At 65.1% G+C, this 41,901-nt stretch carries 42 protein-coding genes; 10 read left to right on the plus strand and 32 right to left on the minus strand.

Features of this window, described 5'->3' with window-relative positions; translation table 11 throughout:
- The coding region (locus A5740_RS09750) for a cytochrome P450 (protein WP_254849129.1) at positions 1-1,203 on the minus strand (1,203 nt) is incomplete at its 3' end.
- 133 nt (positions 1,204-1,336) lie between these two features.
- On the opposite strand from A5740_RS09750, the gene A5740_RS09755 reads away from it, so the two are divergent.
- On the plus strand, positions 1,337-1,720 hold the full coding sequence (locus A5740_RS09755) for a limonene-1,2-epoxide hydrolase family protein (protein WP_076193536.1): 384 nt from the start codon (positions 1,337-1,339) through the stop codon (positions 1,718-1,720).
- Here the strand turns inward: A5740_RS09755 and A5740_RS09760 are convergent.
- Genes A5740_RS09760 through A5740_RS09775 form a run of 4 tightly spaced genes read right to left on the minus strand, consistent with a single transcriptional unit; the run spans position 1,717 to position 5,671 of the window.
- Positions 1,717-2,682, minus strand: a complete 966-nt coding sequence (locus A5740_RS09760; protein WP_076193538.1) for an NADPH:quinone oxidoreductase family protein — start codon at positions 2,680-2,682, stop codon at positions 1,717-1,719. The genes A5740_RS09755 and A5740_RS09760 overlap by 4 nt on opposite strands.
- A complete protein-coding gene (locus A5740_RS09765; protein WP_076193590.1) occupies positions 2,679-3,668 on the minus strand; it encodes a phosphotransferase family protein in 990 nt (329 codons plus the stop codon). Before A5740_RS09765 ends, A5740_RS09760 begins: the two co-directional genes overlap by 4 nt.
- A 32-nt stretch (positions 3,669-3,700) precedes the next feature.
- Positions 3,701-5,002 (minus strand): acyl-CoA dehydrogenase family protein, encoded by a 1,302-nt coding sequence (locus A5740_RS09770; protein ID WP_076193539.1) that lies wholly within the window; start codon positions 5,000-5,002, stop codon positions 3,701-3,703.
- A gap of 15 nt (positions 5,003-5,017) precedes the next feature.
- A complete protein-coding gene (locus A5740_RS09775; RefSeq protein WP_076193541.1) occupies positions 5,018-5,671 on the minus strand; it encodes a TetR/AcrR family transcriptional regulator in 654 nt (217 codons plus the stop codon).
- 256 nt (positions 5,672-5,927) lie between these two features.
- Between A5740_RS09775 and A5740_RS09780 the strand changes: the two genes are divergently transcribed.
- From A5740_RS09780 to A5740_RS09795, 4 genes are read left to right on the plus strand one after another with little or no spacing between them, the layout of a single operon-like run.
- On the plus strand, positions 5,928-7,208 hold the full coding sequence (locus A5740_RS09780; RefSeq protein ID WP_076193542.1) for a cytochrome P450: 1,281 nt from the start codon (positions 5,928-5,930) through the stop codon (positions 7,206-7,208).
- Complete coding sequence (locus A5740_RS09785; RefSeq protein ID WP_076193544.1) at positions 7,208-7,399, plus strand: ferredoxin; 192 nt, start codon at positions 7,208-7,210, stop codon at positions 7,397-7,399. The genes A5740_RS09780 and A5740_RS09785 overlap by 1 nt, the downstream gene beginning before the upstream one ends.
- Positions 7,400-7,417: 18 nt before the next feature.
- Complete coding sequence (locus A5740_RS09790) at positions 7,418-7,714, plus strand: DUF1330 domain-containing protein (RefSeq protein WP_076193592.1); 297 nt, start codon at positions 7,418-7,420, stop codon at positions 7,712-7,714.
- Between the two features lie 14 nt (positions 7,715-7,728).
- Positions 7,729-8,646: an LLM class F420-dependent oxidoreductase gene (locus tag A5740_RS09795; RefSeq protein WP_076193546.1), complete on the plus strand. Its 918-nt coding sequence runs from the start codon at positions 7,729-7,731 to the stop codon at positions 8,644-8,646.
- A 125-nt stretch (positions 8,647-8,771) separates the two neighbouring features.
- Here the strand turns inward: A5740_RS09795 and A5740_RS09800 are convergent, their stop codons facing one another.
- The 8 genes from A5740_RS09800 to A5740_RS09835 all read right to left on the minus strand — a co-directional run bounded on the left by A5740_RS09800 (position 8,772) and on the right by A5740_RS09835 (position 16,139).
- Positions 8,772-8,972 carry a ferredoxin gene (locus tag A5740_RS09800; RefSeq protein WP_076193594.1) on the minus strand — a complete coding sequence of 67 codons (201 nt, stop codon included), beginning with the start codon at positions 8,970-8,972 and terminating at the stop codon, positions 8,772-8,774.
- A gap of 63 nt (positions 8,973-9,035) precedes the next feature.
- Complete coding sequence (locus A5740_RS09805; protein ID WP_076193548.1) at positions 9,036-10,238, minus strand: cytochrome P450; 1,203 nt, start codon at positions 10,236-10,238, stop codon at positions 9,036-9,038.
- A gap of 150 nt (positions 10,239-10,388) precedes the next feature.
- Positions 10,389-11,177, minus strand: coding sequence for an NAD(P)-dependent oxidoreductase (locus A5740_RS09810; RefSeq protein ID WP_076193550.1), 789 nt, complete (start codon positions 11,175-11,177; stop codon positions 10,389-10,391).
- Positions 11,177-11,995 (minus strand): NAD(P)-dependent oxidoreductase, encoded by an 819-nt coding sequence (locus tag A5740_RS09815; protein WP_076193551.1) that lies wholly within the window; start codon positions 11,993-11,995, stop codon positions 11,177-11,179. The genes A5740_RS09810 and A5740_RS09815 overlap by 1 nt, the downstream gene beginning before the upstream one ends.
- Positions 11,995-12,867 carry an alpha/beta fold hydrolase gene (locus A5740_RS09820; RefSeq protein WP_076193553.1) on the minus strand — a complete coding sequence of 291 codons (873 nt, stop codon included), beginning with the start codon at positions 12,865-12,867 and terminating at the stop codon, positions 11,995-11,997. The genes A5740_RS09815 and A5740_RS09820 overlap by 1 nt, the downstream gene beginning before the upstream one ends.
- 14 nt (positions 12,868-12,881) lie before the next feature.
- On the minus strand, positions 12,882-14,537 hold the full coding sequence (locus A5740_RS09825) for an OB-fold domain-containing protein (protein WP_076193555.1): 1,656 nt from the start codon (positions 14,535-14,537) through the stop codon (positions 12,882-12,884).
- A gap of 82 nt (positions 14,538-14,619) precedes the next feature.
- A complete protein-coding gene (locus tag A5740_RS09830; RefSeq protein WP_076193556.1) occupies positions 14,620-14,841 on the minus strand; it encodes a ferredoxin in 222 nt (73 codons plus the stop codon).
- Positions 14,838-16,139 carry an NADH-ubiquinone oxidoreductase-F iron-sulfur binding region domain-containing protein gene (locus tag A5740_RS09835; protein ID WP_175616209.1) on the minus strand — a complete coding sequence of 434 codons (1,302 nt, stop codon included), beginning with the start codon at positions 16,137-16,139 and terminating at the stop codon, positions 14,838-14,840. The genes A5740_RS09830 and A5740_RS09835 overlap by 4 nt, the downstream gene beginning before the upstream one ends.
- A gap of 33 nt (positions 16,140-16,172) precedes the next feature.
- On the opposite strand from A5740_RS09835, the gene A5740_RS09840 reads away from it, so the two are divergent.
- Positions 16,173-16,646: a hypothetical protein gene (locus A5740_RS09840; RefSeq protein WP_076193559.1), complete on the plus strand. Its 474-nt coding sequence runs from the start codon at positions 16,173-16,175 to the stop codon at positions 16,644-16,646.
- A gap of 17 nt (positions 16,647-16,663) precedes the next feature.
- Here the strand turns inward: A5740_RS09840 and A5740_RS09845 are convergent, their stop codons facing one another.
- From A5740_RS09845 to A5740_RS09860, 4 genes are read right to left on the minus strand one after another with little or no spacing between them, the layout of a single operon-like run.
- Positions 16,664-17,578, minus strand: a complete 915-nt coding sequence (locus A5740_RS09845) for an alpha/beta fold hydrolase (RefSeq protein WP_076193561.1) — start codon at positions 17,576-17,578, stop codon at positions 16,664-16,666.
- Positions 17,575-17,964: a Rieske (2Fe-2S) protein gene (locus tag A5740_RS09850; RefSeq protein ID WP_076193562.1), complete on the minus strand. Its 390-nt coding sequence runs from the start codon at positions 17,962-17,964 to the stop codon at positions 17,575-17,577. The genes A5740_RS09845 and A5740_RS09850 overlap by 4 nt, the downstream gene beginning before the upstream one ends.
- Positions 17,964-19,106, minus strand: coding sequence for an amidohydrolase family protein (locus tag A5740_RS09855; protein ID WP_076193564.1), 1,143 nt, complete (start codon positions 19,104-19,106; stop codon positions 17,964-17,966). Before A5740_RS09855 ends, A5740_RS09850 begins: the two co-directional genes overlap by 1 nt.
- Positions 19,107-19,128: 22 nt before the next feature.
- Complete coding sequence (locus A5740_RS09860) at positions 19,129-20,241, minus strand: amidohydrolase family protein (RefSeq protein ID WP_076193566.1); 1,113 nt, start codon at positions 20,239-20,241, stop codon at positions 19,129-19,131.
- A 276-nt stretch (positions 20,242-20,517) separates the two neighbouring features.
- Here A5740_RS09860 and A5740_RS09865 point away from each other — a divergent pair, with 276 nt between their 5' ends.
- Entirely contained in the window at positions 20,518-21,522 is a 1,005-nt protein-coding gene (locus A5740_RS09865) for an acyl-CoA dehydrogenase family protein (RefSeq protein ID WP_076193567.1), read from the plus strand.
- A complete protein-coding gene (locus A5740_RS09870) occupies positions 21,523-22,698 on the plus strand; it encodes an acyl-CoA dehydrogenase family protein (protein WP_076193569.1) in 1,176 nt (391 codons plus the stop codon). It abuts the gene before it with no gap.
- Positions 22,699-22,790: 92 nt separating this feature from the next.
- Here the strand turns inward: A5740_RS09870 and A5740_RS09875 are convergent, their stop codons facing one another.
- Genes A5740_RS09875 through A5740_RS09920 form a run of 10 tightly spaced genes read right to left on the minus strand, consistent with a single transcriptional unit; the run spans position 22,791 to position 33,046 of the window.
- Complete coding sequence (locus tag A5740_RS09875) at positions 22,791-23,465, minus strand: DUF3298 domain-containing protein (RefSeq protein WP_175616210.1); 675 nt, start codon at positions 23,463-23,465, stop codon at positions 22,791-22,793.
- A 22-nt stretch (positions 23,466-23,487) separates the two neighbouring features.
- Complete coding sequence (locus A5740_RS09880) at positions 23,488-24,213, minus strand: hypothetical protein (RefSeq protein ID WP_076193571.1); 726 nt, start codon at positions 24,211-24,213, stop codon at positions 23,488-23,490.
- A gap of 14 nt (positions 24,214-24,227) precedes the next feature.
- The gene (locus A5740_RS09885) at positions 24,228-25,508 is read right to left on the minus strand and encodes an MlaD family protein (RefSeq protein ID WP_083654014.1); all 1,281 of its coding nucleotides are present in this window, start codon (positions 25,506-25,508) and stop codon (positions 24,228-24,230) included.
- Positions 25,508-26,629 carry an MCE family protein gene (locus A5740_RS09890; protein ID WP_076193572.1) on the minus strand — a complete coding sequence of 374 codons (1,122 nt, stop codon included), beginning with the start codon at positions 26,627-26,629 and terminating at the stop codon, positions 25,508-25,510. Before A5740_RS09890 ends, A5740_RS09885 begins: the two co-directional genes overlap by 1 nt.
- Positions 26,626-27,762: an MlaD family protein gene (locus tag A5740_RS09895; RefSeq protein ID WP_076193574.1), complete on the minus strand. Its 1,137-nt coding sequence runs from the start codon at positions 27,760-27,762 to the stop codon at positions 26,626-26,628. The genes A5740_RS09890 and A5740_RS09895 overlap by 4 nt, the downstream gene beginning before the upstream one ends.
- Positions 27,759-28,841: an MCE family protein gene (locus tag A5740_RS09900; protein ID WP_175616211.1), complete on the minus strand. Its 1,083-nt coding sequence runs from the start codon at positions 28,839-28,841 to the stop codon at positions 27,759-27,761. Before A5740_RS09900 ends, A5740_RS09895 begins: the two co-directional genes overlap by 4 nt.
- Before the next feature lie 7 nt (positions 28,842-28,848).
- Entirely contained in the window at positions 28,849-29,889 is a 1,041-nt protein-coding gene (locus A5740_RS09905; RefSeq protein WP_076193577.1) for an MCE family protein, read from the minus strand.
- Positions 29,886-31,361, minus strand: a complete 1,476-nt coding sequence (locus A5740_RS09910; protein ID WP_076193579.1) for an MlaD family protein — start codon at positions 31,359-31,361, stop codon at positions 29,886-29,888. Before A5740_RS09910 ends, A5740_RS09905 begins: the two co-directional genes overlap by 4 nt.
- Before the next feature lie 3 nt (positions 31,362-31,364).
- Entirely contained in the window at positions 31,365-32,222 is an 858-nt protein-coding gene (locus A5740_RS09915; protein ID WP_076193580.1) for an ABC transporter permease, read from the minus strand.
- Between the two features lie 5 nt (positions 32,223-32,227).
- The gene (locus tag A5740_RS09920; RefSeq protein WP_254849130.1) at positions 32,228-33,046 is read right to left on the minus strand and encodes an ABC transporter permease; all 819 of its coding nucleotides are present in this window, start codon (positions 33,044-33,046) and stop codon (positions 32,228-32,230) included.
- 532 nt (positions 33,047-33,578) lie between these two features.
- Between A5740_RS09920 and A5740_RS09925 the strand changes: the two genes are divergently transcribed.
- Together A5740_RS09925 and A5740_RS09930 are read left to right on the plus strand one after the other, a co-directional pair.
- Entirely contained in the window at positions 33,579-34,571 is a 993-nt protein-coding gene (locus tag A5740_RS09925) for an LLM class flavin-dependent oxidoreductase (RefSeq protein ID WP_076193600.1), read from the plus strand.
- Positions 34,568-35,641 carry a dihydrodipicolinate reductase gene (locus tag A5740_RS09930; protein WP_076193582.1) on the plus strand — a complete coding sequence of 358 codons (1,074 nt, stop codon included), beginning with the start codon at positions 34,568-34,570 and terminating at the stop codon, positions 35,639-35,641. The genes A5740_RS09925 and A5740_RS09930 overlap by 4 nt, the downstream gene beginning before the upstream one ends.
- Before the next feature lie 21 nt (positions 35,642-35,662).
- On the opposite strand, the gene A5740_RS09935 is transcribed toward A5740_RS09930, so the two are convergent.
- From A5740_RS09935 to A5740_RS09955, 5 genes are all read right to left on the minus strand, one after another.
- Positions 35,663-36,982: a TetR/AcrR family transcriptional regulator gene (locus tag A5740_RS09935; RefSeq protein WP_076193584.1), complete on the minus strand. Its 1,320-nt coding sequence runs from the start codon at positions 36,980-36,982 to the stop codon at positions 35,663-35,665.
- A 194-nt stretch (positions 36,983-37,176) separates the two neighbouring features.
- Positions 37,177-38,457 carry an amidohydrolase family protein gene (locus A5740_RS09940; RefSeq protein WP_076193586.1) on the minus strand — a complete coding sequence of 427 codons (1,281 nt, stop codon included), beginning with the start codon at positions 38,455-38,457 and terminating at the stop codon, positions 37,177-37,179.
- A 125-nt stretch (positions 38,458-38,582) separates the two neighbouring features.
- A complete protein-coding gene (locus A5740_RS09945) occupies positions 38,583-39,914 on the minus strand; it encodes a TetR/AcrR family transcriptional regulator (RefSeq protein ID WP_083654016.1) in 1,332 nt (443 codons plus the stop codon).
- A 79-nt stretch (positions 39,915-39,993) separates the two neighbouring features.
- A complete protein-coding gene (locus tag A5740_RS09950; RefSeq protein WP_076193588.1) occupies positions 39,994-40,965 on the minus strand; it encodes an SDR family NAD(P)-dependent oxidoreductase in 972 nt (323 codons plus the stop codon).
- The coding region (locus tag A5740_RS09955) for an acyl-CoA dehydrogenase family protein (RefSeq protein ID WP_371454742.1) at positions 40,962-41,901 on the minus strand (940 nt) is incomplete at its 5' end. The genes A5740_RS09955 and A5740_RS09950, both read right to left, overlap by 4 nt.

A 41,901-nucleotide genomic window follows, 5' to 3' on the forward strand; every position in this document is an offset into this window, starting at 1 on the left:
CGACATCTCGGCGATGTAAGGCCGCATCTCCGGCGCGCCCAGCGCACAGTTGAGACCGACGGCGGACGGCTTGGCGTTGGCCCAGTCGACCTGCCACTCGGGGAAGCGCTTGAGGATTTCCTCCAACGCGATACGACCTTCCAGCCGGGCCAGGGCGTTGCCCAAGCAGAAATGGGTCCCGGCGCCGAACGTCATGTGCGAGCGCTGTTCCCGGTGGATGTCGAACACGTCACCGTTCGGCGGGAACCGGCGGTGGTCACGGTTGGCCGCGCCGACCAGCATCAACATCGCCGACCCTTCCGGCACGGTGTGACCGTAGTATTCGATGTCACGGGCCACATAGCGCGCGATCTGCAAGGCGGGCGGCTCCCAGCGCAGGATCTCCTCGATCGCCTGGGGAATCAGATCCGGGTTCTGCACCAAAGCGCTGCGCTGGTCGGGATAGTCGGCCAGGGTCTTGCCGGCCCAGCCGATCAGTCGGGTGGTGGTCTCCGAGCCCGCGGTGGCGATGACCGTCAGGTACAGCAGCAGTTCGTCGCGGCGCAGCGTGCGCACCGTGCCGGTCTCGTCGGTGAACTCGGCGTTGAGCAGGTCGGTCATGATGTCGTCGGAGGGATGTTCGGTGCGCCAGTCGATGAACTCGGCGAACACCTCGCCGGTGGCCAGCGCATCGACGGTCTGCCCCTGCAGGGTTTCCTCGCCGTGATCGGTGATGGCCCGTTGGCGGTCCTCGGGGATGCCCAGCAGCATGCCGATCACGCGCATCGGCATCTGCTCACCGAGATCCTGTACGAAGTCGAAGCGGTCCGCGCCGACCAGTGGATCAAGGCACCGTGCGGTGAACTCGCGGATCTGTGGCTCCAAGGCAAGCACCTTGCGTGGCGTGAACACTCGCGACAGCAGATTGCGGTGGATGTTGTGGATCGGCGGATCCTCGAAAATCAAGGTGCCGGGCGGGATTTCCATGCCCGACTTGATGATCTCGAGTAGGGCGCCACGCCCCGAGATGAATGTTTCGTGGTCGATGACGGCCTTGTTCACGTCGTCGTAGCGGCTCAGCGCGTAGAAGTCGTGTTGTTCGTTGTAGTACAGCGGAGCTTCTTCGCGTAGCCGGGCGAACACGGAATACGGATCCATGTTGAGCTCGATGTTGTACGGGTCGTAGTAGAGATCGGGTGCGGCTGGCGCGGTGGGCGCAGTCATGTGGCCTCCATCGGGTGACAGGAGTGCTGATGCGGGCTGGTCTTCCTGAGCACTTGCTTAGCAGGTATCCGACCATCATTACAGTTGGTCGGTGAAGTGTAAATAACTGTCGCTATAGACCGATGGGAAGACGATGACCGCTGAGAAGATCGTGCGAGCCGAGATCGCCGCCTGGGGGAGCAATGACGTCGAGGCGGTGATGAGTCACTTCGCCGAGGACGCCACGTTCGACATCGGTCCGGACTGGCCGAAGCTTCAGGGCCGCGAGGCGATCCACGAGATGATGAAGGTGTTCTTCGCCGGCGGCAACTGTGTCGACCTGGAGATCCTCTACCTCGCCGTCGACGGCGACGTCGTGTTGATGGAGCGCCGTGACCACTGGATCGTGAACGGTAAACAGATGAGTTGGCCGGTCATGGGTGCCTATGAGGTCAAGGACGAGAAGATCACCGCCTGGCGTGAGTACTTCTATCCACCCAAGGATTTTGATGCGGACGACAGTGCCGATGAGGCTTAGCCCAGGTCGATGACTACCTTGCCGACCGCGCGGCCGTCCGCGACGAGACGCAACGCGGCGGCAACCTCCGACAGCGGATAGACCGCGCCGATGTGCGGAGTGGCGCCGCCGGTGGTGAGTAGTTCCCGAAGCTCGGCTTCATTGCGGACGAACTCCGCCGCCGGCACATCCTGAAATTGGAACCCCAGGATGTGAATTCCCTTCACCAGCACGAGATTCAGGGGGATGCTGGGAATGGCACCGGAGGCGTAGCCGACGGTGACGAACCGGCCGCCACGGCGCAGCGACCGCAGAGCGGGTTCGGATTGATCGCCACCGACCGGGTCGATGACGGCGTGCGCGCCCTCGGGCAGCGCGTCGCGCAACGCGGAACGTAGATCCCCCGCCCTGTGGTTGACACCGGCGACCGCGCCGTATCGGGCTGCGATGGCCAGCTTCTCGTTCGATGAGGCCACCGCGGTGACCCGCGCGCCCAACGCCGCGCCGAGCTGGACCGCGGCCAAACCGACACCACCGCCGGCACCGAGCACGATCACGTCGTCCCCAGGCTCGACCCGGGCCACGGAACGCAACGTGTGATAGGCGGTGCGGTGCGCCACGCCGAAAGCTGCTGCGGTGCGGTCGTCGACACCGCCGGGTATCCGGCTGAGCCCGGCGGGATCCACGCACACCTCTTCGGCGAACGCGCCGAACATCCCGGTGCCGGTAACCCGGTCACCGACGGCGAAACCGTCGGTGTCGCAGGACACTTCGGTGACCACGCCGGCGAATTCGCTGCCCACCACGAACGGGGTCGGCAGGTGTACCTGGTATCGGTCGGCCACCAGCAGTACATCCGGGTAATTGACCGCGGCTGCGCCCACACGTACCCGCACCTGGCCGGCGCCGAGCATGGGGGAGTCCAGTTCGTCGATCCGGACTACCTCGGGTGGTCCGTAGGACCGGCAGACCGCGGCCCTCACCGGTAGTCGCTGGACTCGGCGAGGTCGGCGGCCGAGGCCATCAATTCGGTCACCACCGGGCCGAAGGCCAGTAACTTCTCGTCGGTGCCGGCCCGTTGAAAGCCCTGTTCCAACACGATGGCCAGTTTCCACTTGGCCAGCACCAGGTAGTAGTCGAGATCGTCGACCTGGCGCCCGGACACCTTCGCATAGTGCGCGACGACATCGTCACGTGAAGGCATCCCGCGCATGTCGACGTAACCCATCTCGGACGCGCTCGGGTTGTCCATGTCGGACGGCCAGCTCTGCACCATCCAACCGAGGTCGAGCTTCGGATCGCCCACCGTGCCCATCTCCCAGTCCACGATCGCCGCCAAGCCGGCGGGCGCCCCGTGGCGGTACATCACATTGGCGAACTGATAGTCACCGTGCATCAGACCGGGGATGAAGTCCAACGGTTTATGGGTCTGCAGCCATGCGGTGGCCACGTCGAGCCCGGGCAGCTCGCGCTTCTTGATCCGGTCGAGGAATCCGATCCAACGGGTGACCTGACGCTCGTGGAAGCCGTCCGGCCGGCCGAGGTCGCCCAGACCCCTGGCTTGCCAATCGACCTTGGACAACAGTGCAATGCCCTCGGCCAGTTGATAACTCAGCCCCGGCCGGGTATCCAGGTCGCTGTTGAACGGTTCCGGCCAGCGGCCGTGGGTGTCCATCGGGGACCAGCCGTCGACAAAACCCATCAGATAGAACGGGCGGCCGAGCACCTCGGGATCGGCACAGGCGCCGACCGCGGCGGTGTGCGGCACGTCGGTGCCGTCGAGCGCCTCGATGATGCGCCACTCCCGCAGAATCCCCTTGTCTCGGTCCGGGGGCGCACCGGCCGGGGGCATGCGCAGCACGCAGGTGTGTTCACCGCGGCCGATCCGGTAGATGACGTTCTGGGTTCCGCCGGACAGGAATTCCGCTGTCAGTGGCTCGCCTTTGCCGGGCAGCCCGGCGTTGTCCATCCAATCGGCAAGCCGCGCGCCATCGATCTCGCTCACAGATTCCCGACCTCCGCTTCGAGGTACTCCGCGAACTTCGCCTTGGCCGCCTCGCGCTTTCGCGGTATCCATCCGGTGGGCCAGGTGTCCGTGGTCGGCTGGTAGTCGCGTAGCACCTGCCGGGCCACCGTGGTCTTGTGCACCTCCGTCGGGCCGTCGGCCAGCCCCATCACCGCCGCACCGGTGACCATGCCCAAAAACGGCATCTCGTTGGTGACACCGAGTGCACCGTGGACTTGCATTGCCCGCCAGGCGATGTCGTGCAGCACCGTGGGCATCGCGACCTTGACCGCGGCGATGTCCTTGCGGACCTTCTTGTAGTCGTTGTACTTGTCGATCTCCCAGGCGGTGTAGAGCACCATCAACCGGAACTGCAGTAGCTGGGCATACGAGTCGGCGATGTAGCCCTGGACGAACTGCTTGTCGGACAAACGGCTGCCCTGGGTCTCGCGGCTGAGCGCGCGTTCGCACATCATGTCCAGAGCCTTCTGGGCCAGGCCGATCGTACGCATTGCATGGTGGATCCGGCCGCCGCCCAACCTGGTCTGGGCAATCACGAAGGCCTGCCCTTCGCCGCCGAGGAGTGCCTCGGCGGGCACCCGCACGTTGTCGTAGTGGATCAGGGCGTGGCTGCCGTGGTTGTCGGCCTCGCCGTAGAGGCCGACGTTGCGCACGATCTTGACCCCGGGGGTGTCGGTGGGCACCAGGAACATCGACATACCCTGATAAGCACTGACCTCAGGATTGGTCACCACCATGACGATCAGGAACGATGCTGTCGCGGCGTTGGAGGAGAAGAACTTCCAGCCGTTTATCACCCAGTCGTCCCCGTCGCGCACTGCGCTGGTGGTGAACAGCGTCGGGTCGGCACCGGCATGCGGCTCGGTCATCGAATAGCACGAGAACAGCTCACCCTCGAGCAGCGGATGCAGGTACTGCTTCTTCTGCTCCTCGGTGCCGTAGTGCGCGATGATCTCGGCGTTACCGGTGTCGGGGGCCTGGCAGCCGAACACGATCGGCGCCCACTGCGAGCGGCCCAGGATCTCGTTGAGCAGCGCCAGCTTGAGTTGCCCGTAGCCCTGGCCGCCGAGCTCGGGGCCCAGATGCGTGGCCCACAAACCTTTTTGGCGGACCTTGGCCTTCAGCGGGTCGATCGCCTCGCGGCGCTTGCCCTCCAGCTGGGTGAACTGCAGGTGCGGCCAAGCCAGGTCGAGCGGCTCGACCTCGTTGGTCACGAAATCGTCGGCCCAGTCCAGTAGTTCCTGGTATTGCGGGTCGGTCTCGAAATCCCACGCCATCGGGGGTCCTCCGCTCTAATCGATGGTGTTGAAGCCGGTGATCATCGCGCCGATATCGCGCGCGACGACGTCGGTGAATGAACGCTCGCCGAAAGTGCCGCCCGCCCAATGGCGGACGCCCTCGCTGACCAGGATCTGGGCCAGCCGGGACAGGTGGTTCACGTCGACGTGTGCGCCGAGCCGGCCATCGGCCTGGGCGCGGGCGAACAGTTCGCCGAACATATCGGCGTCCTGGGTGTCCTCGGCGGCATCGCCGGCCAGGATTCGATGCTCGTGGCGGTAGCCCTTCAGGATCGTCTCGACGATCAACTCGGGTGGGTTGCGCGCCATCGAGCGTTCCAGACTTCGCAGGGCCTCGACGATCACCGCCATCATGTCGTAGTCGCCCACGAGGAGCGATCGCATGCGCTTCTGCGCCGAGCGCGTGGAGGTCAAGCCGACCTCGAACAACACGTCTTCTTTGGCCGGAAAATAGAAGTAGAACAACGCCCGCGACACCCCGGCTGCCCGGCAGATGTCGGCAACCGTCGTCTTGGCGTAGCCGTTGGTGCGCCACAGCGCCATCGCGGCCTGGACCAGGTCGCGCTTGGTCCGATGTGAGCGGGCCCGCTGAAACGACGCACGTCGCTGACTGCTGTCAGCACCGTCCGTCACAGCCGTCCTGGACATATTCGCCACTCTAACCAGGGATTCGGCGTTTGGAAATAGTTGACGTCTGTCTAACTATCGGAAGAGGTGCCGCCTGTCGGTCAGTGATCGAGGTAAACGCCTGACCGTGCCCAGAGATAAGGGGGAGAATCCTATTCTTGCGGTTTACCGCTGGTCGGCAGTCCCCGGCGTTGACGGCGCAACGACCGCTGTGGAAATCTGCTATTCATAGATGAGAGCCGCATTCTCCTAGTGGCGGCTGGAACGGGAGCAGCAGATGGCGATCGACCCAACCGGTATCGATTTCTTCCGCGATGAACGATTGGTCGACAACCCGTACCCGTTCTTCGAGGCACTGCGCGACAAGTGCCCGGTCACCCGTGAAGACCACTACAACGTGACCATGGTGACCGGCTGGGAAGAAGCCGTCCAGGTCTACAACGACGAGGAAACCTTCTCGTCGTGCCTGTCGGTCACCGGCCCGTTCCCCGGCTTCCCGGTGCCGCTGGAAGGGCGCAGCACCGAGGAAGTCACCGCACTCATCGACAAGCACCGCAACGAACTGCCGTTCAGCGATCAGCTGCCCACGCTCGATCCACCCACCCACACCGATCACCGTTCGCTGTTGATGCGGCTGATCACGCCCAAGCGCCTCAAGGAGAACGAGGACGCCATGTGGCAGCTGGCCGATGAGGTGCTGGACAGCTACCTGGAACCGGGCCACGGCGAGTTCATCAAGGGCTTCGCCGGCCCGTTCACCCTGCTGGTGATCGCCGACCTGCTGGGCATCCCCGAGGAAGACCGCGAAGGATTCGTCAACGGCATCAAGCAGAATTCCGGTGGTGGTATCGGCAGCACCAGCAAGGAATCGCTGTCACACAGCCCGCTGGAGTTCCTCTACGGCCAGTTCGCCGATTACACCGCCGATCGCCGGGCCAACCCGCGCGACGACGTCCTCACCGGCTTGGCGCAGGCCACCTTCCCCGACGGCAGTATCCCCGACGTCGGTGACGTCGCACGGGTGGCCACCAACGTGTTCTCGGCCGGGCAGGAGACCACGGTCCGGTTGCTCAGCACCGCGCTGAAGGTGCTCGGTGAACAGCCCGAGATCCAGCAGCGGCTGCGTGACGATCGCAGCCTCATCCCGAACTTCATCGAAGAGGCGCTGCGCATCGAGAGCCCGGTCAAGGGGGATTTCCGTCTTTCCCGCTGCCCGGTGACCATCGGGGAGACCGAACTGAACGCGGGCACCACGGTGATGGTCCTCAACGGCGCTGCCAACCGCGATCCGCGGCGCTTCGAAGAACCCGACACCTTCGACCCGGCGCGCAAGAACGCCCGTCAGCACCTGGCTTTCGGTCGTGGCATCCACAGCTGCCCGGGCGCCCCGCTGGCCCGAGCCGAAACCCGGGTCGGCATCGAACGGTTGCTGGACCGGACCACCGACATCCGCATTTCCGAGGCCAAGCACGGCTCGGACGGTGATCGGCGCTACAACTACATCCCCACGTTCATCCTGCGCGGCCTGACCGAGCTGCACCTGGAGTTCGACACCTGATGCGGGTCAAGGTCGACGAGGACCGTTGCGCCGGCCACGGCATGTGCCTGACGCTGTGCCCCGAGGTCTTCGAAATGTCAGACGACGGCTGGGCGGTCGCCGATCCGGAAGAGGTTCCGGTCGGGTTGGAAGACGCGGCACGTGAGGCGATACAGAACTGCCCAGAACGGGCAATCAGCGAAATCGACTAGTAGAGAAGGATTGTGAAGATGGCATCTGCCAAGGGCTACGTAATCATCACCGAGGACATCAAGGACCCGGCCGGCATGGGCGAGTACGCGAAGGCGGCGGGGCAGGCGATGGCCGGGGCCACCATCCTCGCCGTCGACCAGAAGGCCGAAGTCGTCGAGGGCACCTGGCACGGCACCCAGACAGTGGTGCTGGAGTTCGAATCCGTTGACGCAGCGCGGGAATGGTACTACTCCGACGCCTACCAGAAGGCGGTCAAACTGCGTCAGGCCGCAGCCGACTGCAACGGGGTCATCCTGTCCGGCTTCCCGTCCTGATCCGGGCGGTCGCAGTGCGTTACAGCATCACCTATCCGATGCACACCCACCCGTACCATCCGGATCTGGTGAGTGGCAGCGGAGTGGCGGCATTGGCGACCGCAGCCGAAGCGGCGGGTTTCGACGGCTTCGGGTTCACCGATCATCCGGCGCCATCTCAGCGTTGGCTTGACGCCGGTGGCCACGACGCCGTCGACCCGTTCGTGGCCATGGCCTTCGCCGCGGCCCACACCACGACGTTGCGCCTGGTGCCCAACATCGTGGTACTGCCGTACCGGAACCCGTTCGTGGTGGCCAAAGCCGGCGCCACCCTCGACCTGCTGTCCGGCGGCCGGTTCACCCTGGCCGTCGGAGTGGGTTATCTCAAGCGGGAATTCGCCGCACTCGGAGTGTCCTTTGACGAGCGGGCCGCACTGTTCGACGAGGCGCTCGAAGTCATCCGGGGCGTCTGGACCACCGATGACTACACCTACGAGGGCAAGAACTTCACCGCCCGCGGTATCACCGCTCACCCCAGGCCGGCGGCGACCCCGCACCCGCCGATCTGGATCGGCGGCAACACCTCGGCGGCGCGGGTCCGGGTGGCCAGACACGGTGACGGTTGGTGCCCGTTCGCCGCACCGCCGGGACTGGCCAAGACGGCCGGAACCGCAGCGATGGACTCGTTGGACGCCTTGGCCACCGGCATCGAGGATCTGCGCAAGCGGCTTTCGGCGGCCGGTCGCGATCCCGACGGAATCGACATCGTGTTCAACAACTTCGAGGGCGGTAACCCCGGCGACGACGACTTCGATGCCGACGCCTATCTGGCGGGCGTGGAGAAGCTGGCCGCGCTCGGGGTGTCATGGCTGCACGTCACGCTGCCCGGGGACAGCCTGGCGCATGCGTTGGAGGCCACCGAGAAGTTCGGTAAGACGGTGATCGCCGCCTAGCGCGGGCGGGCCAGGCCGCCGATTTCGACGCCTGGGTTGTGCCGAGTCGCTCGAAACGACCCAGGCGTCGAAAACGGCGCAGTGGTAGGGGAACTAAGCCGGCGTACGAAACTTAGATCGCAGGACTAATCGTCGTCGATCGAGATGGCCTGTCGCGGGCATTGCCGGACCGCTTCGCGGACCTGCGCCTCGTTCTCCGGCGTCACCTCTTCCTGCAGGACGTGGAGGTAGTCCTGATCATCGAGGTCGAACACCTCGGGGATGATCCCCATACAGACTGCGTTGCTCTCACAGATCTCGAAGTCGACGTGAATCTTTTTTGCCATCAGTGCCTTCTGTTCTTCGCGCAAGCGCTCATCGGCGCCTTCTGTTCTTCGCGCAAGCGCTCATCACCGCAGCACCCTCACCGGCACATTGGAATACCCCGCCACGTTCTGCATCTGAACGCGTCGCAGGCCATCCCATTTCACCTCGTAACGAGGCATGAAATCGAGCAGCTTCTCCAGGGCGACGACGCTTTCCATCCGGGCCAGGGCCGCACCGAGACAGCTGTGGATGCCGTACCCGAGCCCCAGGTTCTGGGCCTCGGTGCGATCGCGGTCGATGTCGAAGGTGTCGGCGTCGGTGAACGCGTCGGGATCCCGGTTCGCCGCCGCACTGATCAGGAACACGGGCTTGCCCGCGGGGATGGTGCCGCTGGGCACATGGGCTTCTTTCAGCGTGTACCGGACGTTGTACTGCACTGGACCTTCGTAACGCAGCAGTTCCTCGACCGCGGCCGGCACCTTCTCGCGGTCGTCGAGCAGCTTCTGCCACTGCTCGGGATTCTTCGCGAACAACACCGCGGCGGTACCGATGAGCTTGGTGACGGTCTCGGCGCCGGCTCCGCCGAGCAGGGTGGCGAAGCCAGTGATCTCGATGTCGTCGAGCCGGCGCATCTCACCGTTCTCGCCGGGGATCTCGGCCGCGATCAGACGGCTGATCATGTCGTCCTGCGGGTTCTCCCGCCGCTTCTGCACCAGGCCGTAGTAGTAGATACCCGTGTCGATGTTGGCCTGCATACCGGCTTCGGAGTAGCCCATCTGCCCGGGCTCACGCGACAGGCTGGTGTCGATCCAGTGCCGAACCTGTTGGCGGTACTCAGGTTCCACTCCGGCCATGCGGGTGATCACCTCGACCGGGAACGGCCCGGAGAAGTCCTGCACCACGTCGAATTCGTCGCCGTCGATCTGGCCGAGGTAGCGGTCGATCTGCTCGATGACGGTATCCTTCTGGGACTGGATCATCCGCGGGGTGAACGCTTTGTTCAGCAGGCTGCGCATGTGCCGATGGTCCGGCGGATCCATGAAGATGATCGACTTCTGCGGCGGCTCGTTGCTCTGTACCATCGCCAGATCGCACCCGCGCGACGACGAGAACGCCTCGTGGTCCTTGAGCGCCGCGGCGACGTCCTCATGCCGGGTCAACGCGTAGAAGTCGAGATCGGAGTTGTAGTACAGCGGCGCGTCGGTGCGCATCCGTCGGTACATGTCGAACGGGTTCTGGAAGAACTCGTCGGAGAACGGATCGAAGATCACCTGGGCCTTGGTCATTGGCTGGCTCCTCCTTCGCGGCGGGCTGTGCCGGAAGCGCAGTGAAACGTTACGGGAAACTGTGGAACTGTAACGCTAACAGTAAACCGATCGGCGGTGTTTGAAAAGCACAAAATAGGTGCTGATCAGGTTCTGTTCTGGACAACGAGGTCACTTGAGCGCGGCGTCGAGCAGGCTCTCCAACCGGCCCAGGTCGCTGCCCAGTTCAGCCGTGGTTCGACGCACCACGGCCACGTCTTTGCCGATGAACTCGCCGACCCTGGCGATGAAGGCGTCGGCCGAGCCGGTCGCCGCTATTCCGCCCAGCGCCCGGCTTGCCGCGCTGCCGTGGGTGAGCGCGTTCAACAGCGTCTTCTCGTCGACGCCGAGCCGATCGCCCAGGCGCACCGCTTCGGCCACCACGCCGATCTGTGCCGCGAACACCGCGTTGTTCACCAGCTTCACCCGTTGCCCGGCGCCGACCGGACCCACGTGGAGCACCGGATCGGCATACGCGGTCAGGACCTCGCGGGCGCGGGCGACGGCGTCGTCGGCGCCGCCGGCGAACACCGTGACGGCGCCGGCCGCGATGTCGTGCGGCCCGCCGCTGACCGGCGCGTCGATGACCGCCACGCCGCGGGCCGCCCCGCGTTCGGCCAGCGCCTCGGCGGTGTGTGGACTGCCGGTGGTGTGCAGCACCAGGACCGAACCTTCCAGCATGTCGTCGATCAGACCCGGGCAGAGGTCGCGGACCTGATTGTCGGTGAATACGCAGACGATCGCCACGTCGACGTCGGCGACGGCCGCGACCGGCGAATCGACCGGCTCGGCACCTAGTTCGGCCACCGCGGCGCGCTTGTCGTCATCCCGGCCGAGCGCCCGCACCTGGTGGCCGACCGCCGCGAGCCGACGCACCATGGGTGCGCCCATCCGTCCGGCCCCGATGAAACCGACGCGCATCAGCGGGGATGGTTCATGATGGCCAGCGCATTGTCGGCGGCTTGGAAAACGGCGCCCTGTGGGGCCGACGCGTCGTCGGCCAGGCTGGCGGCATGCCGGCAATCCTTCTGCAGCAGCGCGCCGGCGATCGGGGCCAGGTTGTCCAGCGTCCCGCCGAACATCGCGATGCTGTTGAGCGCCTTGCTGGTGGCCGACCCGCGGCTGACGACCTCGCACAGCGCGGTGCGTGGAACACCAAGGGCCTCACCGAGTTCCAGCGCGCTCATGGCCGCGCCGAGGTTCGCGCTGAACAGCAGGTTGTTCAGGATCTTGGCGACCTGGCCCGCGCCGACGGCGCCCAGGTGCACGATCGGATCGGCATAGGTGGCGAACACCGGACGTACCTTCTCGACAGTCTGCTCGTCACCGCCCACCATCACCAGCAAGGTGCCGGCCGAGGCCGCGGGCTCGCCACCGCTGACCGGGGCGTCGATGACGGTGACGCCTTGAGCGGCAGCCTTTTCGGCCAGCTCGCGGCAGGTGTCGGGATGCACGGTGGAGTGGATGGCGATGACGCCACCCGGGGCCAGCCCGGCCAGCACTCCGGACTCGCCGTCGAGCACCTGACGCACGTCGTCGTCACCGACCACGCACAGGCAGACCAGGTCGCTGGCGGCAGCCAATTCAGCCGGGGTGCCCGCCGTCTTCGCCGCGGTGTCGGCGAACGGTTCCAGCGAGGCCGGGCGCCGGGCCCACAGGGTGGTCTCGAAGCCGCCTTCGACGATCCGCCGGGCCATCGGCGCCCCCTGGCTGCCCAGCCCGATAAAACCGACTCGCATCAACCTGCCTCCACTTCCACTTCGGTGCCGGCTCGATCTGCCAGGCACTCATCGGCAAACGACAACACCTTGCGGTGATAGTCCGCGGCAGTCAACCCCACGCTGAGGTTGTGGCCGCTTTCGGGGAGTTCCCCGGTCTGCACCCGCGGTGAGCCGGAGAACATCGCCGCGATGCCGGCCAGCGCCTCGGGGTCGGATTGCCAGACGTTCTCGTATTCCCCGGCGAGGAATTGCACGGGCACCCGGACCTTGCCGGCGAGTGCCGGAAAGTCCTGGCTCGCCCAGGTTTTGACGATCTCTCCTTCGTAAGCCGTTCCGCCGGCGGACAAGCCGGCCCCGATCACGTCGACCGGGTACAACCGCGCCGGCTCCCACAGCAGATCCCGTAGACCACGCGGCCGGGGCCGTTCGGTCGAAGCGCCGGCGAGGACCGCCCGTGCGCTCTCGTGATAGCGACGGCCGGTGCCGGCAAGTGAGACGCCGAGCACCTCGGACCGTTGCACGGCCAGGTGCAGAGCCAGTTCGCAGCCCAGCGAATGGCCCAGGAGAAACAGATCCGACGGGCCGGCGATGCGCTCGACCGCGCCGACGGTCAGCGCAACCCGCTGCTCCGGGGAGACCATCGCATCCGGGTAGGCCGCCGACGCGCCATAGCCGGGGCGGTCGAGCGCGATCACGGTGTACCCCTGGGCCACGGCGAGACGCAGCAGCGAGAGCTCCGGGTGGCCGGGGCAGTCGAAGTACGCCGACATGGTCGCTCCGCCGTGCAGTGCGACGATGACGGCGCGCGGTTCGGGGGACTCGGCGACCAACGCCGACATCGGGACGCCGTCGACCATCACCACCCGGGGGTGCGGAGTCGGCGTACTCATCGGGCGCGCACGGTTCAGTCGTCCCGACGCATCAGTAGCACGCCGCTGGGCGTCAGGCCACCGCTGCTGGCCACCGCCACGCGGGCATCGGCCACCTGGCGCTCACCGGCCTCCCCGCGCAACTGGGTGACGGCTTCATGGATCAGCCCCATGCCGTGCGTGCGGCCGTGCGAGAGCTGACCGCCGTGGGTGTTGAGCGGAATGATGCCGTCGCGGGCGATGTTGTGGCCGCCGTCGAGGAAGTCCTTGGCCTCGCCGATGCCGCAGAAGCCCAGCCCCTCCAGCCAGGACAGGCAGTTGAAGGAGAACCCGTCGTACAGCTCGGCGACGTCGACGTCACTGGGACGCAACGAGGTTCGTGACCACATGTGGGCGCTCTGACCCAGCACCTGCGGTTCGTGGGTGAGGGTGGTCTGGTCCCAGTCGAGCCGTTCGATAATCTGGGTGCCGACGGCTTCGAACAGGATCGGCGGCTTTGCCAGATCCCGTGCGGCGTCCACCGCGGAGACGATGACGGCCACCGCGCCGTCGCACGGCACATCACAGTCGTAGAGGCCGAACGGCGTGGTGATCATGCGGGCCGACAGATAGTCGTCCATGGTCAGCGGATCCCGGTAGATCGCCGTCGGATTCAGTGCCGCGTTGGCGCGCTGGTTCAGCGCGATCCAGCCGAGGGTCTCCCGGGTGGTCCCATATCGGTCGAAATGACGGCCGGCGTTCTGCGCCAACGTGTGTGCGGCGGAAGTGGCGCCGAACGGGTGCTGCCAGTTGTCGCTGCGGCCACCCATCGGAGGGGACATCTTGCCCTCCTTGACCAGCTGGCCGAACGTCGCCTCCCACAACGTGCGGAAGCACAACACGTGACGGGCCATCCCGGTGGCCACGGCCATCATCGCCGCGATCACCGAGCCGCCCGGGCCGAAGGTGTCCATGCCGCCGTTGATCCACGTCGGCCGCAAGCCCAGCGCCCCCTCCAGCGCGCTCACCCCGCCTTCGCCCATCCCGGCGATCGCCAGGCCCGGGTAGGTGGACAGGCCGTCGATGTCGTCGAACGTCAAACCGGCGTCGGCGACGGCCTTCTCGGCCGCGTCGATGGTCAGCGACAGGGGCGGCACCATCTGGCGACGGCCGATCTTGGACATCCCGATCCCGGTGATGGCCGAGTGGTCTTCGAACTTCTCCTTGGTCAGCATCGGCCGGACGTACTTGGCGATGTCCTGGGGCGCGACCGGTTCGGCGACCGGGGGAGTGGTGGTGGTGTCCGCCGACGGCTTGAACACCGGCAGCCAGACGTCGTCGAGGTGCTGGAAATCGACCTCCACCGGCATGCCGAGCTTGAGGTCCTCGGCGTCGCATTCGACGATGTTCGTCGTCAAGCGGACCCGAGGATCCTCGGCGATGGCCACCTCGGCCACCACATACGGCGGTGGCAGGTCGGGGAAGCCGAACCGGTGGTTGACGGTGAACCCGGCCAGCGATGCGCGCCCGGATACGTCGCGCACGCCCATGTTGTGACTGCGGCAGTAGCGGCAGATCGGCTGCGGCGGATGGATGAGGGCGCTGCAGTCCTGGCACTCCTGGATACGCAGTACGCCATCGGCGCCCGCGGTCCAGAAGTATTCGTTGAGCGTGGTGACCGTCGGGAGCGGACGTCCCGGTATCTGTGACAACTCGACTCCGGTGGTAAGCAGGTTATTCTGTGTGGAGAATCACGTTACCAGTCTGCGGGAGCGGTGATCCAGCCCCGGGGCTTCAGCCCGCCTCGCGCTCGCCTCGTGTCTCTTTCAGCTCGATGATCGCGTGTACCGGGCAGTCCAGCAGCGCGCGGCGCACGGCCTCCTCGTCCGCTGCCGGGATGTTGCCGTCGCCTTTCAGCACGGCATATCCCCAGTCGTCGAGAGGGAAGTACTCCGGCGCGTGCTTGGCACACAATCCGAAGCCATCGCACACCGTGCGATCGAGCTTGACTCTCATACCGTCACCACCGCCTCCAGGGACTCCACTTCGTACGGGCGTGCTGCGGTGAAGGCACCGTAGCGGCATGTCTGACAGCCATTTTCGAGGTGACGAGCCACCACGTCGGGGAACTGCGCCAGAAGACTGGCCGCCACGTTGGCCGCGCCGTCGAGCGTCGCGCAGGCACCGCGGCCGCGCAACACCACCGACCATCGTTTGAGTCGGTCCAGATCTTCCTGGGTGGCCACACCGTCGCGCAGCCCAGTGGCCACCGCCGCCATCGCGGCCGTGCCGTTGAAGCACGATCCGCACTGGCCGGCGTTCTCGCGGTCGAAGTAGGCCAGCACCGACGCCGCGACCGCCACCGGGCAGTCATCGGTGAGGATCCCGATCGCGCCGCAACCCAGCCCGGTGCCCAAGGCCCGCACCGACTCGTGGTCCAGCGTGGTCTCGACGATGTCACGGTTGATCAAGCCGGCGAAGTACCCGCCCATCAAGGCTCCGCGGACACTGTCCGGTGTCACGCCGTGCAGCGTCAACAGATCGGCGAAGGCGACACCGTGCGGAAGCTCGTACAACGCAGGTGGCCGTCCGGCCCCGGTGATGGTGGCCAGGAACGTACCGGGAGAGCCCTCGGTGCCGAGTTCCCGGAACGTCTGTGCGTCGTGCTGATGCAGATACGCCAGGTGCGCCAGCGTCTCGACGTTACTGATCAGCGTCGGCTTGCCGGCCACTCCTTCCTCGAACGGGCGTGGAGGTTTGTCGGTGGGCTTGGCGGGGCCGCCGTTGACGGCATGGACGGCGGCGGTCTCTTCTCCCGCGACATAAGCCGGTGTGACGGTGAGTATTTCGATCGTCGGCCCGTCGAATCCGGCCGGTAGTTCGGCGAGGGCACGCTCGACGCAGGCGGCTGCCTGTGGATCCGACACGTACACCACGGCTCTATCGGCGCCGACGATCCCGGCCGCCAGGCGCAGGCCATCGAGTACGGCGTGTGGACGATTGCGCAATAGCCAACGGTCCTTGATCGAGGCCGGCTCCCCTTCTTCGCCGTTGGCGATCACCACGGAGCCGATCTCGGGTCTTTCGCGCCGGTGACCGTTGTCGCGCACCGCTCGCAGTTTCACCGCCAACGGGAAGGCCGCGCCGCCGCGGCCGAGGAGACCGCTGGCCTGGACCTCGGACAACAGATGTGCCGGATCAACAAGGGGCGCATAGCCTCCGGCCTGTTGGTACTCGGCCAGGGCTTCGGGCCCGTCACGCAGCAGGCGCGCGGTGATCCCCGGCCAGGCCGCGACGGTCAGTTCGGCGGTCATGGTCACATCCCGTCCCCGGTTAGGCTTACCGGCATGAGAACTGCGGTGGTGCGCGTCGGTGTCGACCCGGCTGGGGAGCTCGGGGCGCAGCAGCTATCCGAGGGCATGGCAATGCTCCGGGAGTTGCTGGTCGAACGTGGGGCCGAGGTGCTGGACCACCAGCTCGCCGGACTGCCCGCGCATCGCCGCGAGGTCGAGGTGTTGATCACCGGCGATGATGCGCCAGAGCTGCAGGCCGTCGCTGTCGGGCTGTGCGCCAAAGCCTTTGGCACCTCGCCCACGCCGGGAGTGGTCACGTTCGTCAGCCGGGGAACCGATGAGGACGCATTGGGTGTGCTGGCCGGCTTCGGCCTGACCGGCGAGGTGAGCCGGGCCACCGATGCCGACGGATGGGACATCGTCACGGTCGCCCTGAAAAGGGCAGACCTGGACCGCATTCCGGAAAGCCGTATCCACACTGCGCTGGAGGCCTCGTTGAACTGCGAGGTCCACATCACTACGGTCTGAGCCCGCGTGTGCAGGGCTCATGACGACCTCAGGAACTCGACGATCGCCGGGGCCGCCTGTACCCAGGTGTCGAACAGGCAGAACGTCTTACCGCCGCTCTGGGCGAACTTTTCACCGGCACGTTCCCAGGCATCCTCTGGCCACGGCGGGTCGATGAGATTGGACCCCTTGATCAGGCAGCTCACCTCAAGCGAGGTGCGCTTGGGATGATCCCAGTCGTTCTCTCCACCCCGGATGATCAAAGTGGGAACGGTGATGTTGTCGAACATCTCGTCCGGTACGCCGGGAATCGTCTGGCCGGGCTTCGACACGAACGCGTTGAGCCAGCGCAGCATCACCTTGAGGAACTCGTCGGGGTCGAGATCCAGCAGGCGCTGACGGTTGGCCGGGTTCTGCTCGATCCGTTCGCGCCATTCCGGCACGTTGAGCAAGCCCTCGATGCCCAGACCGCGCACGGCCAGGATGCTCGGCGTCACGTAATGCCCGCCCAGGACGAAGGAGCCATAGACCCCGCCGACGATGTTCCACACCACGAGCTTTCGCACGATCTCCGGATACAGCATCGTGGTCAGCATCGAATCCCGCGCTCCACCGGAGCCGCCGAGGATGAAACACGGCCCGATATCGAGCCCGGTGATCAGCTTGTAGAGCGTCTCGGCCCGCATGTGCGATTCGCTTAGCCCGTAGAACTGCACATCGGAGCGGCCGCAGTTCGGCCGGTCCCACAGCAGCACCCGATAGCCGGCCTCGACGAGCGCCTCCGCCAACGGTCGCAGACCTGGAATGTCCTTGCTGAACCGGCCGCCCGGGGTGAGGGCGATGAAATCTCCCTTGTCGCCCAGGATTTCGTAGACGACATTGCCGCCGTTGATCTCCAAGGTCTTCTCGCCCGGCTTGAGTTCCGGGGTGCCGACAACCAGCTCACTAGTCACGCCATCACCAACACTTCGTTGTCCACGACCCGCACCGGGTAGGTACGGATGCTCCATTCCGGCTTCACCGCGGTGGTGCCGGTTGCCAGCTCGAAACCCCATTGGTGCCAGGGGCAGTAGATGTATTCCTTGTCGCGCACCATCACCGCGTCGCCCGGGACGTTCTCGTCGACCACGGTGCGGCCCCGAGCCCGGCCCGAGCACAGCGGACCGCCTTCGTGCGGGCAGTAATTGGCGATGGCATAGAACGTGCCGTTGACGTTGTACACGCCGACACCGTGGCGGCCGATCGGCACCAGTTTGTGTGTGCCGGGCGGGATTTCGTCGACGGTGGCGACGACGTGCTCGCGTCCCTGCGCGAGTCTGGCGGGCTTCTCGGGTGTCATCAGAAGACCCGCACCTGTCCTTCGAGGACCGGAACGGTCTCGGGCAGCTTGTACGTCTCGATGCCGTTGCGGAACATGATGGCCTCCCGCGCATGTTCGGGCAGGTGTTTGACCAGCCAGCGGGGATCGTCGAAGGTCCAGTGCGGGTAATCGCTGGAGTACAGCAGGATCTTCTCGCACTCCATCCACTCGAAGGCCCGCGACAGCTCGGTCTTGTCCTCCGGGTAATCCAGTGGCTGGGTGGTGAACTTGATGTGGTCCTTGACGTACTCGGAGGGCTTGCGCTTGATGTCCATGTAGCGCCGCCGTGCTTGATAGATGGCGTCCATGCGCCACATCAGCGGCAAGATCCAGGTGAACGCATGCTCGACGAACACGACGCGCAGCGTCGGGAACCGGTCGAACACCCCGTCGAAGATCAAGCTCATCACCTGGTTGGCCGCCAATAGCGAATAACTCACCATGAAATCGTGGTTGTAGCTGGGCAATCCGACCGGCGGAGCCGGCAGCGTCTCGAACTCTCCGCGGGACAGATGACAGCTCACCGTGATGTCGTGCTTGGTGGCCGCCGCCCAGATCGGGTCGTATTTCGGATCACCCCACGACGGGCGCGGCTCGGCCTTCATCAAGATCTGGGCCATGAAGGGGTGTTCGGCCCATTCTTCGATCTCGGCCACGGCCGTCTGCGGTTCCTCGATGGCGATGCAGATGGACCCGCGCCAGCGTTCGTGCCAGTTGTTGTGCGGATCGAGCCAGTGGTTGGCCAGCCAACGGTTGACCGCGGTGCAGTACGCCGCAGTGGCCTCACTGAGCCGGTGCTCGGAGTGCGTCGGCTCCAGAATCGCGATGTCGGAGCCGGCCTCCATGATGAGCTGGCGCAGCGCCATGTCGGGATCGCTGCAGGCGAATTCACCGTCCGGGGGGAACGCGTCGACCCGCATGGCGTAGGCGTGCGCGTAATCGGGGGCGTCGTAGTAGATCTGCTCGCCGACCTTGTGGCTCAGGAAGTACTTGCTGCGCCACGGTTCGGGGATGTAGTCGAGTAATTCACCGCGGCGCGGCATCGGGTGCACGTCGGAGTCGACGCACCGAATCGCAATCCGCTCTTGTGCCGGTACCCGCGGGTTCGCCGTCACGGACATGATTACCTCCCTCGGTCGGGCGTTACTGTGCCGCAGCGGCGGTGGTCGCGAGCGCGTCTTGAAGGCCGTACAACTCGGCCGCGTTGCGCCACAGCAACTTCTCGCGTTGCTCTGAGCTGAACGCGCTCGGGATCTTCGGCTCGTTCAGTTGCCAATGCGGGTAGCTGGAGCCGAACATCACCATGTTTTCCTTGCCGGTGAAACTCAGCCACTCCCCGGCGAATTCGACGTCGCCCGGACCGTCGAGCGCGCCCTGGACGAAGTAGACATGGTCCGGCAGGTAGTCGCTGGGCATCTTGGGCGCCCACGGCGTCTGCTCCAGGTGCGGACGGCCGAAGCAGTCCATCCGCCACATGAACGGTGTCAACAGATCCGCCGCGCCGTCGGCCCAGACGAACTTCAGCGTCGGCGTCCGTTCGAACACACCCTCGGCGATCATGTTCATCAGGTGATAGATGTAGTTGAGGGCCATGAAGCCCAGGTACTGCTCGTAGGTTCGGGTCTTGCCCGACGGGGTCGGTGCGAACTGGATACCGGCCCCACCCTCGATGTGCACGGCCACCGGCAGACCCGCCTCGGCAGCCGCCTCCCACAACGGCCAGAACTGCGGCTTCCCATAGAGCTCGCGGGACTGCATCGGGACGCCGATCTGCACCACCCGGGGGTGGTCCTTGTATTTGTCGATTTCACGCAGGGCGCCGACGATGTCGTCGGGATTGACCCGGATGGTGCCGCGGAAGCGGTCGCCATGGGCGTCATGTTCGAGCCAGCGCTGCACCATCATCGCGTTGTGCGCCGCGGCCAGCGCGGTACCGAGGTGACGGTCGGGCATGATGCCGCGGGTCATCGGGTGCAGGATCGCCACGTCGACACCGCGGTCGACGAAGAGGTGCTGCGCGGTGATATCCGGATCGGAGCCGGGGTACTGACGGTCGGGACCCTTGGTGCCCGTGGCGTATTCGCCGCCCGGTGCGCCGTACCAGTTCATCTCGTAATCGGGGAACCCGCGGCTGGCGAACGGTTCCTTCAAAAAGTTCTGTCGCAGGTCCTTGTTCGAGCCGAAGAAGATGTGCACGCTCGCATCGATGAGTGGCGTTCCCGCACTGCCAGGTTGCGCAGGGTCGTTGATCGCCAAGACTGTCCTCCGATGTTCGTCCGGTACGCGGTGCGCACGGGTCGATGGCGACGTGCTCGCGACGCCGGACCGTACCGCCAGTCTAGATCCATATTCTTCGATAGCAAGAACATTGTTCTCGGAACATCTAAGCGCTTCGCTGCAGGTGAGTGCGGGTGCTGACCACTCGCACAGCTCGAGAAACCGGAGAATCGGTACTTGTCCCAGGAGAACGTAGCACCGTCTGAAGAGAATGCTATTCTCCAAACGACGTGACAGTGCGGTAGGAGGCGGCGGGTGCTACTCGAATTCGATGCCGATCAGCGGCTATGGCAGGAGACCGTGCGTGACGCGGTGACCAAACAATGCCCGGCAACGCTGGTCCGCGAGGTGGCCGAACAGGGTGTCGACCCGACACCGCTGTGGCAGAGCTATATCGACCAGGGCTGGACCGAGCTCACCGATTCTGAGAATGCGGTGGAGCTGGCCATAGTTCTGGAAGAGCTCGGCCGCGCCACCGATCTGACGCCCTACCTGGCCACGATGACGCAGTACGCGCCGCTGGCAGGAGACCGCTTCGATGCGGCCAAGGCCGGCACCGTGGTCTACACCGGTGTGACCGCCAACCGCGACGCCGCCGGTTGGGTGCTGAGCGGGACCGCCCATCATGTGCTCGACGGTGATCGCGCCGAGAACCTCGCCGTGATCACCGATGCCGGTGTCTTCCTGGTCGACGCGGCCAAAGTTTCCGTCACGCGTAGTTCCGTGTTCGATCCGGTGCTGCATGTGGCCGAGGTGCGGTTCGACGACGTCCACGTCGAGGACACCGACCGCGTTCACGTCGACACGGAAAAGGCGCGCCATTTGGCGCTGACCGGCATGGCGATCACCATGGTCGGCGCCTGCCAGCGCGTCCTCGATCTCGCCCTCGAACACGTCAAGCAACGCCAGCAGTTCGGGGTGGCCATCGGGTCGTTCCAGGCGGTGCAACACAAGGCCGTCGACATGCACGTCGCGATCGAAAGGGCCCGGGCGCTCTCGTACTTCGCAGCTCTGACCATCGCCGCCGACGACCCGCGCCGGCGGCTGGCGTCGGCGATGGCCAAGGCTGCTGCGGGGGAGTGCCAGGCGATCGTCTTCCGCCACGGCCTGCAGTTGTTCGGTGCCATGGGCTTCACGTGGGAGAACGACGTGCAGTTCGCGCTCAAGCGGGCCAAGGCCGGTGAGCTGCTGTTGGGTGGCGCCGCCGAGCACCGCGCCCAGATCGCCGCCGAATACCGCACGACCTACAGGGGACTGTAAATGCAGCTGACATACGACTCCGACGTCGAGGAGTTCCGCGCCGAGTTCTCCGCATTCCTCGACGCCAACCTTCCGTCGGAAGCCCAGACGCTGGAGCGGCCCACCTCCGTATCGCACATGCCGCAATGGGCGCGCGACTGGCAGCGGCTGTTGTTCGACAACGGATGGCTGCTGCCCGCGCAACCGCCCGAGTTCGGTGGCCGCAACGCCACCGTCGTGCAGACCTTCGTGCACCTCGACGAGCTGTGCCGGCGCCGGATCTACCACAGCTTCAATCCCCAGGGCGTCAACATCATTGCGGCCTCACTGCTGACGTTCGGCTCCGAGGAGCAGAAGCAACGTTGGGCGGTTCCGGTACTGCGCGGTGAGAAGACCGCCTCGCTGGGGATGAGCGAGCCCAGCGCCGGCTCCGACCTCGCCTCGCTGCGCACCCGCGCGGTGCGGGACGGCGACGAGTTCGTGGTCAACGGCCAGAAGGTGTGGACCTCGGGCGCCCACGACGCCGATTGGTTGCTGACCTTCGTGCGTACCGATCCAGAGGCGCCGAAGCACAAGGGAATCAGCGTGCTGATCATCCCGACCGACACCCCCGGCGTGGTGTGCCGGCCGTTCGCGGACATGACCGGTGAGGAGAATCTCGACTTCAACGAGGTCTTCTTCACCGATGCCCGGGTGCCGGCCGAGAACCTGGTCGGCCCGCTCAACGGCGGTTGGGGCGTGGCCAACGGGTCACTCGGGCACGAGCGCACCATGATGTGGCTGGGCTTCGCCGACCGCATCGACAACATGCTGGCCGATTTCCACCCGAAGACCGAGTTGGAACGTGACCAGTACGCGACCACGATCATGGACTATCAGGCCTTGCGCGCCATGGGATCTGCAGCGCTGGCGAAGGCGTCGCGCGGCGAGGCGGACACCGCCTCGGTGTCGGTGCTCAAGCTGTTCGGTTCCGAAGCCGAGCGCAACGCGTTCGAGAACGCGCTGACCGCCGCGGGTTCGGACGGATTGATCCACCCGGCCACTTCGGGTCCGTACGAGCACATGAATCTCGACCACTACTTCGCCAGCTGGTTCGAGCGCTATGCCCGCAGCTTCGGCGGGACCATCGCCGGCGGCACCTCGGAGATTCAGCGCAACATCATCGCCACCCAGGTGCTGGGCTTGCCCCGCCGCTGAGTTTCTCCCGACTCTCCCCGGCGAGCAGACGCGTAGGTACCCGAAGAAGGTGAAAACCGGGTACCTACGCGTCTGTTCGCGGTGTATCCGGCTCATTCGGTGATCGCGATGAACTCCGGCGTGATCTGATCACTCATCGCTGCCCACGGAACCGTGACGATCTTGAGTCCGCCACCGAATTGCAGCGGTGGGAAGTGCAGTTCGATACCCTGGGGCGTGGCGACCCAATATTTGAAGTTGACGTCGATGGGGGCGAATTGCCCAGATCGGCGCCAGTCGCGCAGCTCATTCGGGGACGCCGTGGGCGCCAGTCTGGCCTCTACCTCCGCTGACAGGCGGGTCAGCCCTGATGTCTTGTCCTGGAACAGGTTGTCCCAGGTGATGACGGCGCCGCTGCGGGAATCGCAGACCACCGAGCCCAACGATTGCATCGGCATGTTCGGTTCGTCGGTGTTGTATTGACCGACGAAGATCTCCGAGACGGTAGTGGGCCGCACCTTCATGGTGCCGGTCGCATCGAATGTCCACGGACGCCGCGTCGATCCGTTCCAGGTGGCTTGCTGAACTTCGCGATTCGCCGCGGCGTCGATGCGGTCGTTGACGACCGATGCCACCGGGGAATTGCCGTCGAAATGTTGATAGTGGACCGACCAGCTGCCCAACCCGTCAGGACTCTGGCCCGAGATCAGTGCGTCGGTGTGGCCGGCAGGTTCTGCCCCCGCGGCGTTTACGGTGAAGGGCGTGATGATGACGAATGCTGTTGCCACCCAGATCCAGTGCCGCATGCCGCTACTCGAGCTCGACGCTGCTGGCCAACCATCGTCCGTCGACCAATTTCATCGTCATATCGATCCTGCTGCGGTCCAGGCGAGGATTCGGATTCGCCACATTGGTGATCGATTGATCTACAAACAACAACACCTCGACCTGGTCCTTGGCCGCGGATTTCACCGCAGCGTCCACGACAGTGCCCTTACTCGTCGCCTTGTTGTCGACGAGCACCTGGCGTAGCTGGGTGGCCGACTGGCTGTACATATCCTTGAATTCGCCTGTGGCACCGTTGAGTACCTGTGCGAAATTGCTGTCGATGGCGTTGGCGTCGATGCTGGTCAGCACGATGGCATAACTCTTCGCCGTGTCCAGCGCCGCATTGCCGGCATTGGTCACGTCGGTGTGTTGCTTGTGCTGCCAGCCCAGAAACGCCGATGAGGCCATAGCCGCAACGAATACGATGAGGGCCAAGGCGCCGGCCGCCCGGTGTGTCCATCGTCTGCGTACGGATGTGCTGGCGGATTTGGGGGAGGCATCCTTCTCAGCTTCCTTGCGCTCCGACGCCTCAGCCGAGGCGGAATCGTCCGATTCGCTTGACTCGCTGGCGGTATCGGCTTTGTCGTCGGTCTCATCGACGTCTTCAGCGGCAGCGGTCGCCTCGTCCTCGTCGCAACGATCGTCGTCCTCGCAGGCCTGGTCGAAGACATCGGTGACAGTTTCGCGATTGAACAGTCTGGTCGCCATGTCAGTCTCTTTCGTCAGTTTGTCGGGTCTGGGGGCAGCGGCACCGACGGTGATCCGCCGAATGGCGTAGGCAGCTTGAGCGGTGCATCCGGAGCCGGGTCTGTCTGCGCCAAGGGGTCGGAGCCTGGAGGCGGGCCCGCGGTGTCGTCGCCGGGCGGACGTGGCGCGTTGCGGGCACCACGGACCAGGACAGACGGATCGGGATTGTTGCAGTAGGTGTAGCGGTACGGCTCAGGGTAATTCGGTACCGACGGCGGCAATCCGGGCTTGCCATAGTCACAGGCGTAGCGCGGATAGATATCGGCGATCACCCAGACGGCACCGTCGCGTACGACACTGCTCAGCGCCTCCACCGCCGAACCGCCGCGGCTGGAATTCACCAACTCGTTGAAGGCGGGCAGCCGCGCCGACGAGATCTGAGCAACGGTCGCGAGATTGCCCAACAGCTGGACCATGGTCTCGGAGTTGTCGGCGATGATGCCATCGGCGGTGGTGAGAGTTGTGCCGCCGCGGTCCAGCAAGGTGCGGAATCCGCCATCCATCGAGCTGACACCCTGCATGATTCCGTTCAGGTTCTCCGACGTATCACGTAACCCCTCGCTCCCGTCGACAAAGGTGGTCAGGACCGTGCGGCTGGTCTTCAAGACGCTCACCGTCTGCGGGAGAACCGAATCCAGGGTCGAGATCATGAACGCGCCACCGTCGAGAAGGGCGGCGAGCTTGTCCGGTCCCTGGTTCGATACCCGAAGTTCGTCGGTGATGGCGGCCAGCTTCGACGAGTCGATTTGGGCGAGCATGCCGTCGCTGTCAGCCAGCAACTGGGCCAACGACACCGGCAGGCTGGTGCGGTTCTCGGTAATGACACTGCCGTCGGTCAAGACCGGGCCCCCGGACTTATCGGGTCGGAAATCAAGGTACTGTTCTCCGGCCGCTGACAAGGCCGACACCCGAACCCTACTGTCTTGCGGCACCCGGACTCGCTTGTCGATCTGGACGACGGCCATGACGCCGGTGTCGGTGAACGTGACCGCATCGACGCGGCCGATGGGCACACCTCGCAGCGTGACGTCCTGCTTGGGTAGCAGACCGCCCGATTCGTGCAGCAGCACGCGCACCGAGATGGTGGACCGGGTGGGGCTGATACCGAGGGTTCCGCCGACGATGTATATCAGTACGACGACCAACGCGGCGACAAGACCGATCACCGATACGGTGACTCGGTGTCGTCCGAGCGCATGGACCGCATCGACCAGTCGCCGCGTGGCGAGTTCCAGCACATCCAAGGGCGTTGTCATCACCGGGGCCGATGCTCAGGTCCGTAGACGCGACTCAACAACAGGTTCCACTCGTACCGGAGACTGCCCACCATGGCGTGCCAATCGGTTCCGTCCGGCCCGTGCATGCCGGGGTCACCGGGATAGTTCATGTCGGGCACTGCACCGAAAGCCAACTGCGGGACGTTTCCGACGGCATGGAGGTTCGGCCCGCTGGTGATGTGGGTTATTCCGAGGATCATCCGATTCCAGATATTCATGTTCAGGCCCGGATCGGTCGCGATCTGATTGAACACGTCCGAGAGCCGATTCAGATCGGCCATCATGCTGCGGGTGTCAGTCCTCTGCATCGACGGGAACCGGTTTAGCAGATTGGTGATCCGTGAGGTCGAATCGATCAGATCAGCCAGATTGCTGGTATTGGCGTCCAAGGCTGCGGTCGCCGGTGCGGCGGCCGACAGGGCTGTGCTGAGCGTGTCACGGCGCGATGTGAGGGTCGCCGCGAGGTCTGCGGTGCTGCGCAGGGCGCTGTCGATCTGGCCTGAGCGTGCATTGAGACGTGATAACAACTCGTTCGAATTCTGCAACAACGCAGCCGCTTTCGCGCCACGGCCGCCCATTGCGTCGCCTGCGCCATTGAGCGTGGAGACCATTCGCCGCACGGCGCCCCCATTGACCAGGAGCGCCGCCGATCCCAACACGTCTTCGATCGCCGGCGCCGAGGTGGTGTGATCCAACCCGATAACGGCACCGTCGTGCAGCTGCGACGCACCCGGACCCTGCTGATCAGCGGGGCGGATGGCGACGAAGATGTCTCCGAGCGGGGTGGCCGAGCGCAGTTCGGCTCTGCTGTCGGCGGACACCGGGACATCGGCGCTGAGTTTCATCGTCACGAACGCCGAGAACTCCTTGGCCGTAATGGATTCGACCTCACCGATATCAGCGCCGTTGAGTTTGACCTTCGCCTTGGGTGGCAGGTTCATAGCGTTGGCGAATACTGCCGTCACCGTCACGTCGCCGCTGACGTTCCCGGGCGCCGGTAGCGGCAGGCTCTCCAGCCCCGCCGAACATCCGACGAGACCCAAACCCAGCAGTGCCGCACCCAGCGCCCGTGCGGTCCTAGCACCGGAAAAGACCGTCATCCGCCGGCTCCCGCCATCCGTTCGAGTAGACCCGTCATACCCTGGACAAGGAATGTGGTGCCGAACTCTGGCCCATAATCAGAGATCGTCCCCGTGGCACAACCCAGGTCCTTCAGCCCGGCGAGATTGCAGATTTCCTTGGTCAACTGGCTGTTGAGCAGGAGCTTGTCGAGCAGCGGATGAATCCTCAGAGCGTGGCCGTTCTGGTCGACCGCGTTGTACATGTTGGTGCCGACCAGCGGCAGGACATCCAGGATCTCTTGAAGCTCGCGCCGGTAGTCGGTGAGGGTGCCGGTCAGCTTCTGGAAGTTACCGATAGTGCCCTTGAGTCCCTCACGGTTGTTCTGCAAGAGCGCTGTCGCCCGGTCGAGAATCTGATTGATCTGCGCACCGGTATCTCCGGTTCCAAGATTCTCCGAGGCGACGAGGTCGCTGAGCGAGTGGATGCTCGTGCCGAAATCGCGGATCGCCGTGTCGTTGTCGGCGGCGGTCGCGGTGAGATCGGCGAGGCTGGTGGCGATCGACTGAACGCTCTCCTTGGTCGGCGCGCCGTTGTCCCCGCTGAGGCGCAGTGCCTCGGACAGCCGGTCCAGGGTTGCCTTGACGTCCGGTCCGCTCTGGCTGGATATCTGAGCGCCGACGCCGATCAGATCGCCCAGCGGCCCCTGGCCCTTGCCGTTGCCGCCCAGGGAACGAGAAAGCTTGTCGGCCATCGCCAGAGTGCGATCGAATTCCACGGGGGTACGGGTGCGCGGAAGGCTCACGATGTCCCCGTTGTGCAGCGTAGGTCCCCCCTGATACGGCGGTGTCAGCTCGATGTGCCGGTCGGTCAGAATCGACGTCGCGACCGTGACGGCCTGGACGTCGGCGGGGATGTCGACGTGTTTGTCGATCTCGAGTTTCACTTCGACGTAGGTGTCCTTGGGCACGATAGCGGTGACCTTTCCGACCCGCATCCCCAGCACCGACACCGCGTTGCCGACGTACAGCCCGACACTGTCCTCGAACTGGGCGGTCACCGTCACAGGCCCATCCTCGTTGTGGCCCTTGACGAATAAGACTGCGGATCCGGCAAGGGCCACCACAATCAGGCCGATGATGACGGGTTTCACGAATAAGAATCGGCGGCTCATCGTGGCGCCCTCGCCGGGTCGGCTGGTGGCCAGCCGGGAAAGGGATCGGCGGTGGGTTCACAGTTGGTGAAGTACTGGGCCAGATTGAACTGCTCACCGCGCGCACTCAGTGCGCACATCCATGAGTCCATGAGAATTCCTGCGGGCAGATTGATGTCGAGTGCGTTGCCGCTGCCGCTGGCATTGGCCAGGTTTCGGAACGCTACCGGCATGACCTGTAACGTGTTGCGCACCAGCTCGTCGCGCCGGCCCATCATCTCGGCGAAGTTCTGCAGCTGCGCCAACATCGCGTTCATCTCGGGCACATCGGCGACGACAGTGTGCAAGGTGTCGACCAACGCGGTGGTGCTGTCGAACAGTCGGCGAACCGCCTCCTGGCGGGAAACCACTGTTTGCAACAGATCTCGGCCCTGCAGCACCAGTGCACCGAGGTTGGCCTTCTGATCGCGGACCAAACCGGCTACGGTGTCGACGTTCTTCAGCAGTGATCCGATCTGTCCACGTCGGGTGGCGATCACGTCGGCCAGCGATTTGACGTTCTGCAGTGCCTGCGGCAAAGCCTCGGGTACGCCGACGAGACTCTTGTTGAGCTCGGACATCGACTGCGCGATGCGATTAGCGTCGACCTGCTCGAACGTCGTCGTCGCATCGGCCAGGGTGTCCTGCAGGTTGTAGGGAACCGAAGTGTTGGCCAGCTTGATCGTGTGGCGGTCCAGCTTTTCGTCGCCTGCCGGTGAAAGCTCGACGTAGCGTCGTCCGAGTAGCGTCGTCAGTTTGATGGCGGCATGCGTCTGGTTGCCGACGTGCACGCCGTCGCGGACGTTGAACTTGACGACGACGTGGTCACCGGCCAGTGCGACGTCGGTGACCTTGCCGACCTCGATGCCGTAGACCGTGACCTGGTCTCCGGAGCCCAATTGCGCGGCCTGCGCGAACTCGCCTTGATAACTGGAGTGCCCCAGCGAGAGCCGCCCGACCCCTACGATCGTCGCGACGACCACACCGATCACCGTGACCGACACGACGCCCAGCCATATCTTGTTGTAGCCCTCGATCGGGCGCTTGAGTCGCTGCAGCATCGTGTGTCTACCTACAAATCGGCGAGTGTTGGATGACATTGCCCGGAGAGGCGAGCCGAACGATCCCGGGGATCACCCGGCCGAGGGAGGCGAAGATCGTGGAGTTGATATCGCAGATGTAGCCGTCGACGTAACTCCCGCTCTGTGAGGCACGGGCCAGTCCTTTGAGGACGAGTACGAGATTGGATCCATAGAACGCCATCCGGTCGTGCCCGTCACCGGTGACCTGACCGAGGAATCCGGGTTGCCGCCGCAGCACCGCTTGCAGTTCCGGATGGATGGCACTGAGGATTTCGGCCAATCGGCCCACCGCCGCGTTGATCGAACCTGCCGATGTGACCAGCGAATCGCGCCGCACGGCCAGGGTGGCCAAAGTGTTCCGTGAATGATCGATAACCGCTTCCAGATCGTTCTCCTGACGGGCCAGGATCGCGGTCACGTCGTCTAGATTGCCGATCACGTCGCCGAGGACCTGATCGGGGCCAGCAAACGATTGTGCAAGTGCAGACGTCTGGCTGATCAAGGTGACGACCGAGCTGGAATCGCCTTGTAACGCTTGGATTATCCCTTCGGTCATGTTGTCGACCTGCTCGGGGTTCAGCAGGGTGAACAACGGTTCGAATCCGTCGAGCAGGTAGGAGATGTCGAACGAAGGCTTCGTACGTTCGAGCGGGATGTTGCCGCGATCCGGTATGGGCGAACGGGTTTCGGAGTTGCCGGGCAGGAGGCCCAGATACCGTTGGCCGATGATGTTCTGATACGTCACCGAGGCGAGGGTGTCGTCGTAGAGCACTTGTGTTTTCGGGACTCGGAAGGTGACCTTCGCGGAGGTGCCGTCCAGATCGACACGGTCAACCCGACCCACCCGCACGCCCGCGATCCGTACGTCGTCGCCCGGGTGGAGTCCGGAGACATCGGTGAACGAGGCGGTGTAGGTATTGGTCGGGCCGCCCACTTCGCGGCGCAGCGTGACGAACACCAGCCACGTGGCGACCGTCGTCACCACGACGAAGATGCTCAGACCGATCAACGACTTGCGGTATGTCATTGGCCATTCCCGTCGTTGTTGATCCGGACGGTCGTCCCGCGAACCAGCGGCCCGAGCAGGATCTCGGTGGACGAACTGACCTCGCCGCCCATGATGCGGCCGAGTTGACGCTTTTCGGTGCTGCTGCCCACCGGGCCGACGCCGCTTTCGATCGATGCGGCCTGGGGTTGGACGCTGTTGTCCGGTGCCGGTGCCGGTGCCGGTGCGGGCGCCTCGGCAGGAAGTGGCGGTCCGGGCGCAGGCGGCGTCGGAGCGGGGGGTGCAGCGGGCGGGACGACGGAATCCCGCGGAGGCGCCAGGTTGGGCCTGTTCTCGTTCACTCCAGGAGGAAGCGGAAACCCACGTGACTCCAACGACGTCGACAACTCGGGCGCGGTGGGCACTTCGGGTGCCGTGAAACAACTCGGGCCGGCCATGTCCCCGTAGCGCGGACAGTCGGACCGCACATAGGCACGCGATGGGGTCAGCGAGATGATCGCCTGGGCCTGCAATTGGTTCGTGTCATGGTTCCAGGCCACATCCATGACCCGCCCGACGAGTGTGGTGAGCCTGGATGAGATCGCGTGCAGCGTATCGCCATGGTCGGCCAGTACCCCCATCACGGGCGTCAGGTCCGTGGAGATCTGGATCATCCGATCGGTGTTGTTCTCGAACGCCGTACCGATTGTTCCGGTAGTCCCGAGCCCCCCACTGATCAGATCTGTGAGTTGAGAACGCTTCTCGGCGAGCGTACGCATGGGTTGGACGGCGCTGTCGAGCGCGTCGAGCAGTTCGGGTGCGGTATCGCGCAGTCCCGAGGTAGCGGCGGTGAGAGCGGACAAGGTTGACGGTTCCAGTTCGTTGCCGACGACGACCCCGTTGAGCTGGTTGACGATCTCGTTCAGATCGCCGCCGGCATGCCGTAGCCGATCACCCCGGCCGCTGGTGGCCTGGCCCAACGCGGTGAGCCAGCCGACATTGTCGAAGGCGGGCTGTCGGCCCAGCGCTGAGAGGACTTCGCGAAACTTCTTCAGGGTGTTCTGGAACAGCACCGTCGGCAACGTCTGATCCTCGGAAATGACCATGCCCGACGTCAACGGTCCGGCCTGCTCGCCGTTGTCGACCAACTGCACCGACGACACCGCGAACACATTGGACGGCACCACTCTCGCAGTCACCGAAGCGGGAATCCCGGTGGCCAACCCGGGCTTGAGATTCATCCGAACAACGTTGGGACGACCTTCTTTCGCGGGGGTGACACCGATAACCGACCCGACCAGCACACCACGGAACTTGACATCGGACTTCTCCGGCAGGCCGTCACCGACATTGATCAACTCTGCGCTGACCCGGACGTACCGGTCGAGATGGCCTTGCGACTTCGCCACCAGCAGCACGGCGGTCAGAATGGAGAGCACCACGAGGGCCAGGCCTTCTAGGAAAAGGCGCCGATTGGACGGACCGCGGCCGTGGAGATCGAAGGCGTTGGGCATGGGTCAACCGCCGAATCTCGCGCCGGCATCGACTCCCCACATACCCATGGTCAGCAATGCGTTCAAGATGATCATCACCGTGATGGTCGCGCGCATCGCGTGACCTGCGGCCCGCCCCACCCCTTCGGGACCGCCCGTTGCGAAATAGCCGTAATAGCACTGGATTTGCGCCGCGATGAACACGAAGACCGCACCTTTGATCGTCGCGTATACGACGTCGCGGCCACTGCTGAAAAGAGAGAAGTAGTGCTCGTAGGTACCTGGCGAAGTGTGGGCGATGACGCCGACGACCACTTGAGCCGACAGATATGCCGAGGCCAGGCACACCAGGAACAGTGGCACAGCCGCCACCACCGAGGCCATGACCCGGGTTGTCACCAGATAGGGAATCGGCTTCACCGCAAGTGCATCCATGGCATCGATCTCTTCCGAGATGCGCATGGCGCCCAGCTGGGCAGTGAATCGGCAACCCGCCTGGGTGGTGAACGCGATGCCGATCATGACCGGCACCAGTTCGCGGGTGGACCCCCACGACGACAGCAGTCCGGTGGCCGGGCCCAATCCGAGCAGGTTCAACGCGTTGTAGCCTTCGACGGCCAGCAACGCGCCGGCCGTGATACCCAGGACGACGGCGACGCCCATCGTGCCGCCACCCACGACGAGTGATCCGTTGCCCCAGGAAATATCGGCGAGGTTGCGGAGGAACTCGCGGCGGTAGCGGGTGAACATCACCGGGATCGCGACGATGACCCGGCCGAAGAAGTCCAGTGTGTGGCCCGCCCTGGCCAGCGGCAGCCAGATGCCCTGCGCCGCGCGCAGAACGGGGCGGAAAGCAAGGGGCCGGTATACAGCGACAGCCATCGCGGTCAGAGGCTCGCTCTCGGGAAGAGCAGGAGGTAAGCCTGGCTCATGGCGACATTGACGATCATCAGAAGCAGGATCGACTCGACAACCGCGGCATTCACCGAGTTGGCGACGCCGGCGGGACCACCCCGCGTATCCAGACCCTTGTGACACGCCACAACGGCGACGATCGCCCCGAACGCGACCGCCTTGGCCAACGCGAGCACCAGATCGTCCACGGTGGCGAACGATGCGAAGGTCGCGACGAACGAACCAGGTGTTCCGTTCTGCATGAATACGTTGAACAGGTATCCGACGAAGAACCCGGCGCAGGTGGCCAGACCCGTGAGACCGATGCCGACGACGATCAGGGCCGCGAACCGAGGCACGACCAGCCGATGGATCACCGAGACGCCCATGACCTCCATGGCGTCGATCTCCTCGCGCATCTTGCGGGAGCCCAGATCCGAGCTGACCGCCGACCCCACGGCAGCGGCGAGCAGGATGGCTGCCACCAGGGGCGCACCCTGACGAATGACCACCAAACCGTTGGCTGCGCCCGACAACGACTCCGCCCCAACCTGACCCGCAAGCACGGCGAACTGAATCGACAGTGTCACCCCGACCGGAATGGTCACCAGGATCGTGGGAACCACAGCCGTACCGGCCATGAATGCCGCCTGCTTGACGAACTCTGCGAACGAGAACCTTCCGGTGAAGACATCGACAAAGAGGTACTGCACCGTGCGCACACCAAGGGCCGTCTGACCACCGACTGTTTCCAATGACCGCAGCGGATGCCCGCGCACATAAGACAGGGCGGCCCTGCCCACCTCCGCCAGGGCTGGCCGCGCACCGAGGCTCCGAAAGTCCTCCGATGAAACTACCAGCAGACCCACCCCCCCAATCCAAAATCGACGATCGCGATGCCGCGTTCGTGCAGCTCAATCCCCGCCCACATGCAGGTGCGTCGCCGCAGTGGACTCTCACGTGGGCAAGAGGACCGAATGTTTGGTTCGAACGGGGAGCCTAGCGCCCCACTGACACATGGTCAACGAAATCAGCGACCATCCATCAAGTGAATATGCACATCCGACGAGGGCGTTAATAGCTCAGGGTGACAACGTCAAGAGGAGATTCTGATCCGTGGCGACGAGGACTCGAACATCGCTGACAGCGACCGACTGGACCGGTTCGGACGCCGCCTGTCCGGGTGCAGCACTCTTCTTGTGTCCAGCCTGTGAGAGTGGCGGCCAACGCTTTGGGTGGGGCTCGGCAGAGGTGCATGAACCAATCTCATATTCGCCGTCGACGGGGAACAAAACTTAGGTTAGGGTCGGACGGCGTGGGCTCCCCATCGTTGCGGTGGCCGAGATGTTGACACTGCGATTCGACATGCGTGCACCGGATACGCCGACGGCCGATCTCTACGGTGCTGCTATGGACATGTGTGCCTGGGCCGAGACCCGCGGTGCGGTGCTGGCAGTGCTGTCCGAGCACCACGGCACCGCCGACGGGCACCTGGCGGCACCGCACATTCTTGCCGCGGCAATCGCCGCCCGAACCAGCAGGCTGCCGATTCTGCTTGCCGCGGTGCCGATTCCGTTCTGGGATCCGGTTCGGCTGGCCGAGGAGATCTGCGCGCTCGACATCATCAGTGCGGGTCGGGTGAGCTATGCGTTCGGCATCGGGCATCGCGCCGAGGAGTACGAACACTTCGGCGTGGACATGAGCACGCGTGGCAAGACGGCCGATGAGAAGCTGGCCCTACTGCTACGACTGCTCGCGGGGGAGACCGTCGAGCGTGACGGTAGGCGGATCACGGTGACACCCCGATGCGTCAGTCTTTCCGGACCGTTTCTGCTCGTGGCGGGCGGCTCGCGCGCCGCGGCCCGCCGCGCGGCACGTCATGGCCTCGGCTTCATCTCCCAGACCGCCGCCCCCGGGCTCAAGGAGTTCTACGACGCCGAGTGCCGGGCCAACGGTCATGAGCCCGGTATGGTGCAGTTTCCCGCGCCGGACACCCCGACCGCGGTGTTCGTGGCCGCCGACGTGGATCGGGCATGGGATGAGTTGGGCCCCTTCCTTCTTCACGATGCCGTCACCGCTGCCTCCTACCGGCACGGTGACAACGCGGTGGCCAGCATTTCGCGTGCCGACACCGTGGCGGGGTTGCGTCACGCCGACGGCCCCTATCGGATCCTGACGATCGATGAGGCAGTCGGCTACCTCCGTGGCGGTCGGCCGCTGCCGCTGCTGCCGCTGTGCGGCGGGCTGCCGCCCGAGGTGGCATGGCCGTACCTCCAGCATGCGGCCACCGCCGCCGATCGGGCAGCGGCGGATATTCCCGGAGGGAGTCAGCAGTGACACGACCATTACGCATTGTCGTCTGGGCGACGGGCGGAGTCGGGTCGATCGCGATCGACGCGATCGCCGGGCGGCCCGATCTCGAACTGGTCGGCGTCTGGGTGCATTCCGCAGAGAAGGTGGGGCAGGATGCCGGGGTGCTGGCCGGGCGTGGGCCGCTCGGCGTGCGCGCCACCGCTGACGCCGACGCCCTCATCGCGTTGCGTCCGGATTGTGTGGTCTACGCGGCCAGCGGGTCCGACCGTGATGCCGGGGCCGTTCCCGATTACCTGCGGCTGTTGAACGCCGGAATCAATGTGGTGTCAACGACTTCGACCGGCCTGGTCTATCCGCCGGCCTACTATTCCGCGGAATGGCGCGACCAGTTGGAGGCTGCGGCCAAGTCTGGCGACTGCTCGCTGTACGCGTCGGGAGTCTTCCCGGGATTCGGTTCCGATCAGCTGGCGCTGCTGCTGGCCACCCAGTCGAAGCAGATCGACCGTCTCACAGTGACCGAGATTTCCCTCAACGACCACTACCCGGTGGCCGACGTGATGATGGACGGCATGGGGTTTGGTCGTCCACTGGATTTCGAGCCGATGCTCAAGACCCCCGGTTTCATCGAGATGGCCTGGAAGGCGCCGATTCATCTGATCGCCGATGCGCTGGGTGCCGAGGTGTCCGAGATCACCGGGACGCTCGACCGCGGGATCACCGACCGCGATATCGAGGTGGCGTTCGGCACCATCGCCGCGGGCACCGTCGGTGCCGTCTCGACCCGTGCCGCGGGCGTGGTGGACGGGCGCGAGGCCATCGTCGTCGAGCACATCATCCGGATGTCCCGGGACGTCGCACCCGATTGGCCCGCGTCGGAATTCGACGCCACCTATCGGGTGGACATCGAAGGTGACCCTGATGTCCACTGCGCGATGACGCTGGGCGCTGCCGAGGGCCATGCCGCGGGGCGCGCGGCGATGGCCGCGACCGCGATGCGGGTGGTCAATGCGATACCCTATGTCGTCGCGGCTCCGGCCGGCTTGTTGAGCTCGCTCGACATCCCGAATACGTTGCCGCGGCACGTGTTCGGCTGATATCCGGCCGTACCGGGTGGACTACGCGGCGACCACGCCGCGCAGACTGGTGTCCCGGACGTGGATCTGCGCTGCACGAGTACCCAACTCCCGCAGGGTGTTCTCCGGCACCCACCCCACGCCGATCACCGAGCGGGCCAGGATTTCGTTGGCCGGAGTGCCGGCTCTGATCTCACCGGTCTTGATCCCACGGGCGAGGAGCGCTTTGACCTGCTTGACGCTCTGGGTGAACCCCCACCCCGGGTTGGGGGTGTCGGGTGGTGACTGACGCATCCATGCCAGCTGAATCCGGAACTCGTCACCGAACTGGTCCAGCGCGTTGGTGTGGATCCAGCTCAACCCGTCCAGCTTCTCGGTCGCCGTGCCCGCGGCGCTGAGCACTTCCGTCCAACCCGCAGCGATCTTCTCACCGAAGGACTGCATGATCGCCGCTAGCAATTCGTCCTTGGATCCGATGAGCCGGTACACGGTGCCGGTGCCCATACCCGCCGCCGAGGCGATGTCCCGGACCGTGGTGCTCTCATAGCCACGGCGCCCGAACTCGGCGCGCGCCACCGCCCGGATGTGGGTGGTCTTGTCGTCGGTTCGGGACTTGGCTTCGGCCACCCAGCCCTGTACCACGGCATCGGCGGCACGAAACGGGGCGGACCGGTCGAGCTCGGCATCGGTGGGCCGCCCAGTGGACAGGCCTTCCAACAGGATCCGGCACAGCAGGGTGGCGACCTTCTCCGCTGCGGCGTTGTTCCGCATCACGTCGAGGCCCACCTGCAGCATGGACTGGCAGATCCGGTAGGCCAGGACCGCCAGGTCGACGTCGGAACGTAGATAACCTCCCCACCGGGCCGCCCGCAGGGTCTGCTGCATGGCTTCGAGCATCGCGGTGGGACGACGCTGGGCCAGCGCGACGAGATCGGGGTTGGAGCTCGGGCTCTCGTAGAACGACATCTGCAGCGCAGCCCGGTGTGTCACGGCACACCGGGCGATCTCCGAGCCGAACTGGGCGATGCGGTCGAATGGTGACATCGGTTCGGGGCCGTCCAACCGCTGCTGTGCCCGCTCGGCGATCCGGTCCAGATCGTCGTGGTAACGCGTGAGCAGTTCCACCAGGATCGCTTCTTTGGAGTCGAAATGGTGGTAGAGACTGCCGGGCAGGATGCCGGCGGCATCAGCGATCTCCTGCAGCGAGGTCCGCAAACCCGACGTGGCGATCAAAGTCGCAGCAGTGTGCAGGATTTCGGTACGGCGGGTGCGTTCCTCGGTGGCGGTGCCGGCCCCGCCTGCTCGACCTGGGGCGCGCTTGAGCGTCTTGCGCTCCCCAGGCTTTACCTGGGGACGGCCCACTGCGTCTCCACGATGATTGCCGGCTCCCGTCGTGCGTCATGGGTGATCAGACCCAATGTTTGGTTAAGGCTACCAGAGCGGCACCCTCGCGCTCCTGGCCGCGTGGAGCCGGAGGTCCCGGTGGACCGACGCCGGCCGGCCGGCTCCGCGGAGAACAGCGGAACCGGCCGGTGGCAACGTGGTCCAGTGGTGACTCAGGCAGGCAACCCCTTGGCCAGGTCCAGTACCGTCACGGTGCCCGTGCCCGTCTTCTTGAGACGTTGCGACGACCGGAATCCGAGATCGACATCTTTGGACTGGGCCCGTAATGCGCCAACCGTGAGTTGTTCTTTCGGAATATGGGAGAACATGTCGAAGGAATACAACCGCATGGCGTTTTGATGGGTGATCTTGTCGATCTCGACGTCGGACACTCCGTCCAGGTAGAGGTCCAACGATTCCGGTGCCAACGGCCAGGTGGAATCCGAGTGCGGGTAGTCGCACTCCCAGGTGACCATGTCGAGGTTGAGTTTGTGCCGGCTCTCGACACCGAATTCGTCATCGATGAAGCACAGGGCGATGCGGTCGAGGAACACCTCGCTGGGCAGCTTGCCGCCGAAATCCTGGTGGGTCCACGCGCGGTGCATCTTGTACACCCGGTCGATGCGCTCGAGAAAGTAGGGCACCCAGCCGATTCCGCCCTCGGACAGTGCGAAGGTCAGATCGGGGAACCTGCGCAGGGTGGGGGACCAGATCAGGTCGGCAGCAGCCTGCACGATGCTCATCGGTTGCAGCGTCATCATGGTGTCGACCGGTGCGTCCACGGAGGTGATGACTACGCTCGACGAGGACCCGATGTGCAGGTTCACGATCGTGTTCTCGTCACTGCACGCCTGCCAGAACGGATCCCAGTGCGGATCGTGTAGCGACGGGTAGTCGAGTTTGGTCGGGTTCTCCGAGAATGTGACGGCGTGGCAACCCTTCTTGGCCACGCGCCGTACCTCGTCGGCCATCAACTGCGGGTCCCAGATGGGTGGCAGTGCCTGCGGGATCATTCGTCCGGGATAGGCACCACACCACTCGTCGATGTGCCAGTCGTTGTAGGCGCGCAGCACGGCCAGGCCCAGGTCCTTGTCCTGTGCGCGGGCGAAGTACTGGCCACAGAACTGCGGATAGGAGGGGAAATTCAGCGCTGCGGCAACACCATTGGCGTTCATGTCGCGTATCCGCTCGTGGATGTCGTAGCAGCCTTCGCGGATTTCACTCAGCTTGGTCGGTTCGGCGCCGTATTCGTCGGGCGGGCGACCCGCGACGGCATTCAGGCCGACATTGGTGGCCTCCTGGCCTTCGAATACCCAGGCGTCCGTACCGTCCTCGCGTTGAATCAGCTTCGGCACGTCGTCTTTGTACTTGTCGGGAATGTGCCCATCGAACATGTCCGGCGGTTCGACGAGATGGTCGTCGACCGAGACGAGCACGAAGTCGTTCATATCCATGCTGCGCGACGATAGAGTGGAACAGATATTTGGTCAACCCGTTGCGACGCCGAACTTTGGTTGTTAGATTTTCGTAGTCCGGAACCCTTCGGCGCGGATTGGGGCCGCGGTGGAGTGGGCCCGGGTCAGGCACCCCGGACGGCGACGCCCCGCAGCACGGTGTCGCGAGCCAGGATCAGTGCGTTGCGGGTGCCGATCTCGGCCAGGATGTTCTCGGGAATCCACTGCTCGCCGATGATGCAGCGGGCCAGCATGTCCGACCCCTTGTCGATGTGGATGTCGCCGGCCCGGATACCCTCGGACAGCAGGGATTTCATCTGGCGTATCCGGGTGGTGAACGACCAGGCCGGGTTGGCCGAGTCCGGCGGTGACTGGCGCAGCCAGGCCAACTGGATCCGGAACTCGTCGGGGAACTGGTCCAGGGCGTTGATGTTCAGCCAGCTCAACGCGTCGAGCTTTTCCACCGCGGTGGAGTCGGTTCGGACGATCTCGGCCCAGGCACCGCCGACCTTGCGCCCGAATTCCAGCATGATCGACATCAACAGCTCATCCTTGGAACCGATGATCCGGTAGACCGTCCCGGTTCCGAGCCCCGCTGCGGAAGCGATATCGCGGATGGTGGTCATCTCATAGCCGCGACGGCCGAACTCCGTGCGGGCCACCGCCCGCAGATGGGCGGCTTTGAGGTCGGTGTCGTCTTCGTCGTCGTCCCACGTTGCGATGATGGACTCCGCGGCAGCAAAGGCCTTCGAGCGATCGAGGTCGGTGTCGGACGTGGCCTCGGTGGCCAGACCTTCGAGCGCGATCCGGCATTTCAGGGCGGCCAGGTCGTCGGCTTTGGCGTTGTGCCGGATCACGTCGAGACCCACGTGCAGCATGCTCTGGCACAGCCGGTCGGCCAGGGTGGGCAGGTCGACATCGGAGCGGATCTCACCACTCCACCGCCCCGCCCGCAGCGCCTGCACCATCGCTTCCTGGATCTTCGTGGGCTGGCGGCCGGTCAGCTCCATGAGTTCGGGGTCGTTGCTCGGGCCCTCGTAGAAGGACATCTGCAGCGCGGCACGGTGCTCGACTCCGCAGCGGGCGATCGCACACCCCAGGGTGGTGATCTGGTCGGCCACCGGGACCGGGTCAGGGTTGTCGAGGCGGCGCAACGCCTCCTCGCCGATCCGGTCCAGATCGGCGTGATACAGCCTGATCAGCTCGACGAGGATGGCTTCTTTGGACTCGAAGTGGTGATACAGACTGCCCGCGAGAATGCCTGCGGCGTCGGCGATCTGTTGCAGCGAGCTTCGCAGGCCGGTCGTGGCGATGACCGTGTTCGCGGTCCTGAGGATCTCGCTCCGCCGGCTCAGCTCACTCGGCGTCGGATCGGTGACGGCGGCCAGCTTGGCCGGACGCTTCGCGGCGGGGCGGCCGCGTTTGGAGCCCCGACCCGCGGCATCGGCACCAGCCATCTCGGGCGCTCCTCCTCGTCAGCATTCTCCGGGACCAACACGTGGAACTGAGCCTACCGCCCACGGAAAATCTGGATGGTCAACTCCTGGGCGCAGGAAATGCGACGTCGGCGTTGTCGGGCATGGCGCTGATCCCTCTGCGCTCACACACCTGTAGCACTTCGTCGACGATCGAGTCCGGCACGGTGAAGGCATCGGTGCGTGACACGTCGTCCAGATGGCTTTCGATGTCCTCTGCGCTGGGCTGGGTTCCGTCCTCGGCCAGCCAACCGTCACCGAGGCCGACGAAGACCCGCGCGTAGCGGCCTGCGCATGCGGAGTAGTTGCGGTGGGTGAATGTGCAGTTTCGGCTTGCCAGGAAGGTGACCAGCGGCACGACGAGATCGGGTTGGATGGCCCGCATGAATCCGGATTCGGTGAGGAACTTCTCGTCACCGACGGTCTCGCTGACCATCCGGGAAAAGCCGGTCGGGAGAACGGTGTTGGAGGCGATGCCGTGTGCCGCCCCTTCGATGGCGATGACGTTGGAAAGCCCGACGAGTCCGGTCTTGGCCGCCGCGTAGTGCGCTTCCATGGGCTGGCCGAAGTTGCCCGCCGACGACGAGATGAAGACGAACCGGCCGTAGGACTGCTTCATCATCACCTTGTACGCGGGCTGGCTCAGATAGAACCCGCCGTCGAGATGCACGCGCAGCATCTGCCGCCAGTCCTGTGCGGAAATCTGTTCGAACGGAATGCTGTTGAAAATCCCCGCGTTGCTCACCACCACGTCGAGCCGGCCGAAGTTCTGCACGGCCGCGTCAACAATGGCCTGTCCGCCCTCGGCACTGGCGACCGAATCGTGGGAGGCCACCGCGTGGCCCCCGGCGGCACAGATCTCGTCGACCACCCGGTCGGCGACCGAGGTGTCGTGACCGTCGCCGCCCATGCTGCCGCCCACATCGTTGACGATGACCGAGGCACCCCGGCGGGCCAGGTCGAGGGCATAGAGCCGGCCGAGCCCGCGCCCGGCGCCGGTCACCACGGCCACTTGTCCGGTGAAATCGATCATGATGCACTCCTTGTCAATTGCTGTCCGATCTGTTCGAGGTAGTGGCCGGGGCTGCCCAGGAACCTACTGAAGCTCAGCAGCCGCTTGAGGTAGAGCTGGGCGTCGTGCTCCCAGGTGAAACCGATCCCGCCGAAAACCTGGATGGCCAGATCGCCCACCGCGGCGAGCCGGCCGGCAAAGCCCTTCACGCGCAGCGCGGCCAGATGCCGATCCCGGTGGTCGGCGGAGTCGGCCGCCCACAGCGCGTACAGCACCCCGCTGCGCGCCAGTTCCACCGTCTCATACATGTCGACGCACAGGTGGGCCACCGCCTGGAAACTGCCAATCGGAGCGCCGAACTGACGGCGCACCTTGGCATGGTCGACGGTCAGCTGCAGGACCTGACGCGCCGCGCCGACCGCATCGGCCGCCCAGGCGACGATCATGTCGTCGACGAGGGCCTCGGCGGCGCGCCGGTCGGCATGGGCCAGCACCTCGGCGGGTGCGCCGTCGAAGACAACCCGGAACGCTTTGCGGCTCTGGTCGATTCCTGGATTTGCCGTGATGTCGACCAAGGGTGAAGCGGTGGGAACAGCGTGCAGGGTGTCACCGGCGGCCACCAGCAGGACATCGGCGGCGCCGGCGTCGTACACCTGGCTGATCTCGCCGTACAGCCGCATGCCGTCGTCGGGAGTCCCGGACACGCCGGGCTCGGTGGCCGAGGAGATGGGCGCTGCGTTGCATCCCGGCCCGTGGCTGTCCAGCGCGGTGCTGGCGCCGCGGGCACTGGCCCGGTTCGGTGCGCACGGATCGCGGGCCGGCGACCTGCTCGCCGGTGTTGCCGGGGGCTCCGTGGTGGCGGCGGTCGCCGCGCCGGGACCGGCCACCGAGCCCGGCGTGTCCGGGACTCCCGACGACGGCATGCGGCTGTACGGCGAGATCAGCCAGGTGTACGAC

Source organism: Mycobacterium sp. GA-1841 (genome assembly GCF_001954135.1).
Lineage (GTDB): Bacteria > Actinomycetota > Actinomycetes > Mycobacteriales > Mycobacteriaceae > Mycobacterium.

Excerpts from the sequence above, each read along its gene's own strand:
- A5740_RS09910 (WP_076193579.1), bottom strand. The coding sequence starts at position 31,361 with ATGCCCAACGCCTTCGATCTCCACGGCCGCGGTCCGTCCAATCGGCGC.
- A5740_RS09805 (WP_076193548.1), bottom strand. The coding sequence starts at position 10,238 with ATGACCAAGGCCCAGGTGATCTTCGATCCGTTCTCCGACGAGTTCTTC.
- A5740_RS09905 (WP_076193577.1), bottom strand. The coding sequence starts at position 29,889 with ATGACATACCGCAAGTCGTTGATCGGTCTGAGCATCTTCGTCGTGGTG.
- A5740_RS09850 (WP_076193562.1), bottom strand. The coding sequence starts at position 17,964 with ATGACACCCGAGAAGCCCGCCAGACTCGCGCAGGGACGCGAGCACGTC.
- A5740_RS09815 (WP_076193551.1), bottom strand. The coding sequence starts at position 11,995 with ATGCGAGTCGGTTTTATCGGGCTGGGCAGCCAGGGGGCGCCGATGGCC.
- A5740_RS09945 (WP_083654016.1), bottom strand. The coding sequence starts at position 39,914 with ATGGCTGGTGCCGATGCCGCGGGTCGGGGCTCCAAACGCGGCCGCCCC.
- A5740_RS09770 (WP_076193539.1), bottom strand. The coding sequence starts at position 5,002 with ATGGCGTGGGATTTCGAGACCGACCCGCAATACCAGGAACTACTGGAC.
- A5740_RS09880 (WP_076193571.1), bottom strand. The coding sequence starts at position 24,213 with ATGGCGACCAGACTGTTCAATCGCGAAACTGTCACCGATGTCTTCGAC.
- A5740_RS09870 (WP_076193569.1), top strand. The coding sequence starts at position 21,523 with ATGCAGCTGACATACGACTCCGACGTCGAGGAGTTCCGCGCCGAGTTC.
- A5740_RS09755 (WP_076193536.1), top strand. The coding sequence starts at position 1,337 with ATGACCGCTGAGAAGATCGTGCGAGCCGAGATCGCCGCCTGGGGGAGC.
- A5740_RS09790 (WP_076193592.1), top strand. The coding sequence starts at position 7,418 with ATGGCATCTGCCAAGGGCTACGTAATCATCACCGAGGACATCAAGGAC.
- A5740_RS09785 (WP_076193544.1), top strand. The coding sequence starts at position 7,208 with ATGCGGGTCAAGGTCGACGAGGACCGTTGCGCCGGCCACGGCATGTGC.
- A5740_RS09835 (WP_175616209.1), bottom strand. The coding sequence starts at position 16,139 with ATGACCGCCGAACTGACCGTCGCGGCCTGGCCGGGGATCACCGCGCGC.
- A5740_RS09925 (WP_076193600.1), top strand. The coding sequence starts at position 33,579 with ATGTTGACACTGCGATTCGACATGCGTGCACCGGATACGCCGACGGCC.
- A5740_RS09900 (WP_175616211.1), bottom strand. The coding sequence starts at position 28,841 with ATGCTGCAGCGACTCAAGCGCCCGATCGAGGGCTACAACAAGATATGG.
- A5740_RS09810 (WP_076193550.1), bottom strand. The coding sequence starts at position 11,177 with ATGCGCGTCGGTTTCATCGGGGCCGGACGGATGGGCGCACCCATGGTG.
- A5740_RS09940 (WP_076193586.1), bottom strand. The coding sequence starts at position 38,457 with ATGGATATGAACGACTTCGTGCTCGTCTCGGTCGACGACCATCTCGTC.
- A5740_RS09800 (WP_076193594.1), bottom strand. The coding sequence starts at position 8,972 with ATGGCAAAAAAGATTCACGTCGACTTCGAGATCTGTGAGAGCAACGCA.
- A5740_RS09915 (WP_076193580.1), bottom strand. The coding sequence starts at position 32,222 with ATGGCTGTCGCTGTATACCGGCCCCTTGCTTTCCGCCCCGTTCTGCGC.
- A5740_RS09895 (WP_076193574.1), bottom strand. The coding sequence starts at position 27,762 with ATGAGCCGCCGATTCTTATTCGTGAAACCCGTCATCATCGGCCTGATT.
- A5740_RS09830 (WP_076193556.1), bottom strand. The coding sequence starts at position 14,841 with ATGAGAGTCAAGCTCGATCGCACGGTGTGCGATGGCTTCGGATTGTGT.
- A5740_RS09840 (WP_076193559.1), top strand. The coding sequence starts at position 16,173 with ATGAGAACTGCGGTGGTGCGCGTCGGTGTCGACCCGGCTGGGGAGCTC.
- A5740_RS09775 (WP_076193541.1), bottom strand. The coding sequence starts at position 5,671 with ATGTCCAGGACGGCTGTGACGGACGGTGCTGACAGCAGTCAGCGACGT.
- A5740_RS09890 (WP_076193572.1), bottom strand. The coding sequence starts at position 26,629 with ATGACGGTCTTTTCCGGTGCTAGGACCGCACGGGCGCTGGGTGCGGCA.
- A5740_RS09950 (WP_076193588.1), bottom strand. The coding sequence starts at position 40,965 with ATGATCGATTTCACCGGACAAGTGGCCGTGGTGACCGGCGCCGGGCGC.
- A5740_RS09780 (WP_076193542.1), top strand. The coding sequence starts at position 5,928 with ATGGCGATCGACCCAACCGGTATCGATTTCTTCCGCGATGAACGATTG.
- A5740_RS09820 (WP_076193553.1), bottom strand. The coding sequence starts at position 12,867 with ATGAGTACGCCGACTCCGCACCCCCGGGTGGTGATGGTCGACGGCGTC.
- A5740_RS09885 (WP_083654014.1), bottom strand. The coding sequence starts at position 25,508 with ATGACAACGCCCTTGGATGTGCTGGAACTCGCCACGCGGCGACTGGTC.
- A5740_RS09765 (WP_076193590.1), bottom strand. The coding sequence starts at position 3,668 with ATGGACAACGCCGGGCTGCCCGGCAAAGGCGAGCCACTGACAGCGGAA.
- A5740_RS09855 (WP_076193564.1), bottom strand. The coding sequence starts at position 19,106 with ATGTCCGTGACGGCGAACCCGCGGGTACCGGCACAAGAGCGGATTGCG.